Annotated in this window: 53 protein-coding genes and 3 tRNA genes (1 of these 56 running past the window's edge); 35 read left to right on the top strand and 21 right to left on the bottom strand. The window is 67.8% G+C overall.

Annotation, left to right across the window (positions count from 1 at the left end; all coding sequences use genetic code 11):
- On the bottom strand, positions 1-241 hold the 5' portion of the coding sequence (gene ygfZ / locus EVS83_RS10395) for a CAF17-like 4Fe-4S cluster assembly/insertion protein YgfZ (protein ID WP_166636875.1). It extends 506 nt beyond the left edge of the window; the window shows 241 of its 747 coding nt (coding positions 1-241); it begins with the start codon at positions 239-241; its stop codon lies off the left edge, out of view.
- Between the two features lie 137 nt (positions 242-378).
- Here ygfZ and EVS83_RS10390 point away from each other — a divergent pair, with 137 nt between their 5' ends.
- The 21 genes from EVS83_RS10390 (at position 379) to EVS83_RS10290 (ending at position 17099) form a co-directional block, all read left to right on the top strand.
- A complete protein-coding gene (locus EVS83_RS10390) occupies positions 379-552 on the top strand; it encodes a DUF1674 domain-containing protein (RefSeq protein ID WP_133500976.1) in 174 nt (57 codons plus the stop codon).
- A gap of 51 nt (positions 553-603) precedes the next feature.
- The gene (sdhC, locus tag EVS83_RS10385; protein ID WP_133500975.1) at positions 604-999 is read left to right on the top strand and encodes a succinate dehydrogenase, cytochrome b556 subunit; all 396 of its coding nucleotides are present in this window, start codon (positions 604-606) and stop codon (positions 997-999) included.
- Positions 996-1403: a succinate dehydrogenase, hydrophobic membrane anchor protein gene (gene sdhD, locus EVS83_RS10380; RefSeq protein ID WP_133500974.1), complete on the top strand. Its 408-nt coding sequence runs from the start codon at positions 996-998 to the stop codon at positions 1401-1403. Before sdhC ends, sdhD begins: the two co-directional genes overlap by 4 nt.
- A 13-nt stretch (positions 1404-1416) precedes the next feature.
- Positions 1417-3210, top strand: a complete 1794-nt coding sequence (sdhA, locus tag EVS83_RS10375; RefSeq protein ID WP_133500973.1) for a succinate dehydrogenase flavoprotein subunit — start codon at positions 1417-1419, stop codon at positions 3208-3210.
- 46 nt (positions 3211-3256) lie between these two features.
- On the top strand, positions 3257-4039 hold the full coding sequence (locus EVS83_RS10370) for a succinate dehydrogenase iron-sulfur subunit (RefSeq protein WP_133500972.1): 783 nt from the start codon (positions 3257-3259) through the stop codon (positions 4037-4039).
- A gap of 11 nt (positions 4040-4050) precedes the next feature.
- Positions 4051-4473, top strand: coding sequence for an MAPEG family protein (locus tag EVS83_RS10365; protein WP_133500971.1), 423 nt, complete (start codon positions 4051-4053; stop codon positions 4471-4473).
- Positions 4470-4718 carry an FAD assembly factor SdhE gene (locus tag EVS83_RS10360; RefSeq protein WP_133500970.1) on the top strand — a complete coding sequence of 83 codons (249 nt, stop codon included), beginning with the start codon at positions 4470-4472 and terminating at the stop codon, positions 4716-4718. Before EVS83_RS10365 ends, EVS83_RS10360 begins: the two co-directional genes overlap by 4 nt.
- A gap of 19 nt (positions 4719-4737) precedes the next feature.
- Positions 4738-5115: a hypothetical protein gene (locus EVS83_RS10355; RefSeq protein WP_133500969.1), complete on the top strand. Its 378-nt coding sequence runs from the start codon at positions 4738-4740 to the stop codon at positions 5113-5115.
- A gap of 23 nt (positions 5116-5138) precedes the next feature.
- The gene (locus EVS83_RS10350; protein ID WP_133500968.1) at positions 5139-6383 is read left to right on the top strand and encodes a lipoprotein-releasing ABC transporter permease subunit; all 1245 of its coding nucleotides are present in this window, start codon (positions 5139-5141) and stop codon (positions 6381-6383) included.
- Entirely contained in the window at positions 6376-7083 is a 708-nt protein-coding gene (gene lolD, locus EVS83_RS10345) for a lipoprotein-releasing ABC transporter ATP-binding protein LolD (protein ID WP_166636874.1), read from the top strand. Before EVS83_RS10350 ends, lolD begins: the two co-directional genes overlap by 8 nt.
- Positions 7084-7089: 6 nt before the next feature.
- Positions 7090-9420, top strand: coding sequence for a DNA internalization-related competence protein ComEC/Rec2 (locus tag EVS83_RS10340; protein ID WP_133500967.1), 2331 nt, complete (start codon positions 7090-7092; stop codon positions 9418-9420).
- 18 nt (positions 9421-9438) lie between these two features.
- Positions 9439-10068: a MotA/TolQ/ExbB proton channel family protein gene (locus EVS83_RS10335; protein WP_133500966.1), complete on the top strand. Its 630-nt coding sequence runs from the start codon at positions 9439-9441 to the stop codon at positions 10066-10068.
- Position 10069: 1 nt separating this feature from the next.
- On the top strand, positions 10070-10504 hold the full coding sequence (locus EVS83_RS10330; protein ID WP_133500965.1) for an ExbD/TolR family protein: 435 nt from the start codon (positions 10070-10072) through the stop codon (positions 10502-10504).
- Positions 10505-10572: 68 nt separating this feature from the next.
- On the top strand, positions 10573-12249 hold the full coding sequence (gene msbA / locus EVS83_RS10325) for a lipid A export permease/ATP-binding protein MsbA (protein WP_133501002.1): 1677 nt from the start codon (positions 10573-10575) through the stop codon (positions 12247-12249).
- Positions 12249-13247: a tetraacyldisaccharide 4'-kinase gene (gene lpxK / locus EVS83_RS10320; RefSeq protein ID WP_133500964.1), complete on the top strand. Its 999-nt coding sequence runs from the start codon at positions 12249-12251 to the stop codon at positions 13245-13247. Before msbA ends, lpxK begins: the two co-directional genes overlap by 1 nt.
- Positions 13244-14011, top strand: coding sequence for a 3-deoxy-manno-octulosonate cytidylyltransferase (kdsB, locus tag EVS83_RS10315; RefSeq protein ID WP_133500963.1), 768 nt, complete (start codon positions 13244-13246; stop codon positions 14009-14011). Before lpxK ends, kdsB begins: the two co-directional genes overlap by 4 nt.
- Positions 14012-14145: 134 nt before the next feature.
- Positions 14146-16041 (top strand): excinuclease ABC subunit UvrC, encoded by a 1896-nt coding sequence (gene uvrC, locus EVS83_RS10310; protein WP_133500962.1) that lies wholly within the window; start codon positions 14146-14148, stop codon positions 16039-16041.
- A gap of 3 nt (positions 16042-16044) precedes the next feature.
- A complete protein-coding gene (gene pgsA / locus EVS83_RS10305; RefSeq protein WP_133500961.1) occupies positions 16045-16620 on the top strand; it encodes a CDP-diacylglycerol--glycerol-3-phosphate 3-phosphatidyltransferase in 576 nt (191 codons plus the stop codon).
- 67 nt (positions 16621-16687) lie between these two features.
- Positions 16688-16763: transfer RNA gene (locus EVS83_RS10300), tRNA-Gly, on the top strand.
- A gap of 99 nt (positions 16764-16862) precedes the next feature.
- Positions 16863-16936: transfer RNA gene (locus EVS83_RS10295), tRNA-Cys, on the top strand.
- Positions 16937-17015: 79 nt separating this feature from the next.
- A tRNA-Leu gene (locus EVS83_RS10290) sits at positions 17016-17099 on the top strand.
- A gap of 133 nt (positions 17100-17232) precedes the next feature.
- Here EVS83_RS10290 and EVS83_RS10285 read toward each other — a convergent pair.
- Positions 17233-18246, bottom strand: coding sequence for a LysR substrate-binding domain-containing protein (locus EVS83_RS10285; protein ID WP_133500960.1), 1014 nt, complete (start codon positions 18244-18246; stop codon positions 17233-17235).
- Between the two features lie 151 nt (positions 18247-18397).
- Here EVS83_RS10285 and EVS83_RS10280 point away from each other — a divergent pair, with 151 nt between their 5' ends.
- From EVS83_RS10280 to EVS83_RS10255, 6 genes are all read left to right on the top strand, one after another.
- Positions 18398-18664, top strand: a complete 267-nt coding sequence (locus EVS83_RS10280) for a hypothetical protein (protein ID WP_133500959.1) — start codon at positions 18398-18400, stop codon at positions 18662-18664.
- Positions 18661-19455 (top strand): SDR family NAD(P)-dependent oxidoreductase, encoded by a 795-nt coding sequence (locus tag EVS83_RS10275; RefSeq protein ID WP_133500958.1) that lies wholly within the window; start codon positions 18661-18663, stop codon positions 19453-19455. Before EVS83_RS10280 ends, EVS83_RS10275 begins: the two co-directional genes overlap by 4 nt.
- Complete coding sequence (locus EVS83_RS10270) at positions 19452-20624, top strand: efflux RND transporter periplasmic adaptor subunit (RefSeq protein ID WP_133500957.1); 1173 nt, start codon at positions 19452-19454, stop codon at positions 20622-20624. The genes EVS83_RS10275 and EVS83_RS10270 overlap by 4 nt, the downstream gene beginning before the upstream one ends.
- Positions 20625-20714: 90 nt before the next feature.
- A complete protein-coding gene (locus EVS83_RS10265; protein ID WP_133500956.1) occupies positions 20715-23882 on the top strand; it encodes an efflux RND transporter permease subunit in 3168 nt (1055 codons plus the stop codon).
- Positions 23883-23897: 15 nt separating this feature from the next.
- Positions 23898-24632 carry an SDR family oxidoreductase gene (locus EVS83_RS10260; RefSeq protein WP_133500955.1) on the top strand — a complete coding sequence of 245 codons (735 nt, stop codon included), beginning with the start codon at positions 23898-23900 and terminating at the stop codon, positions 24630-24632.
- On the top strand, positions 24626-26110 hold the full coding sequence (locus EVS83_RS10255; RefSeq protein ID WP_133500954.1) for an efflux transporter outer membrane subunit: 1485 nt from the start codon (positions 24626-24628) through the stop codon (positions 26108-26110). The genes EVS83_RS10260 and EVS83_RS10255 overlap by 7 nt, the downstream gene beginning before the upstream one ends.
- Positions 26111-26185: 75 nt before the next feature.
- On the opposite strand, the gene EVS83_RS10250 is transcribed toward EVS83_RS10255, so the two are convergent.
- Genes EVS83_RS10250 through EVS83_RS10235 form a run of 4 tightly spaced genes read right to left on the bottom strand, consistent with a single transcriptional unit; the run spans position 26186 to position 30898 of the window.
- Positions 26186-27604, bottom strand: coding sequence for a glycoside hydrolase family 47 protein (locus tag EVS83_RS10250; RefSeq protein ID WP_133500953.1), 1419 nt, complete (start codon positions 27602-27604; stop codon positions 26186-26188).
- A complete protein-coding gene (locus tag EVS83_RS10245) occupies positions 27604-28839 on the bottom strand; it encodes an AGE family epimerase/isomerase (protein WP_246022866.1) in 1236 nt (411 codons plus the stop codon). Before EVS83_RS10245 ends, EVS83_RS10250 begins: the two co-directional genes overlap by 1 nt.
- Positions 28839-29822: a carbohydrate kinase family protein gene (locus EVS83_RS10240; protein WP_133500951.1), complete on the bottom strand. Its 984-nt coding sequence runs from the start codon at positions 29820-29822 to the stop codon at positions 28839-28841. Before EVS83_RS10240 ends, EVS83_RS10245 begins: the two co-directional genes overlap by 1 nt.
- Positions 29819-30898: a LacI family DNA-binding transcriptional regulator gene (locus tag EVS83_RS10235; protein ID WP_133500950.1), complete on the bottom strand. Its 1080-nt coding sequence runs from the start codon at positions 30896-30898 to the stop codon at positions 29819-29821. Before EVS83_RS10235 ends, EVS83_RS10240 begins: the two co-directional genes overlap by 4 nt.
- A 129-nt stretch (positions 30899-31027) precedes the next feature.
- On the opposite strand from EVS83_RS10235, the gene EVS83_RS10230 reads away from it, so the two are divergent.
- Positions 31028-33388 (top strand): GH92 family glycosyl hydrolase, encoded by a 2361-nt coding sequence (locus EVS83_RS10230; protein ID WP_133500949.1) that lies wholly within the window; start codon positions 31028-31030, stop codon positions 33386-33388.
- Between the two features lie 126 nt (positions 33389-33514).
- Here EVS83_RS10230 and hemN read toward each other — a convergent pair whose 3' ends face one another.
- A complete protein-coding gene (gene hemN, locus EVS83_RS10225) occupies positions 33515-34915 on the bottom strand; it encodes an oxygen-independent coproporphyrinogen III oxidase (RefSeq protein WP_133500948.1) in 1401 nt (466 codons plus the stop codon).
- Positions 34916-35102: 187 nt separating this feature from the next.
- Between hemN and EVS83_RS10220 the strand changes: the two genes are divergently transcribed.
- On the top strand, positions 35103-35870 hold the full coding sequence (locus tag EVS83_RS10220; protein WP_133500947.1) for a helix-turn-helix domain-containing protein: 768 nt from the start codon (positions 35103-35105) through the stop codon (positions 35868-35870).
- On the opposite strand, the gene EVS83_RS10215 is transcribed toward EVS83_RS10220, so the two are convergent.
- Genes EVS83_RS10215 through ccoN form a run of 10 tightly spaced genes read right to left on the bottom strand, consistent with a single transcriptional unit; the run spans position 35871 to position 44650 of the window.
- Positions 35871-36596 carry a sulfite exporter TauE/SafE family protein gene (locus tag EVS83_RS10215; protein WP_133500946.1) on the bottom strand — a complete coding sequence of 242 codons (726 nt, stop codon included), beginning with the start codon at positions 36594-36596 and terminating at the stop codon, positions 35871-35873.
- A gap of 1 nt (position 36597) precedes the next feature.
- The gene (gene ccoS, locus EVS83_RS10210) at positions 36598-36750 is read right to left on the bottom strand and encodes a cbb3-type cytochrome oxidase assembly protein CcoS (protein WP_133500945.1); all 153 of its coding nucleotides are present in this window, start codon (positions 36748-36750) and stop codon (positions 36598-36600) included.
- Complete coding sequence (locus EVS83_RS10205) at positions 36747-39134, bottom strand: heavy metal translocating P-type ATPase (protein WP_208108731.1); 2388 nt, start codon at positions 39132-39134, stop codon at positions 36747-36749. Before EVS83_RS10205 ends, ccoS begins: the two co-directional genes overlap by 4 nt.
- A gap of 1 nt (position 39135) precedes the next feature.
- Positions 39136-39636: a FixH family protein gene (locus EVS83_RS10200; protein WP_133500944.1), complete on the bottom strand. Its 501-nt coding sequence runs from the start codon at positions 39634-39636 to the stop codon at positions 39136-39138.
- Positions 39633-41180 (bottom strand): 4Fe-4S dicluster domain-containing protein, encoded by a 1548-nt coding sequence (locus EVS83_RS10195; RefSeq protein ID WP_133500943.1) that lies wholly within the window; start codon positions 41178-41180, stop codon positions 39633-39635. Before EVS83_RS10195 ends, EVS83_RS10200 begins: the two co-directional genes overlap by 4 nt.
- Entirely contained in the window at positions 41180-41476 is a 297-nt protein-coding gene (locus EVS83_RS10190) for a hypothetical protein (RefSeq protein ID WP_133500942.1), read from the bottom strand. The genes EVS83_RS10195 and EVS83_RS10190 overlap by 1 nt, the downstream gene beginning before the upstream one ends.
- A gap of 9 nt (positions 41477-41485) precedes the next feature.
- Positions 41486-42412 carry a cytochrome-c oxidase, cbb3-type subunit III gene (ccoP, locus tag EVS83_RS10185; protein ID WP_133500941.1) on the bottom strand — a complete coding sequence of 309 codons (927 nt, stop codon included), beginning with the start codon at positions 42410-42412 and terminating at the stop codon, positions 41486-41488.
- Complete coding sequence (locus EVS83_RS10180) at positions 42409-42549, bottom strand: cbb3-type cytochrome oxidase subunit 3 (protein WP_133500940.1); 141 nt, start codon at positions 42547-42549, stop codon at positions 42409-42411. The genes ccoP and EVS83_RS10180 overlap by 4 nt, the downstream gene beginning before the upstream one ends.
- A gap of 3 nt (positions 42550-42552) precedes the next feature.
- Complete coding sequence (gene ccoO / locus EVS83_RS10175) at positions 42553-43170, bottom strand: cytochrome-c oxidase, cbb3-type subunit II (protein WP_133500939.1); 618 nt, start codon at positions 43168-43170, stop codon at positions 42553-42555.
- A 10-nt stretch (positions 43171-43180) separates the two neighbouring features.
- Positions 43181-44650: a cytochrome-c oxidase, cbb3-type subunit I gene (gene ccoN, locus EVS83_RS10170; RefSeq protein ID WP_133500938.1), complete on the bottom strand. Its 1470-nt coding sequence runs from the start codon at positions 44648-44650 to the stop codon at positions 43181-43183.
- Positions 44651-44987: 337 nt separating this feature from the next.
- Between ccoN and EVS83_RS10165 the strand changes: the two genes are divergently transcribed.
- The 3 genes from EVS83_RS10165 to EVS83_RS10155 are packed head-to-tail and all read left to right on the top strand — an operon-like array spanning position 44988 to position 47731.
- Positions 44988-45683, top strand: a complete 696-nt coding sequence (locus tag EVS83_RS10165; RefSeq protein ID WP_133500937.1) for an alpha/beta fold hydrolase — start codon at positions 44988-44990, stop codon at positions 45681-45683.
- 43 nt (positions 45684-45726) lie between these two features.
- A complete protein-coding gene (locus EVS83_RS10160; RefSeq protein ID WP_133500936.1) occupies positions 45727-46062 on the top strand; it encodes a hypothetical protein in 336 nt (111 codons plus the stop codon).
- Between the two features lie 49 nt (positions 46063-46111).
- On the top strand, positions 46112-47731 hold the full coding sequence (locus EVS83_RS10155) for an FMN-binding glutamate synthase family protein (protein WP_133500935.1): 1620 nt from the start codon (positions 46112-46114) through the stop codon (positions 47729-47731).
- A 2-nt stretch (positions 47732-47733) separates the two neighbouring features.
- Here the strand turns inward: EVS83_RS10155 and EVS83_RS10150 are convergent, their stop codons facing one another.
- Positions 47734-48096: an arsenate reductase family protein gene (locus EVS83_RS10150; RefSeq protein WP_133500934.1), complete on the bottom strand. Its 363-nt coding sequence runs from the start codon at positions 48094-48096 to the stop codon at positions 47734-47736.
- Between the two features lie 107 nt (positions 48097-48203).
- Here EVS83_RS10150 and ku point away from each other — a divergent pair, with 107 nt between their 5' ends.
- Together ku and ligD are read left to right on the top strand one after the other, a co-directional pair.
- Positions 48204-49097, top strand: coding sequence for a non-homologous end joining protein Ku (gene ku / locus EVS83_RS10145; protein WP_133500933.1), 894 nt, complete (start codon positions 48204-48206; stop codon positions 49095-49097).
- 3 nt (positions 49098-49100) lie between these two features.
- On the top strand, positions 49101-51845 hold the full coding sequence (ligD, locus tag EVS83_RS10140) for a DNA ligase D (RefSeq protein ID WP_133500932.1): 2745 nt from the start codon (positions 49101-49103) through the stop codon (positions 51843-51845).
- 106 nt (positions 51846-51951) lie between these two features.
- Here ligD and EVS83_RS10135 read toward each other — a convergent pair whose 3' ends face one another.
- Positions 51952-52329, bottom strand: a complete 378-nt coding sequence (locus EVS83_RS10135) for a hypothetical protein (protein WP_208108730.1) — start codon at positions 52327-52329, stop codon at positions 51952-51954.
- 402 nt (positions 52330-52731) lie between these two features.
- Here EVS83_RS10135 and EVS83_RS10130 point away from each other — a divergent pair, with 402 nt between their 5' ends.
- Positions 52732-54570 carry a BON domain-containing protein gene (locus tag EVS83_RS10130; RefSeq protein WP_166636873.1) on the top strand — a complete coding sequence of 613 codons (1839 nt, stop codon included), beginning with the start codon at positions 52732-52734 and terminating at the stop codon, positions 54568-54570.
- Between the two features lie 56 nt (positions 54571-54626).
- On the opposite strand, the gene EVS83_RS15900 is transcribed toward EVS83_RS10130, so the two are convergent.
- Positions 54627-54851, bottom strand: coding sequence for a hypothetical protein (locus EVS83_RS15900; protein ID WP_133500929.1), 225 nt, complete (start codon positions 54849-54851; stop codon positions 54627-54629).
- Positions 54844-56114: sigma-54-dependent transcriptional regulator (locus EVS83_RS10120; protein ID WP_133500928.1), on the bottom strand; the 1271-nt coding region annotated here is incomplete at its 5' end. The genes EVS83_RS15900 and EVS83_RS10120, both read right to left, overlap by 8 nt.

Genomic DNA, 56114 nt, shown 5'->3' with positions numbered 1-56114 from the left:
CACTTTGCGGCGCTGTGAAGACGCCGGACGCGTGAACGGGAGCGTCCTTGATCGTGACCTTGCTGCGGAATACGAACCGTCGCAGCGAAGCGGCGAACGCCTCGACGTCCGTGGCTGTCACCAGCCACGCAGTCTCCGCATCGATCCGCAGCAGCGCGAAGAGCGCCTGCACGCGGCCTTTGGGGTCGAGCCAGCCGCTCCACTGCCAGTCGCCGTCCGTGAGCGACATGACGTCGTTCATGAATTGCGCTTGTGCGAAAGTGAGCGCATCGCGGCCGGAAAGCTGCAGAACGCGGAGCGCGTGAAGAGTGAACGGGCGCGACGCACCGTACTGCGGGTTGTCAGACATGGGGTCCGGATTTAAGCTTTTCGGCTGGAATGATAGGCCAGACGACCCCCGAGACCCCGCAGGAAACGCCGGAGAATCCGGGTTCCGCGCCGTCGCCCGCCACGCCGGTGACGCCGCGTCCGCGCGAGGTCGGCGGTCGACCGGGCCCCGAGCCGACACGCTACGGGGACTGGGAAAAGGATGGCCGCTGCATCGATTTCTAGCGTCGCCCGCTCGACCCCGCGGCCGCGCCGCATCTGCACGAGACCTCCCGCATGGCGTACCGCGAACGTCCGTTGTCCCCGCACCTGCAGGTCTATCGCTGGCAGGTGCAGATGGTCAGCTCCATCCTGCATCGCGCGACGGGCGTCATCCTGTCGCTCGGCAGCCTGCTCGTCGCCTGGGGCCTCGTCGCCCTCGCGGCCGGCACGGAGAACTGGTCGCACTTCGCCCACGCCGCGCGATCGCCGCTGGGCTTCCTGATCCTGTTCGGCTGGACGTGGGCGCTCGCGTTCCACCTGCTCAGCGGCATCCGCCATCTCTCACAGGACATGGGCGTCGGCACGTCGGTGCCCGCGTTCGTGAAGAGCGCCTGGACCGCGATCATCGGCAGCCTCGTGCTGACCGCGATCGTCTGGATCCTCGCAATGCAGAAGTGGGGTGGCGCATGAGCACGAATGCAGGACATCGTCCGCCGACGCTGCGCCATCCGCTGAAGGTCGCGCGCGGCCTCGGTTCGGCGAAGGACGGCACGCATCATTTCCTCGTGCAGCGCGTCACCGCCGTCGCGCTGGTGTTCCTGACGCTGTACGTCGTCGGCCTCGTGATTTCGCTGGTCGGCGCGGATTTCGCGACGGTGCGTGCGCGCGTCGGCCATCCGGTCAACGCGACGCTGCTGATCGCCTTCCTTGTCGCGAACTTCTGGCATGCGCGCCTCGGCCTGCAGGTGATCGTCGAGGATTACGTGCACACCGCGGTCCGCTACTCGATTCTGCAACTGCTCATCACGTTCGCATGCTGGATCGCGGGCCTCGCGAGCGTCCTCGCCGTCGTGCGCGTCATGCTCGGCGCCTGATCCGGAAATCCCGATGCCTGCTGCCTATTCCATCCAGGAACACAAGTTCGACATGGTCGTCGTCGGCGCCGGTGGCGCCGGCCTGCGCGCCACGTTCGGCCTCGCCCAGAAGGGTCTGAAGACCGCCTGCATCACCAAGGTCTTCCCGACGCGTTCGCACACCGTCGCAGCGCAGGGCGGCGTGGCCGCCGCGCTCGCGAACATGGGCGAAGACGACTGGCGCTACCACTTCTTCGACACGGTGAAGGGCAGCGACTGGCTGGGCGACCAGGACGCGATCGAATACATGTGTCGCGAGGCGATCCCGGCGATCGTGGAGCTCGAGCACTACGGCGTGCCGTTCTCGCGCACCGAAGACGGCCGCATCTACCAGCGCCCGTTCGGCGGCATGACGACGCGCTTCGGCGAAGGTCCGCCCGCGCAGCGCACCTGCGCCGCGGCAGACCGCACCGGCCACGCGATTCTGCACACGCTCTACCAGCAGTCGCTGGCGCACGACGCGCAGTTCTTCATCGAGTACTTCGCGCTCGACCTGATCATGGACGCGGACGGGTCGTGCCGCGGCGTCCTCGCGCTCGACATGGCGTCGGGCACGCTGCACCTGTTCCGCGCGCACGGCACCGTGCTCGCGACGGGTGGCTACGGCCGCGCGTACTTCAGCGCGACGTCCGCGCACACCTGCACGGGCGACGGCGGCGGCATGGTGCTGCGCGCCGGCCTTGGCATGCAGGACATGGAGTTCGTGCAGTTCCACCCGACCGGCATCTACGGCGCCGGCTGCCTCATCACGGAAGGCGTGCGAGGCGAGGGCGGCATCCTGCGCAACAGCCAGGGCGAGCGCTTCATGGAGCGGTATGCGCCGAGCGTGAAGGACCTCGCGCCGCGCGATATGGTCAGCCGTGCGATGACGATGGAAATCCGCGAGGGCCGCGGCGTTGGCGAGCACAAGGACCACATCCTGCTCGACCTGACGCACCTCGGCCCGGAAGTCATCCACGAGAAGCTTCCCGGCATCGCCGAGTCCGCGCGCATCTTTGCCGGCGTCGACGTCGAGAAGCAGCCGATCCCGGTGATCCCGACCGTCCACTACAACATGGGTGGCATTCCGACCAACTACCACGGCGAAGTCGTGCAGCTGCGCGGCGGCAATCCGGATGCGGTCGTGCCGGGCCTGTACGCGATCGGCGAAGCGGCCTGCGTTTCGGTGCACGGCGCGAACCGCCTCGGCTCGAACTCGCTGCTGGATCTCGTGGTGTTCGGCCGCGCGGTCGCCAACCGCTGCGCGGAGACGATCAAGTCCGAGATGCCGCACGCGCCCCTCGCAGCCGATGCCTGCGACAAGGCGCTGGGTCGCCTCGACGCGCTGCGCAACGCCAGCGGCGGTACGCCGACGGCGGTGATCCGCGACAAGATGCAGCGCACGATGCAGGCCGATGCTGCGGTGTTCCGCACGGGCGAAACGCTGGCGGACGGTGTCGCCAAGATGCGCGAAATCCATGCGTCGTTCGCGGACGTGCGCGTCAGCGACCGCTCGCTGGTCTGGAACTCGGATCTCATCGAGACGTTCGAGCTCGCCAACCTGCTCGACCAGGCGCTGGTCACCATCGTGTCGGCCGAGAACCGCACGGAGTCGCGCGGCGCGCACGCCCGCGAGGACTTCCCGGAGCGCGACGACGTCAACTGGATGAAGCACACGCTGTGCTGGATCGACGACGCGGGCAATACCCGCATCGACTACCGTCCGGTGCATTCGTACACGCTGACCAACGACGTCGCTCCGGTGCCGCCGAAGAAGCGCGTCTACTGACTTTCGCGTCCGCCGGCGACGGCGGACGAACCGGAACCGACCGACCATGGCCGAATTCACCCTCCCGAAGAGCTCGAAGATCCAGAAGGGTCGCCATTTCGCCGCCGCTGGCGCGAAGGCGCCTCGCGTCTTCAAGGTCTACCGTTGGAACCCCGACGACGGCCGCAACCCGACCGTCGACACGTACGAAGTCGATCTCGCCAGCTGCGGCCCGATGGTTCTGGACGCGCTGATCAAGATCAAGAACGAGATCGACCCGACGCTGACGTTTCGTCGCTCGTGCCGCGAGGGCATCTGTGGCTCGTGCGCGATGAACATCGACGGCACGAACACGCTCGCCTGCACCAAGGCGATCGACGACTGCCGCCCGGGCGAGGTCGCGATCTATCCGCTGCCGCACATGCCGGTGGTGAAGGATCTCGTGCCGGATCTGACGCACTTCTATGCGCAGTACGCGTCGATCAAGCCCTGGCTGCGCACGCAGAGCCCGACGCCCAGCGATCGCGAGCGCCTGCAGTCCCCGGAAGATCGCAAGAAGCTCGACGGACTGTACGAGTGCATCCTCTGCGCCTGCTGCTCGACCAGCTGCCCGAGCTACTGGTGGAACGGCGACCGCTACCTCGGCCCGGCGATCCTGCTGCAGGCCTACCGCTGGATCGTCGACTCGCGGGACGAGGACACGGGCGCACGCCTCGACGACCTCGAAGACCCCTTCAAGCTCTATCGCTGCCACACCATCATGAATTGCGCGCGCACCTGCCCGAAGGGGTTGAACCCGGCGCGTGCGATCGGTGAGATCAAGAAGCTGATGCTCGCGCGTCGCGTCTGATACGCGACGCCATGGACGTCCGCGCGATCTACCTGCCGGGCTTCGCGATGGTCGTGCTGACGGCCATCGTCTGGTGGCGCATGTACACCATGCGCATCGCGCAGATGAAGCGCGAACGCATCCATCCGCAGAAGGTGGCAACGTCCGCACAGGCCGCGGCGCTGCTCACGGATAGTCGTGCGGCGGACAATTTCCGCAACCTGTTCGAGTTGCCGGTGCTGTTCTATTTCGGGCTGGTCGTCGCCGACCGGCTCGATCGCGTCGACACCATCAGCGTCGCGCTGGCGTGGTCGTTCGTCGCGCTGCGGATCGCGCACAGCGTCGTCCATGTCAGCTACAACAAGGTCATGCATCGCTTCATGGCGTATGTCGCGGGTGGCGCGGTGCTGTGGCTGCTGTGGATCTACATCGCGATCGGGCTGTTCGTCCGATGAGCGAGGACGTCGAACTCAAGGCCCTGCGCTGGCGCTGCCGTCGCGGCATGCGCGAACTCGACCAGTTGCTGGAGCGCTGGCTCGATCGGTGCTGGGCGGCATCGTCCGACGCCGAACGGGAAACATTCCGACGGCTGCTCGCCACCGAGGACGATAAGCTCTGGCGCGCCTTCCTCGGACACGAACGCCTCGACGATGACGAAACCCAGGCTCTCGTCGAACGTATCGCCGCCGTTGCGCGTTGACCTCGGTCCGTCCCGCGCATTGTCCATCGCACTGGTAGCCATTGGCGTTGTCGCCGGCGTCGGGCTGTTCCTGACCGATCTGCCGATCGTCGCCACGTGCGCCGCTGCGCCTGCATGCGCGCTTTGGGGGTTCGTACTCGCCCGCGGCGAACGCGCACGCATGACACGCCGGTTCGTGCTGCACGCGGACGGGCGCGTGGTCGTCGACGACGCACCCGCCGAGGACTTGCGCGTCGACTGGCAGGGCCCGGTGGCCTCGCTCACCTGGACACGCGACGCCCGCCGCCAACGGCTCGTCGCCTGGCCGGACGTCCTGGACGCCGCCCAGCGACGTGAACTCCGCCTGTGGGCCCTCACGCGGCTTTCCCGCGCGGCCCCAGCGGCAGTGGCACCATAGGCGCCCCCCGGAACAGGCTCCGCATGTTCACGCCCATTCCCGTCGCCATCGGCCTGCGCTATCTGCGCGCCAAACGCCGAAATGGCTTTATCTCTTTCATCTCGCTAGCGTCGATCCTCGGCATCGCGTTAGGCGTGGCCGCGCTGATTACCACGCTCGCGGTGATGAGCGGCTTCCAGCGCGAGATCCGCGATCGCATGCTGCAGATGGTCGCGCACGCCACCGTGAGCGGTTATGGCGAGCCGATCCAGGACTGGCCGCGCGCGGTCAACAAGGCGCTCGCGGACAAGCGCGTCGCGGGTGCCGCGCCGTATGTCGAGGCGCAGACGCTGCTGTCCGGCCCGCGCAAGCAGCCTGCGATCGTGCGCGGCATCCTGCCGGACCAGGAACGCCACGTGTCGGTGCTGGCGTCGAAGATGGTGCAGGGCAAGCTCGACGACCTGAAGCCCGGCTCGTTCAACATCGTGCTCGGACGCGAGCTCGCGTTGTGGCTCGGCGTGAGCGTCGGCGACGACGTGGTGATGATCACGTCCGAAGCGCTGACCACGCCGATCGGCGCGGTGCCGCAGATGAAGCGCTTCCACGTCAGCGGCGTCTTCGAAGCGGGCTACAACGAATACGACCGCGGCATGGCGTTCACGTCGATGCAGGATCTGCAGCGCGTGCAGCGCATGGGCGATGGCGTCACCGGCGTGCGCCTGCGCCTGCACGACATGGACCAGGCGTGGGTGGTCGCGCGTGATCTGGCGCTTTCGCTCGGCGGCGCCTACCGCGTCAGCAACTGGGCCGACGAGAACGCGAACATGTTCCGCGCGCTCAAGATGGAGAAGACGATCATGGCGATCCTGCTGTCGCTGATCGTCGCGATGGGCGCGTTCAACCTGGTGTCGTCGCAGGTCATGCTCGTGACGGACAAGCAGGCCGACATCGCGATCATGCGCACGCTCGGCCTCACGCCGCGCGGCGTCATGCAGGTGTTCATGGTGCAGGGCTCGCTGATCGGCGTGATCGGCACGGTGTCGGGCGTGATTCTCGGCGTGCTGCTGACGCTCAACCTCGAGCACATCCTGCACGCGATCGAACGCGTGCTCGGTGTGCAACTGCTGCCCGAGGACGTCTACTACATCACCGGCCTGCCGACCGACATGCAGCCCAGCGACGTGATCATCATCGCGACGACCGCGCTGATCATGGCGTTCCTCGCGACGATTTACCCGGCCTGGCGCGCGTCGCGCACGCCGCCGGCGGAGGCGCTGCGCTATGAGTGACGTGCGCTCCGACGTGGTGATCCACGCGCAGGGCCTCGGCAAGACGTACGCCGAGGGCAAGCTGCGCACGCCGGTGTTCGACGGCCTCGAGCTCGAAGTCGTGCGCGGCGAAACCGTCGCGATCCTCGGCGCATCCGGCGCGGGCAAGAGCACGCTGCTGCACCTGCTCGGCGGCCTCGATACGCCGACGGCGGGCGAGGTCTTCGTCGAAGGCCGCAAGATGAGCGCGCTGTCCGACGCCGAGCGCGGCCGCCTGCGCAACAGCGCGCTGGGCTTCATCTACCAGTTCCATCATCTGCTGCCGGAATTCACCGCGCTCGAGAACGTGATGCTGCCGGTGATGCTCGCCGGTGTCTCAGCGAACGAGGCCCGCAAGCGCGCGACGACGCTGCTGGAATCGGTCGGACTCGGTCATCGCCTCGGCCACAAGCCCGGCGAACTCTCCGGCGGCGAGCGCCAGCGCGCGGCGGTTGCGCGTGCACTGGTCAATCGACCCGGCTGCGTCCTCGGCGACGAGCCCACGGGCAATCTCGACGAGAAGACCGCCGCGACCGTGTTCGACCTGATGCTCGGCCTCAACCGCGAGCAGCGCACGAGCCTGGTGCTGGTGACGCACGACCGCAGCCTCGCCCGTCGACTCGACCGCGTGCTCGAACTGCACGAAGGCCGATTGCGACAACTCGCGCCGGACGAGGTCTAGTCCGGCATGAACGCGGCAAGGACGCCGCTCTCCTCTCCGACGGTCGCGGTCGCGCTGCTGGCCGGCGTGTGCGCGTGTCTTGCGTTGCCGGTCGTCGTGCCTACCGCGATGTCGGCTGCATTGCTCGCGGCGGGCATCGCCGTCGCGGTGTGGCGGTCTCGTCTTCGCTGGGTCGGTGCGCTGCTCATCGGGTTCGCGATCGCGAGCCTGCATGCCGCGCACGCGCTCGCCGTCCAGCTTCCTGCCCAGCCCGCGCAGCAGGAAGCGGCGATCACGGGCCGCATCACCGACCTGCCGCGTCGCGAACCGCGGCGCACGGCGTTCGTGTTCGACGTCGACGGGTCCACGCTGCCGGCGCTGCAACACCGAACGCTGAGGCTCGCCTGGTACAACGACCGTGGCGGTGACGCCCCCGAGCTTCATGCCGGCGAACGTTGGCGCTTCATCGTGCGCGTTCGCGCGCCTCGGGGCCTCCGCAATCCGGGCGGTGCCGATGGCGAGATGCATGCATTCGCCGATCGCGTCACGGCGACCGGCTACGTGCGACGCGGCGAGTTGGTCGATGTGGCGGCGGGCCTGCAAGCCTGGCGCGATGTGACGTCGACCCGGATTGGTGCCGAGGTGGCCAAGCCGTCCTCGCGCTTCATCCGCGCGCTGGCGCTCGGCGACACCCGCGACCTGACCGACGCCGACTGGACGGTGCTGCGCGCGGATGGACTGACGCATCTCGTCGCGATCAGCGGGTTCCATGTCGGCATGGTCGGCAGCGTCTGCGCGCTGCTGGTGCGACTGATCTGGTGGCTCGCGCCGATGCTCGGGCGCCGCGTGCCAGCACGACTGGCCGCTGCGGTTGCGGGGTTCGCCGGCGCAGCCGCGTACGCAGCGGCTTCCGGCTTCTCGCTGCCGACCGTGCGAACGCTAGTGATGATTGCGGTAGTCGCCATCGCACAGCTTTCGCGACGCGCGATCGGCATGACGCATGTACTCGCGCTCGCCGCGATCGCGATGCTGCTGGTCGACCCATTGTCGGTGCTGTCGGCCGGCTTCTGGTTGAGCTTTGCGGGCGTCGCGTGGCTGCTGTGGTGCATGCCGCGCTCGGGCACGTCCGCCGTGCGCGAACTCGTAAAGGCGCAGGCCGTCGCAACCGTGGGGCTGCTGCCGTTGACGGTGGTGCTGTTCGGGCAGGCGTCACTCGCGGGGCCCATCGCCAACCTCGTCGCCGTGCCGCTATGGAGTCTGGTCGTCGCGCCGGTGTCGGTCGCTGGTGTTGCGCTCGATCCGTTGCATCCGGCCGCTGGGGCCGTCGCGTGGCGTGTCGCAGCATGGGTGTTCGACCTCGCCTGGCCGTTGTTCGAGCGACTCGCGGCGACGCCGATGTCGCTGTGGTACGTGCCGGAGCCGTCTGCCATCGCGATCGTCCCTGCGCTGCTCGGTGCAGCGTGGTGGCTGATGCCGCGTGGCACGCCCGGGAAAACGCTGGCCATCGTGCTCTGGCTGCCGCTGCTATGGCCCGATCGCCACGCGCCGGCGACCGGCGACCTCGAAGTCACCGCGATCGACGTGGGGCAGGGCTTGTCCGTCCTCGTCCGAACGCACGATCACGCGCTGCTGTACGACATGGGGCCGGCGGTGCCCGACGGCTTCGACGCCGGCGAGCGCGCCGTCATCCCCGTGCTCCACGCGCGCGGCGTGACGCGGCTGGATCGGATGGTCGTCAGCCATGCGGATCTCGACCACGTGGGCGGCCTGGCGTCGGTTCGACGGGAGATGCCGTCTGCGGACCTGCAGGCGCCGCCCGGGTCCGGTGTCGACGGCTCGCGGCCCTGCGTCGCGGGCCAGTCGTGGACGTGGGACGACGTGCGCTTCGTCTTCCTGCATCCGCCGCCGGAGTTTCCGTACCTCGCGAACGATTCGAGCTGCGTGCTGCGGATCGAGAGTCGCCACGGCGCCGTGCTGCTGACGGGCGACATCAGCAGCCTCGTCGAAGCCAAGCTCGTCGCCGAGGCGCCGGACTCGATCCGCGCTGATGTCGTCTTCGTCGCGCATCACGGCAGCCGGCATTCGTCCGACGCCGCGTTCGTTCAGGCGACGGGCGCGCGTGAAGCGGTGTTCTCGACCGGTCACGCCAATCGCTTCCATCACCCCGCGGATGAGGTGGTCGACCGCTGGCGTGCGGCCGGTGCGCGGACGTGGAACACGGCCGACGAGGGTGCCGTCACGCTCAAGCTGAAGCCCGGCGGCATCGAGGTGACCGGACAGCGGGACCCGCGGCGCCGGTTGTGGGACGCTGCGCGGCGGACGCCCACGGACGCTGGGCTATCCTATCGACGCGACTGAACGCCCTCTGGAGGGGACGTGCTCGAACTCGTGAAGTCCGGCGGCTGGCCGATGATCCCGTTGCTGCTGCTGTCGGCGCTCGCGCTGGCGCTCATCGTCGAGCGCGGCTGGACGCTCCGCCGCAGCCGCGTCATGCCGGCCAAGCTGGGCGACGAAGTCCGCGTGTGGGCGGCGCGGGGCAATCTTGACCCCGCGCATATTGAATCGCTGCGGCAGACCTCGCCACTCGGCGCGCTCCTCGCCGCCGTGCTCGACATGCGCAACCGCTCGCGCGAGGTAATGCGCGAACGCGTCGAGGACGTCGGTCGCCACCTCGTGCACCGCATGGAGCGCTACCTCAACACGCTCGGCACGATCGCCGCGGCGGGCCCGCTGATGGGCCTGTTCGGCACCGTCGTCGGCATGATCCAGATGTTCCTCGGCATCCTCGACTACGGCATCGGCGACGTGAACCAGCTCGCTGGCGGCATCGGCAAGGCGCTGGTGTGCACGGCGACGGGCATGATCGTCGCGATTCCGGCGCTGGTCGCGCACCGCTGGTTCCGCGGTCGCATCGCCGAATACATCATCGACATGGAGCACGAGGCGATCGCGCTCATGGACGTGGTCGAAGCGCGCACGCAGCGCCCGGCGCCGCAGGCCGCCTGACATGCGCATCGGCGGGCATCGTCCGGTCGACGAACCGGAGATCAACCTGGTTCCCCTGATCGACGTCATCCTGACGCTCGTCATCTTCTTCGTCGTCACCGCGACGTTCGATGGCCGCTCCGCGCTCAAGCTCGAACTGCCGAAGGCGAGCGGCGAGAGCACGAACGCGCGGGATCCGCTGACGGTGCTGGTGAACGCGCAGGGCAAGTATTTCGTCGGCGATCGTGAAGTAATCCGCGACGACGCGGCCTCGTTGAAGGCGACCATCAACGAAGTCGGTGGCAGCGATCGCGACCGTCCAATCATGCTGCGCGCGGACGCCCGCACGCCGTACCAAGCGGTCATCACCGCACAGGAAGCGCTGGGCCAGCTCGGCTATCGTCACATCCTGCTCGCCGTCGCCACGCCGACCGAGAAGAAGGCGGCAGCGAAGTGAGCGACAACAGCTCGGCCTGGCCGACCTATCGCCGTCTCCAGCAGTTCGGCAAGCCGTATCGCGCGCTGATGATGGTCGGCTTTGTCGCGATGGCGATCGAAGCCGCGGCGGGCGGCCAGTTCACCCGGCTGATGCAGCCGATCATCGACAAGAACTTCGTCGCGCAGAATGCGCGTTTCGACTGGACGCTACCGCTTCTGATCGTCGCGCTGTTCATCGGCCGCGGCATCGCGGGCTACATCACCGACATGGCGATGGCGCGCGCCGGCCGCAGCATCGCGCGCGACCTGCGCGTGCGCGTGCTCTCGAAATACCTGCGTCTGCCGGGCCTGCGCTTCGATAGCGAGCCGGTACCGTCGATGCTGACGCGCCTGGGCTCCGACAGCGATCAGGTGGCACTCGCCGCCGTCGATGCATTGAAGGTGATGCTGCAGCAGTCGTTCCAGGTCATCGCGATGCTCGTGGTGATGCTGTGGGCGAGCTGGAAGGTGACACTCGCGATCCTCGTGCTCGCGCCGCCGCTGGGCTGGATCATGGACAAGGTCGGCCGCCGCTATCGGCGCATCGGTCATCGCATCCAGGAGAGCGGCGCGACGCTCCTGCAGCTCGCCGACCAGTCGCTCGGCAACCATCAGGAAGTGAAGGTCTACGGCGCGCAGGGCGTCGAGACTGCGCGCTACCAGGCGCAAGCCGACAGCTATCTCAAGCTGTCGCTGAAGGTCGAATCGACGCGCTCGATCTCGTCCGCGATGGTGCAGCTGATGGGCGCGATCGGCTTGGCCGCGCTGCTGATCCTCGCGGGCCACGAAGCGGCGCAGGGTCGACTCACCGCGGGCGGTTTCGTCGCCCTGATGATGTCGATGATGGCGATCATCCCGGCGATCAAGCAGCTCACCAACGTGCAGGGCATGTTGCAGCGTGGCGTGGCCTCGGCTGACCGCCTGTTCGACGTGCTCGACATGCCGGACGAAGTCGATACCGGCAGCGTTCCCATCGAACGTTCGCGCGGCGAACTCGAGTTCCGCGACGTGGTCGCGCGCTATCCCGGCCAGGCGGCGCCGGCGCTGTCGGACATCAGCTTCGTCGCGAAGCCGGGCACGGTGACCGCGATCGTGGGCCGCTCCGGCAGCGGCAAGTCGACGCTCATCAAGCTGATTCCACGCTTCTACGACGTCGAAGAGGGCGCGATCCTGCTCGACGGTCGCCCGATCAGCGAGTACTGCTTGGCCGACTTGCGCCGACAGATCGCGCTGGTCGGTCAGCAGGTGATGCTGTTCGATGGATCGGTCGCGGCAAACGTCGCGTACGGCGAGCTCGGCGAATCGACGCCCGACCGGCTGCGTGCGGCCATTGAAGGCGCCAATGCCGCGGAGTTCGTCGACCGCATGCCGGAGAACGCGGACACCGCCATCGGCGTTCGCGGCGGACGGTTGTCCGGCGGCCAGCGTCAGCGCCTCGCCATCGCACGCGCGATGCTCAAGGACGCGCCCATCCTGATCCTCGACGAAGCGACCGCTGCGCTCGACACCGAGTCCGAACGTCTCGTGCAGGACGCGCTTGAACGTCTGATGCCCGATCGCACGACGCTCGTGATCGCGCATCGCCTGTCGACCATCGAACACGCCGACCAGGTGCTGGTGCTCGATCACGGCCGCATCGTCGAACGCGGCACGCACGCCGAACTGCTCGCGCACGGCGGGCTGTACGCGCATCTGCACCGAATGCAGTTCCGCGAGGCCAGCTGATGGCCCGCGCGCCGCGCCATTGGTACGGCGACGCGCCCGTGCCGTTCGCGGCCCGTGCAGTCGAGCCGCTGTATCGCTTCGTCACGCTAGCCCGCGGTGCGTTGTACGCACGCGGTGTTTTGCGTTCGCACAGGCCGGGTGTGCCCGTCGTGGTTGTCGGCAACATCACCGCGGGCGGGACCGGCAAGACGCCGCTGACCATCGCGCTGGTCGAACGCCTGCGCGCCGCCGGTTGGATGCCCGGGGTTGCGAGCCGCGGCTACGGTCGCGACGGATCCGCGCCGCTGTGGGTCGACGACGCGACGCCGGCGCATCTCGCCGGTGACGAGCCGCTGCTGATCGCGCGACGCACGGGCGCGAAGGTCCGTGTCGATCGCGACCGTGCCCGCGCCGCGGGTGAGCTCGCGCGCGCCGGCTGCGACGTCATCGTCTGCGACGACGGCCTGCAGCACTATCGGCTCGCGCGCGATGTGGAAATCGAAGTCATCGACGGCGCGCGGCGCTACGGCAATGGTCGCCTGCTGCCGGCGGGCCCGCTGCGGGAGCCTCCGGCGCGTTCGCAGCGATGCGATTTTCGCGTCGTCAATCTCGGTGATACGGGGCAGGGCGACACGGGCTTCGGTGAATGGCCCGTGCGGCTGGTCCCGAGCGACGCGATGCCGTTGCAGGGTCGCCGCCCGCGCCCGCTTGCGGCCTTCGTGGGCCAGCGCGTGCATGCCGTGGCGGGCATCGGCGACCCGTCGCGCTTCTTCCACATGCTCAAGGCACGCGGGATTGCCGTCGTTCCGCATGCGTTCGCCGACCACCACGCCTACCGCGCGGAAGACCTCGCATTCACCAGTCCGCTGCCGGTGCTCATGACCGAGAAGGACGCCGTGAAGTGCGCCGCATTCGCGCCGGAGCACAGCTACGCGGTGCCCATCGCCGCGGAGCTGCCCGAAGCGTTCTGGACGGCATTGCTCGACCGCCTCGACCGTTTTCGCAGGACGCCCGCATGACCGACTTCGTCGTCGCCATTCCCGCCCGTTACGCGGCGTCGCGCCTGCCTGGCAAGCCGCTGCGCCTGCTCGGTGGCGAGCCGCTGGTGCTGCACGTCGCGCGTCGTGCGCTCGACGCGGGCGCGCGCGAGGTCTGGGTCGCGACCGATGACGATCGCATCGCCACCGCGCTGAGCACCACGGGCGTACGCGTGGCGATGACGTCGCCCGATCACGCCTCGGGCACCGACCGCCTCGCCGAGTGCGCGCGTACGGCCGGTTGGAGCGACGACACGATCGTGGTGAACCTCCAGGGCGACGAGCCGTTCGCGCCCGTCGCGGGCGTCCGCGCGGTCGCCGGATTGCTCGAATCGTCGTCCGCGCCGATGGCCACGCTCGGCGCGGTGATCGACGACGTCGAGCAACTGCTCGACCCGAACGCGGTCAAGGTCGTGGCCGACGCGACCGGCCATGCGCTCTATTTCAGCCGCGCGCCGATCCCGTGGCCGCGCGACGCGTTTGCACGCTCGCGCGACACGCTGCCCGCAGTCGGCCCGTGGCTGCGCCATATCGGCATCTACGCCTATCGCGCGGGGTTCCTGCAGACCTTCGCGGCGATGCCGCCGGGCCGTCTCGAGGCGATCGAATCGCTGGAGCAGCTGCGCGTGATGGAAGCCGGTTACCGCATCGCCGTCGCGACCACGCCGGAGCCTTTCCCGCCCGGCGTCGACACCCCCGAGGACCTCGAGCGTGCGGAGCGCCACCTCGCGACGCTCGCACGCTGAACGCGCGCAGGCGGCATGGACGCGCGCGTTCTCACCGCCTGCGCTTGCCTGCCGGATAATAGGCCCCATCTCGCGCTGATGCCGATCCCCCGCATGTTCCGACGCCGTACGCGCGGGGCGGAGCTTCCCGGACGATGAAACCGTCCACGCCCGCTTTCGACGCCAAGGACTTCGTCCGCAACCTCAGCACCGCGCCCGGCGTCTACCGGATGATCGGTGCGGACGACAGCGTGCTCTACGTCGGCAAGGCGAGCGCGCTGAAGAATCGCGTCTCTAGCTACTTCAACAACACACCGAAGTCGGCGCGCATCGCCTCGATGGTGTCGCAGATCGCGCGCATCGAGGTGACGGCGACGCGCACCGAGGCGGAGGCGCTGATCCTCGAGAACGAGCTCATCAAGTCGCTGAAGCCGCGTTACAACGTACTGCTGCGCGACGACAAGAGCTATCCGTACGTGCTGCTCACCAGCGAGGACTATCCGCGCATCGCGGTACATCGCGGCCCGCGCGCGGTGCAGGGCAAGTACTTCGGGCCGTATGCGAGCGTCGGTGCGGTGCGCGAGACGCTCAACCTCATGCACAAGCTGTTCAAGCTGCGCAGCTGCGAGGACACCGTCTTCCGCAACCGCTCGCGGCCGTGCCTGCAGTTCCAGATCGGCCGCTGCAGCGCGCCGTGCGTGCACCTGATCTCCAACGAGGACTACGCGCAGAGCGTGCGGCGGGCGTCGATGATGCTGGAAGGGCGCAGCGACGAACTCACCAACGAGCTCGGACGCGGCATGGAGCAGGCGAGCATGAACCTCGACTTCGAGGAAGCGGCGCGCTTGCGCGACCTCGTCGCATCGATCCGTACGCTGCAGGCGCGACAGTACGTCGATGGCCGTGCCGCGGATCTCGACGTGCTGGCGATCGCCATGCAGGGCGCGAATGCCTGCGTCGTGCTGATGGCGTTCCGCGACGGCCGCAACCTCGGCACGCGTGCGTTTTTCCCGAGGACTAACGGCAGCGACCAACCCGATGAGGTGTTGGGCGCCTTCGTCTCGCAGCACTACATCGACAAGACGCCGCCACGCGAGATCGTGATCGATCGCGACATCCCCGACCGCGAACTGTTGGAGCAGGCGTTCGCGCTTTCGAGCGAGCGCAAGGTGCAGATCCGCTGCAGCGTGCGTGGCGAGCGCGCCGGTTACCTCGACATCGCGCGTCGCAATGCACAGATGGCGCTGGCCTCGGAAATGACGAGCGCGGCGGCGCAGCGTGCGCGCGTCGAATCTCTGCGCGACCTGCTCTCGATGACGGACATTCCGAACCGCATCGAATGCTTCGACATCTCGCACACGATGGGCGAGGCGACGGTCGCGTCCTGCGTCGTGTTCGATGCGGAAGGCGCGTGTCGGGGGCAGTACCGTCGCTACAACATCACCGGCATCACGCCCGGCGACGACTATGCAGCGATGCACCAGGCGCTGTTCCGTCGCTTCAAGCGCGCGGTGGATGCACGTGATGCCGCCGATGCGGATGTCGCTGTAGTGGATCGAGCTGCGAAAGCGTCGGCCGCGGTGCTTCCGGATGTGCTGCTCATCGACGGCGGCGCCGGGCAGGTCGCGCAGGCGAAGGCGGTGCTCGACGAGCTGGGTGTCGAAGGCGTGCGCATCGTCGGTGTCGCGAAGGGCCCGGAACGCCGGCCCGGCGACGAGGATCTGCTGCTGCCGGACGGCCGAACGGTTCATCCGGGCGCACAGTCGCCGGCGCTGCAGCTGGTCCAGCAGGTACGTGACGAAGCGCACCGTTTCGCCATCACCGGCCATCGCGGCAAGCGGCAGAAGGCCCGCACGACCAGTCGTCTGGAGGATATTCCGGGAATCGGGCCGCGCCGCCGCGCCGCGCTTCTCAAGCATTTCGGCGGGCTCGGCGGACTGAAGGCAGCGGGTGTCGAGGAAATCGCGCGCGTCGAGGGCGTGAATGAAGCCCTCGCCCAACGGATCTATGACACCCTCCACGGGTTGGCGCCGTCCGGCGGCGCGGAGTAGGGCATGCGCATCACCGTTCCGACCATTCTCACGCTGCTGCGGATCGTGCTGATCCCGGTGCTCGTGCTCGTCTTCTATCTGCCGTACACGTGGACGAATTTTGCCGCCGCGGCGGTGTTCGCGATCGCATCGATCACCGACTGGCTCGATGGCTGGATCGCACGCGCGTACAACCAGTATTCGGCGTTCGGCGCGTTTCTCGATCCAGTGGCGGACAAGCTGATGGTGGCGGTCGCGCTTCTGCTGATCGTGCAGGTGCATCCGACGAAATGGATGGCGCTGTGGGCCGCGGTGATCATCGGTCGCGAGATCGCGGTGTCCGCGTTGCGCGAATGGATGGCCGAGCTCGGCCAGCGCAAGAAGGTGAAGGTGGCGGCGATCGGCAAGATCAAGACGATCGTGCAGATGGTCGCGCTCGAGTGCCTGCTCTACCAGGCGAAGTTCTTCGGCCTGCCGATCTTCTCCATCGGTGAATGGCTGCTCGCGGCCGCGGCGATCCTGACGTTGTGGTCGGGATGGGCTTACCTGCGCGCGGCGTGGCCCGTACTCATGAAGGACGCGCACACGGGCGCTGCATGAGCGTGTTCATGTCGCGATTCAGGTGTTGACACGGCCGGCTGCACCCGTAAAATGCGCAGCCTGTTCCGCGGGAATAGCTCAGTTGGTAGAGCACGACCTTGCCAAGGTCGGGGTCGCGAGTTCGAGTCTCGTTTCCCGCTCCAGATTCATCGGGGCCAGTGCATCGGAACCGTCCGACCAGACCCCGCTCGCGGGGTCTTGTCTTTTCAGGAGCACGCTTCGATAGTGCCCTGACGCCTCCCGGCCGGGTGGCAGAGTGGTTATGCAGCGGACTGCAAATCCGCGTACGCCGGTTCAATTCCGACCTCGGCCTCCAGTTCGAAAAGCCCCGCAGCGATGCGGGGCTTTTCTTTTTCCGCGTCGCGCGCGTCGGACGTAAGCTATGCGCGGTTCACGCCCGGATGGCGAAACCGGTAGACGCAGGGGACTTAAAATCCCCCGACTATGTCGTGCGGGTTCGAGTCCCGCTCCGGGCACCACGCAGCGCGCTGCGACGTGCGTGAGGACAACGTCGCCGTTTGACGGCGTCTGCGCTAAGCGTACGTTGCGAAGCGGTCCAGTCGGACCATTGCTCGATACGAGCAACACGCGAACCTCGAGACGCACCCTCGGTCACGCGACTTCAAGCGTCGGCAACTCGACGACCTGCTCGATCTCCGACTCGACCGAAGCCTCCTCGGTCTGCATCGTGCAACCCTTCCGGTTCGGACACGACATCTGCATGTAATCCGCATCGAAGCTCAGGCGCTCGACGAGGAAGTCGACGAACGCGCGGATCTTCGGCGACTGCACCCGGCCTTTCGGAAACACCGCGCTGCAGTCGTATTCCGGACCCGTCCAACCGGCGAGGACATGCCGGACGAGGCCCTGCTCGACGAAGCCCTTGATGGTGATGTCGCTGGACAGCATCAGGCCTTCGCCGCACAGCAGCGCGCCCGTGAGAAAGCCGGGATCGTTCGCCACGAGCACCGGGTCCACGCGGTATTCGACACTGCGCTCGCCATCGGACAACGGCCAGATGTAGGTGCCGTTGCGACGGAACTTGGAGAACGTGAGCGCGCGGTGGTGCTGCAGGTCGTCCGGATGCACCGGCTCGCCGTGTCGCTCGATGTACGTCGGACTCGCGTACACCTGCGAGCGGAAGGACGCGAGCTTGCGCGCGACGAGATTCGAATCCGGCAGGTTACCGACGCGCAGCGCGACGTCGATCTCCTTGTCGATGAGGTCGAGCGATTCGTTGGTGAGAATCATCTCGACGCGCACCTCCGGATGTTGCGCATGGAACTCGCCGAGCAGCGGCGCGATCCAGTTGATGCCGATCGAGTAGGGCGCGGTGACGCGCAGCCAGCCGCGCGGGCCGTCCTGCAACTGGCTCACCGCGCTCTCGGCTTCGTCGAGTTCGCGTGCGATGCGTTGGCAATGTTCGAAGTAGACGTTGCCGGCTTCGGTGAGGCCGAGCTTGCGCGTCGTGCGATGGAGCAGCTGCGCGCCCAGGCGCGTCTCGAGGTCCTGCACCTTGCGGCTGACGGTGGTTTTGGGCAGTCGCAGCGCACGCGCGGCGGAGATGAAGCTGCCGTGCTCGACCACCTTCACGAAGACCAGCGTGTCGTTGAGATCGCGGGACATGCGGCGGCTCCAGGGTTCCGGGGTGTGCAGGATGGCACGGCGTCGGGCCGGCGACTATCCCGATTTCGGGATAATTTTTCCCCGAAGTCGTGGCTAATCAAATGGGCGGGGGAGGTCTAGCCTGCGCAGCCTCTGATCCGAGTGTTGCGCCATGACCGCCCCATCCACCTTCCGACTGCTGACGACCGCCCTCGTGCTGGTCGGCGCGCTGGCCGTGCTGATGCTCGGCGGGACGCTGATCCGCCACGTCGCGGGCCTGCACGGTGGGCTCGTCTTGTTCGGCTGGGCCGTCGGTTTCGCGGTGTTCCTCCCGCTGGGCCTTGCCGTCGCTGCGGTGGTCGCCGGGTCGGGCGTGCGCTGGCCGCATCGCGCGATCGTCCCGAATGCGGGCTGGAAAGTCCCGGGGGCGGGACAATGACGGGCGCGCTGCTCGTGCTGGGCGCCACCGGAACGGTGGGCCGCGCGGTGGTAGAAGCCGCGGTCGAGGCCGGCCGTGCGGTAGTCGCCGTGGCCCGGGGCTGCAGCGGTCTCAAGGCGCTGGAGTCGCGGCATCCGGACGCCGACCTCACGGTGGTGCGCGCGTCGGTCTCGACCGAGCGCGGTGCCGCCAAGCTCGTGGCGCAACTGCGTCGGCTGGGTCGACCCATCGACGGCGTGATCGTCGCGCTCAAGGGCGGTTCGGATCGCGGCCGCATCCTCGACAACGGCCTGGACGCGCTGCATCGGCGAATCGACGAAGACGTCGCCCCGCACATCGCGGCCGCGCGCCAGTTGCTGCCGTGGCTGGCCGAGCAGTCGACGGGCGTGCGCTACGTCGTCGTCGGCGGTCCCGGCAGCACGACGCCATGGGCCGGTTACGGCCATCGCTCGGTCGCCGCCGCCGCGCTGCGCATGCTCGTGCGCGTGCTGCACGAGGAAGCGCTGCCGACGGGCGTGCGCGTGCAACTGCTCGACGTTGCCGCGCCGGCACGCACGGATGTCAACGCCGCGCACGCCTGCCCGCAGTGGCCGCGCGTGCAGGCGATCGGCCAGAAGGCGGTCGCGCTCGCGACCGCGCCGCGTGGCGTCCTGGTGGCGCCCGTCATCGATTTCGACACGACACCCCGTTCGCGTCCGCGTGCGGCCCCACCGCGGGATCCGGATATCGCCGACGCGCGCGTTCTTCTTGAATCACTGACCTCTCATCTGCCCAAGGACTTCGATCGATGAGCCGAATGAACCTGTTTTCGCGAGGCGCTGCGCTGGCGCTCGCCATCCCCACGCTGCTCGTCGCCGCAGGCTGCAGCAGCCAAGCCGAGCCCTCGGCCGCCATGCCGCCGCCGCCCGAGGTGAGCGTCGCCCAGGTGCTGTCGAAACCTGTCGGGCAGTGGGACGACTTCACCGGCCGTGTGTCGGCCGTCGACACTGTCGAACTGCGACCGCGCGTGAGTGGTTACATCGATCGCGTCGCGTTCGCCGAAGGGCAGGAAGTGCGCAAGGGCGACTTGCTGTTCGTGATCGATCCGCGTCGCTTCAAGGCCAACCTCGACCGCGCCGTCGCCGAACTCGAACGCGCGAAGAGTGAAGCGCGCCTCGCACAGGCGCAGGACCGCCGCGCCGCCACGCTGGTCGAAGCACAGGCGATTTCGCGCGAGGAATTCGAAAGCCGTCGCGCCGCGAATGCGCAGGGCTCAGCCGCGGTGCGCGCCGCCGAAGCCGCGGTGGAAGCCGCGCGACTCGAGCTCCAGTACACCCAGGTCCGCGCGCCGGTGTCGGGCCGCGTCGGACGCGCGCTCGTCACTCGCGGCAACCTCGCACAGGCGGATTCGACGCTCCTGACGACGGTCGTCTCCGTCGACCCGATGTACGTCTACTTCGATGCCGATGAGCAGGCGTTCCTGCGCTACAAGCGCCTCGAGCGCGAGGGGCAGGGCGGTGCGCAGAACACCGTGCGCGTCGCGCTCGCCGACGAAACCGGCTATCCGCACGAGGCCAAGCTCGACTTCGTCGACAACCAGGTCGACCCGCAGACCGGTTCGATCCGCGCGCGCGCCGTCGTCGAGAATCCCGACCGCCGATTCACGCCCGGCATGTTCGCCCGCGTGCAGCTGCAGGGCGGTGCGACGCAGAACGCGATGCTGGTCGACGACAAGGCGGTGCTCACCGACCAGGACCGCAAGTACGTCTACGTGCTCGGCCCGCACAACGCGGCGACGCGCAAGGACATCACGGTTGGTCGCGTCGTCGATGGCCTCCGCGTGGTGACCTCGGGTTTGAAGCCCGATGACCGCGTGATCGTGCACGGCGTGCAGAAGGTGTTCTTCCCCGGCATGCCGGTGGTGCCCAAGCCGATCGCGATGGGTGCACCGCCGCCGTCGCCGGCGCTCGCCGCCCGCTGACGTTTTCGTTCCGTCGTTCCACCCGCCGCTTGCGCGAAACCGCGCAGGCGCGGGGCCCCTCGGCCCGGATTTCCGCCAAGGAACCCACGCATGGACTTCTCACGCTTCTTCATCGACCGCCCGATCTTCGCCGCGGTGCTGTCGATCATCATCTTCGCCGCGGGCCTGATCGCGATCCCGCTGCTGCCCATCGGTGAATACCCGGAGGTCGTGCCGCCGTCCGTGGTGGTGCGCACGGTGTATCCGGGCGCGAACCCGAAAGTCATCGCCGAAACCGTCGCGACGCCGCTCGAGGAAGCGATCAACGGCGTCGAGGACATGATGTACGTCAAGTCCGTCGCCGGTTCGGACGGCGTGCTGCAGATGACGGTGACGTTCCGTCCCGGCACGGATCCGGACGAGGCGGCGGTGAAGGTGCAGAACCGCGTGAGCCAGGCGCTCGCGCGTCTGCCAGAGGATGTGCGCCGCCAGGGCGTGACGACGCAGAAGCAGTCGCCGACGTTCCTGATGGTCGTGCACCTCGTCTCGCCCGATGGCAAGTACGACTCGCTCTACCTGCGCAATTACGCGCGGCTGCACGTCAAGGACGAGCTGGCGAAGGTGCGCGGCGTCGGCGATGCGCAGATCTTCGGCGGCGGCGACTACGCGATGCGGGTGTGGCTCGATCCCGACAAGCTCGCGTCGCGCGGACTGACCGCAGGCGACGCCGTGCGTGCGATGCGCGAGCAGAACGTGCAGGTCTCTGCCGGCCAGATTGGCGCCGAGCCGATGCCGAACAGTGATTTCCTGACGCTGATCAATGCGCGCGGTCGCCTGTCGACCGAGGAGGAGTTCGGCGACATCGTGCTGAAGAACGGCGAGGACGGCGAACTGGTGCGTCTGGCCGACGTCGCGCGCATCGAACTCGGTGCCGGCGACTACACGCTGCGCTCGCAGCTCGACGGAAAGAACGCGGTCGCCATCGGCATCTTCCAGGCGCCGGGTGCGAATGCGCTCGACATCCGCGATCAGGTGATCGCGAAGATGGACGGGCTCGCGAAGACGTTCCCGTCCGGCATCGAGTACCGCTCGGTCTACGACACGACCGTCTTCGTGCGCGATTCGATCAAGGCGGTGGTGTCCACGCTGCTCGAAGCCGTCGCGCTCGTCGTGCTGGTCGTCATCCTGTTCCTGCAGACCTGGCGTGCGTCGATCATTCCGCTGATTGCGGTGCCCGTGTCGGTGGTCGGCACGTTCGCGGCGCTGCACCTGCTCGGCTTCTCGATCAATACGCTGACGCTGTTCGGCCTCGTGCTCGCGATCGGCATCGTCGTGGACGACGCGATCGTCGTGGTCGAGAACGTCGAGCGCAACATCGAAGAAGGCCTGAGCCCGCTCGCGGCAGCGCACCAGGCGATGAAGGAAGTCTCCGGGCCGATCATCGCGATTGCGCTGGTGCTGTGCGCGGTGTTCGTTCCGATGGCGTTCCTGTCGGGCGTGACCGGGCAGTTCTACAAGCAGTTCGCGGTGACGATCGCCATCTCGACGGTGATCTCGGCGATCAACTCGCTGACGCTGTCGCCGGCGCTCGCCGCGCGCCTGCTCAAGCCGCATGGCGCGGCCAAGGATGCGCCGACGCGCCTGATCGACCGCCTGTTCGGCTGGCTGTTCCGCCCGTTCAATCGCTTCTTCAATACCAGCTCGTCGCGCTACCAGGGCGCGGTGTCGAAGGCGCTCGGCCGTCGCGGCGCGGTGTTCGTGGTGTACGCGGTGCTGCTGGTCGCGACCGGCCTGATGTTCAAGACGGTGCCGCCGGGATTCATCCCGACGCAGGACAAGGGCTACCTGATCGCGGGCGTGAAACTGCCGGAAGGCGCGTCGATCGAGCGCACCGACGCGCTGCTGCGCAAGGTGACGGACATCGCCTCGCACGTCGAAGGCGTCGAACACACGATCAGCTTCCCCGGCCTCAACGCCCTGCAGTTCACCAATACGCCGAACACGGGCGTGGCGTTCCTGTCGCTGGAGCCGTTCGGCAAGCGACACCGCTCGGCGGCCGACATCAACGCGGAGATCAACCAGAAGATCGCCGGCCTGCAGGAAGGCTTCACCTTCTCGATGATGCCGCCGCCGATCCTCGGCCTCGGTAACGGCAACGGCTACCAGCTGTTCGTCGAGGACCGCTCGGGCGCCGGCTACGGCACGCTGCAGAACGCGGTGCAGTCGCTGCAGGGCGCCGTGTCGCAGACCAAGGGCATGAGCTTCCCGATCACGAGCTACCAGGCCAACGTGCCGCAGCTCGATGCCGACGTGGATCGCGTCAAGGCGAAGGCGCAGGGCGTGCCGCTCACCGAACTGTTCGACACGTTGCAGACCTACCTCGGCAGCGCCTACGTCAACGACTTCAACCAGTTCGGTCGCACCTGGCAGGTCATCGCGCAGGCCGATGCGCCGTTCCGCGACAGCGTCGAGGACATCGCCAACCTGCGCACGCGCAACGTCCGCGGCGAGATGGTGCCCGTTGGTTCGATGGTGACCGTGCACCAGACATACGGCCCGGATCCGGTGCTGCGCTACAACGGTTATCCGGCCGCGGACCTCGCGGGTGAAGCCGATCCGCGCGTGCTGTCGTCGGCGCAGGCGATGGACACGATGGCCGCGCTCGCCGGCAAGGTGCTGCCGCACGGCATGGACATCGAGTGGACCGACCTGAGCTACCAGCAGGCGAGCCAGGGCAATGCCGCGCTCGTCGTGTTCCCGCTCGCCGTGCTGCTCGCGTTCCTCGTGCTCGCCGCGCTCTACGAGAGCTGGACGCTCCCCCTCGCGGTGATCCTGATCGTGCCGATGACGCTGCTGTCCGCGCTGGTCGGTGTCTGGCTCGCGCACGGCGACAACAACGTGTTCGTCCAGGTCGGCCTCGTCGTGCTGATGGGCCTTGCGTGCAAGAACGCGATCCTGATCGTCGAGTTCGCCCGCGAGCTCGAACTGCAGGGCCGCGGCATCGTGCAGGCTGCGCTGGAAGCCTGCCGCCTGCGCCTGCGTCCGATCGTCATGACGTCGATCGCTTTCATCGCCGGCACCGTGCCGCTCGTGCTCTCGCACGGCGCGGGCGCAGAGGTGCGCGGCGCGACGGGCATCACCGTCTTCGCCGGAATGCTCGGCGTCACCCTGTTCGGCCTGTTCCTCACCCCCGTGTTCTACGTCGCCCTGCGCAAGCTCGTGACGCGCGATGCCGCGCCCGCCGCCGAAGCGATCGACGCAGAACCTCTTCCCGCCTGATCCTGGAGAACCGACATGACCGCTTCCAACACCCGCATCGCCCTCGTCACCGGCGCCACCCGCGGCCTCGGTCTCGAAACCGTCCGCCAGCTCGCGAGCGAAGGGCTGCACGTCCTGCTCGCCGGTCGCGATCACCCGCGCGCCGTCGCCGCCGCGCTGCCGTTCAAGGCCGACGGCCTGTCCGTCGACGCCATCGAACTCGACGTCACCAACGCCGACAGTATCCGCAAGGCCGCGCAGGAGGTCGCCGACAAGTACGGCCATCTCGACGTGCTGGTGAACAACGCCGGCGTGTTCATCGACGACTTCAGCCTGCCGCCGTCGCAGCAGTCGCTGCGCACGTGGCGGGAGACGTTCGACACCAACCTGTTCGGCGTCATCGCGACGACGCAGGCGTTCCTTCCGCTGCTTCGCGCCGCGCCGGCCGCACGCATCGTCAACGTGTCGAGCTTGCTCGGCTCGCTGACGTCGCACACCGATCCGGCGTCGCCAATCTTCGACTTCAAGATGCCGGCGTACGACGCCTCCAAGAGCGCGCTCAACGCATGGACCGTCCACCTGGCACACGAACTGCGCGACACGGCGATCAAGGTCAACGCGGTGCATCCGGGTTCGGTCAAGACCGACATGAATTCGCAGGGCGAACTCGACGTGCAGACGGGCGCGCGCACCAGCGTCGAGATGGCGCTGCTCGGTGCGGACGGCCCGAACGGCGGTTTCCATCACCTCGGCGAGGTGCTGCCGTGGTAATCAAGCCGCTTCTGCTCGCCGCGACCATCGCGGCGTTGACGGGATGCGCGGTCGGGCCGGACTTCGTGAAGCCGGATACGCCGGTGCCTGCCGCGTTCGCGCGGCAGGACGCGATCGACCCGGCGACGCAGCCCACGTCGCCCGGCGACATGCGCGAGTTCTGGCGGCAGGTCGGTGACCCGGTTCTCGACACGCTGGTCGACGACGCGCTCGCCGCCAACAATGATCTGCGCGCCGCGCTCGCCAACTACGACCGTGCGAACGCGCTGCTTCGCGGTGCGCGCTTCGACCAGCTGCCGACGATCCGGTTGCAGGGCGATGCGCGCGAAACGCACGTACCCGCCGAGGAAGCGGTGAACGGCGACCGCACCACCAAGAGCTTCCAGGCGGCCGCTGTCGCCAGCTGGGAACTCGACCTGTTCGGCCGCGTGCGTCGCGACGTCGAAGCGCAGCGCTCCGACGCCTGGGCCGCCGCCGCGGATCACGATGCGCTGCAGGTGAGCATCGTCGCCGAGGTCGTGCGCACGTATGTCGAACTGCGCGGATTGCAGACGCGGCTGCGCGTGGCGCACGACAACGTGGACAACCAGGCGGAGACGTTGCGCCTGGTCGACGTGCGCGCCAAGGCCGGACGCGACACCGACTTCGACCTCGAACGCGCACGTGCGCTGCTCGACTCGACGCAGGCCCGCATCCCAGCGCTGGAAGCCGCGGAGGGCATCGCAATGCACCGGCTCGCGGTGCTGACCGGCCGTACGCCCGACGCGCTGATCGCGACCCTGGCGACGCCTTCGCCGATCCCCGCCATTCGCGCCTCAGTCGACGGCGAGACGCCGGCCTCGGTATTGCGTCGTCGCCCCGATGTGGCGGCGGCCGAGTACCGACTGCATGCGGCGACGGCGCGCGTCGGCGTGGCCACTGCCGATCTGTTTCCGCATCTGACGCTCGGTGCGCTGCTCGGCTCGCGGTCCAGCACGGCCAATGCGCTGTTCACCGCGGGGCAGGGCGCCGGACTCGTCGCGCTCGGCATCGACTGGTCGTTCCTCGACGTCGGACGTGTGCGTGCACGCATCCGCGCGGCCGGTGCGGACGCCGATGCCGCGCTCGCGCAGTACCAGCAGACGGTGCTGCTCGCCCTCGAAGACACCGAGAACGCGTTGCTGACGCACGGACGCACGGCCGTCGAAACCGATCGCCTGGCCGACGCCGCGCGGGCCAGCACGCGCGCTGCGCAACTGGCGCGACTTCGCTACCGCGCGGGCGCGTCGAACCTGCTCGAGGTGCTCGATGCGGACCGTGTGCGTCTGCAGGCCGAGGACGCGCTCGCGGATGCGCAGGCACGTCGCGGCGAATCGGCCGTCGCGGTGTTCCGCGCGCTCGCCGCAGGCTGGCCGGAGCACATCGCGGCCGAGCGGACGAAGCGCGACCCGCAGGCGGTGAACGTGGAGTCGATCGCGGCGGCGGGCTCGCGCGAGTGAGTCACCAAGCGGTCGGGTGCATCGACGAGGCGAATGGAATCGCCGCCTCGATGCGCCCGACCGCCATGCGAAGCCTTACTTCGCGATCGGCTCGCGTCGCAGCGGATGCGCCTCGGTGTTGAGCACCACGCGGTCGAGATCCAGCGTGTCCCGCGGCGCAAACAACAGGTAGAAGTATTTGAAGGTCTCGGCCATGACGAAGCTTTCCATGTCGTCGGCCTGCTTCTTCGTAGTGACGTCCGATAGCGCCGCATAGCCCGCGTCGGTCCGGCAGGCGCGCACGAAGTCGTCGAACAGCTTCTTGCCCATGGCGCGGTACTTCGGGTCGCCGGTCGTGCGGTACAGGTACCAGGTCGACTCGACGATCTCGGGCCGCAGCGGATAGCCCGGATAGGTGACCTTGCGCGCGACGTAGTCGTAGGACTCGGGCTCGATGCCGTGCAGGTTCCACATCGCGAATGAGGACCGCTGCAGCCGTCGCGCGCGGTCGATGTCGCCGGAATACGCGAGCAGGCCGGGATAGAACGCCTCGAGCGACCCGTACTCGTGCCCCGTGCGCTTGCCCGTCGCCATGTCGACCTGGCCGTACCAGAGCCCTCCATGCACGTCCTCCGCGTAGTAGCGGTTCGCCGCCGCGACGCTGGTCGTCCACATCAGGTGGCAGTCCTCGTCGCCGAACAGCTTCCAGCACTTCCACAGGTATTCGTAGTACGAATCGATGCGTGCGCCGATGTGGCTGCCGGTGTTCGTCCACGCACCGGTGGTGACGTCGATGCGCTCGCCGACGAGGTCGAGCTTCGACCGGCGCTTGTAGGTCTCGACCAGCGCGCGCTTGGCCGTGTCGTAGAACACCGGGTCGCCGGTCAGCCGGCTCAGCGTGCCGTACTCGAGCAGCAGCGTGCCGGTTTCGGCCGGATTGGTCTCGGTGCCACTGCCGCGACCGGTGCGCAGGTTGACGTTGACGTACGGCAAGCCGGTCGGTGATTTGAACGCGGGCAGGAGACGGGTGCCGAGATCGTTCGCGAGGCCGAGCAGCCGTTCGTCGCCGGTCATCTCGTAGCCCGACAGCAGGCCGCCGAGCAGTCGGATCACCACTTCGAAATGCTTGACGTCGATGTCGCGGTCGAACGACAGCTTCGTGGCGATCAGCTCGCGGGCGTCCTTCGCCTCGTCGTCGAGATGCATCAGCAGCATCGTGTCCAGCGCGTCGACGGGCGTCATCAGCAGCGACGACGCATACCAGTCGTGCGGCGCCTTGCTCAGCGGCTTGAGGTCGTCGTGGCCCCACGCGTACTGGCGATAGCCGCGCCACGCGTGCAGGAACTCGCCCTTCACACGCTCGGCCATGTGCGCGGCTTCGGCGTCGTCGACCGGCGGTAGCGACTCCGCACCCGTGACGCTCGACGCCGCATGCGCGGCCTTACCCGTCGCGCTGCTGAGCGGCGATGCGATCGCCAATGCAATGAGCAGGGCACAACGCGCGATGTAGGACATCAGCGGGGCTCCGGAAGCGAGCGCAGCACCTGCAGCACGTCGTGGCAGGCGCCCATGGTGTGGTAGTCGGTCTTGCCGGCGGGGCTCTTTTCGTCGCTGTACTTACGGTTGCGTCGATCGAGGATGCGGTACCACGCGCCGTAGCGGTGGTCGACGAAGTGCCGCCATGCGTAGGCCCAGAGCGCGTCGTAGCGGTCCCAGTACGGCGTCGAGCCGGTGCGCGTCGCGAGCCGTGCTGCGGCGGCAATCGATTCGGCCTGCACCCAGAAGTACTTGTCGTCGTCACAGACGGCGCCGTCGGGCGCGAATCCGTAGACCATGCCGCCGTACTGCTCGTCCCAGCTGCGCGCGAACGCCGTGTCGAACAGATGGCGCGCGGTCGGCACCAGCCACGACGGCGCATCGCTGCGCTCGCCGAGGTGCCGGTCGAGGATGAGCAGCAGCTTCGCCCATTCGGTCTGGTGCCCGGGCTGGAAACCCCACGGGCGGAAGAGGTGCTTGGGGTCGTCGCGGTTGTAATCCCAGTCGACGTTCCAGTCGCGGTCGTAGTGTTCCCAGACGAGGCCGCCGGCCTTCGCGGCCTGCTCGCGCGTCATGCGGTCGGCGAGCAGCAGCGCACGGTCGAGGTAGCGGCTGTCGCGCGTCGCTTCGTACGCGGCGAGCATCGCCTCGCACATGTGCATGTTCGCGTTCTGGCCGCGGTAGTCGCTGAATTGCCAGTCGACGGCGGCTTCATCGCGATAGAGGCGGTCGTCGGCGTCCCAGAAGCGTGTTTCGAGAAGCGTCCAGGTTTCGTCGATCCAGGGCTTGGCTTCTTCGATGCCGGCCTTCAGCGCTGTCGAGTAGGCGAGCAGCACGAACGCGACGCCATACGCGTGCTGCGTGCGATCCTCCGGCACGCCGTCGCGGATCGTCCACGCATAACCGCCCGACGCGTCATCGCGATGCCGCTCCCGCAAGTAGCGGAGTCCGTGGCGCGCGGCGTCGAGATAATCGACCCGCAGCGTCGCGTCGTCGGCGAACTCGATCGCCGCCATCGCGTAGTTGAAGACGAAACGCGTGCTGCTGACGAGGTGGCGATGCGAGGCGTCGTATACCGAGCCGTCGTCGCGGAAGTAGTGGAAGAAGCCGCCCGCCGGATCGATCGCTCGCGGGTGATAGAACGCCATCGTGTCCGCGATATGCGCGCGCAGGAAGGCTTCGCTGCGGAAATCGGGCGGGGCGGCGTCGGCCATCATGTCGGGGCTCGCATCAGGCGATCGGCTTCGGTGCGGGTCGGCATGGCGGCGAAAGCGCCATGTCTCGTGGTGGCGAGCGCGCCGCAGGCGGCGGCGAAGCGCAGCGTGTCGGCGAGATGAGTCGGGTGGGCGAGGAAGGCGTCGAGGTTCGTCGGGTCGACGCCGCGATCTACCATCGAGGCGAGCCATCCGCCGACGAATGCATCGCCCGCGCCGGTGGTGTCGATCACGGCGGCGGGGTAGGTCGGCAACGTGCCGGTGTCGTTGCGTGTCCACCATTGCACCGGTGCTGCGCCATCGGTGACGACGATGCAGCGCGCGTTGGCGTCGAACAGCCGATTGCGTACGGCCCCTTCGTCGCCGGCGCTGGCGGAAAGAAAATCGAGCTCCTCGCGCGACAGCTTTACGACGTCGGCGAATGCGAGTGCTTGCCATACGCGCGGCGTCGGGTCGACGTCATCCGGCCACAACGAAGGACGCAGGTTCACGTCCAAGCTGACGAGCACCCCTGCAGTCCGCGCTCGCTTCAATCCGGCGAGCGTTGCCGCGGCGATGTCGGGCTCCGTGAGGCTGTTGGAGCAGATATGGAATGCGCCCGCGTTCTCGAAGCAGCCGTCGTCGAAATCGCTGGTGCGGAACAGCAGGTCGGCCGCGGGCGGGCGATAGAAGCTGAAGCTGCGTTCGCCGTGCGCGTCGAGCGACACGAAGGCGAGTGCGGTCTTCGCTTCGGCCGTGCGCCGCGCGTACGCCAGATCCACGCCGTGCGCCTGCATCTGCTCGACCAGCATGTCGCCGAACATGTCCTCGCCGAGCATCCCGACGAAGCGCGCCGCGCCGCCCAGTCGCGCAACGGCCACCGCGACATTCGCGGGCGCGCCGCCGGCGTATTCGACGAAGCGACGCGGGCCGCCGTCCGCTGAGGGTGTCGCGAGGAAGTCGACCAGAGCTTCGCCGAAGCACACCACTGCACGCGGAGTCATTGCAGATTCCCGTCGACGCGAACGTCGCTGCTCGCGCGCATCTGCAGCTTGACCGGCGCGATGACGTGCATCGGCGGGGCGTCGGGCGTCGTCGATCGTTGCAGGACGAGTTGGGCCGCCTGCCGACCGCGTGCGCGCGGATCGACGGCGATCGTCGTGAGCGGAGGCGTGCTGACCGCGGCTTCGGGAATGTCGTCGAAGCCGACGACGGCGAAGTCCTGCCCGGCGCGGCGGCCAAGTGCGGCGAGGCCGGCGATCAGCCCGAGTGCGACGGCGTCGTTGTAGCAGACCGCGGCAGTCGGCGCCGGATCGCGCGCGAACAGCGCAGCCGCCTGGCGCGCGGCTTCGAGGCGCGTCGGCGCGCAGTCGACGAGCCACTGTGGCTCCGGTTCGATGCCGGCCTGCGCGAGCGCGAGGCGGTAACCCTCGCGACGCTGGCGGCACGAACTCGAATCGCGGTGGCCGCCGAAGAAGGCGATGCGGCGATGGCCGCGTTCGAGGAGATGGATGGTGGCGAGTTGCGCGCCGCGAACGTTGTCGAGCGCGAGGAAATCCCAGCCGGTGCCATCGTCGGCGTCGAGTTCGCGGTTGAACACGAGCACAGGGGTGCGCATGCCGACGAGGCGTCGCAAGGCCGCGCCGTCGCTGCCTTCGGCAGGCGACAGGATGATTCCGGCCGGATCGTGTTCCAGCAGCGATGCGAGTACCGCGCGCTGGCGCTCGACCGACTCGCCAGTGCTGCCGAGCAGTGTGACGTGCCCGGTCGATGCAAGGGCTTCATCGACGCCTGCCGCGAATTCGGCGAAGAACGGGTTGGACAGGTCGTTGATGACGAGCGCGATGCCCGACGACGCCTTGCGCCGCAGATTGGCCGCGCCGCGGTGGTAGACGTAGCCCTGCCGCCGAAACTCGGCTTCGACCCGCGCGCGTGTGTCGGGATTGACCAACGGGCTGCCGCGCAGCACCAGCGACACCGTCGCGCGCGACAGGCCGCAGGCGCGCGCCACGTCGTCGAGCGTGACGCGACGGCGGGCGTCGACGGGGGCGGCAGGCGGGCTGGCAGGTTTGGCGGGCATCCGCTTTGGATCGTTCTAAACGCCCTCGAGTCTGCACGCCAAGTGCGGAGTCGGCATTTCGCGCTGCAGCATGCCCGGGCGCGAGCGTGGTGCTACCGTCGATTTGGAACGATCCAAATCGGTGGCATCATGGCGGGTGGACAGGGCGGGTGGAGCACAGGCCGGACGGCCTGGATCGCGGGCATCGCGGGCCTGTTCGTCGCAAGCGCGCTCACCGCGGCGCCGCGACCGGAGGCGTCCAGCGCCTACGCCGCGGTCGACCCCTTCATCGGCACGGGCGGCGAGGGCCACACCTTCCCGGGTGCGACCGTCCCGTTCGGCATGATCCAGCTGAGCCCCGACACGCAGATCAAGCCGCGCAAGGAGGCCTACGGCTGGGCCGCGGGCTACCGGTACGACGACCGCACCATCGTCGGCTTCTCCCATACGCATTTCTCGGGCACCGGTCACTCGGACCTCGGCGATGTGCTGGTCATGCCGATCACAGGGACGGTGCGCACCGAACGCGGCGATCCCGCCAAGCCGGGTGGCGGCTACACGTCGCGCTTCCGCCACGAAACGGAAGTCGCGCAGCCGGGCTATTACGCGGTCACGCTCGACGACTACCGGGTGCGCGCCGAACTCACCGCGAGCGCGCGCGTCGGCGTGCATCGCTACACGTTCCCGAAAGGCGAAGCGGCGCACGTGCTCGTCGACCTGCGCACGAGCATGTACGACTACCCGGGCAAGGTGCTCTGGTCGCGCATGCGCCTGCGGCCCGACGGGACGGTCACGGGTTTCCGCGAAACGCGCGGCTGGGCGCCGGGTCGCCAGCTCTACTTCGCGATGCGCTTTTCCACTGCACCGGCCGCGCACACGTTCAACAACACCGAGACCGACGTCGTCTACAAGGGCTTTCCGCCGCCGGGCGACAAGGATCCCTCGGCACGCGCGCAGATCGAAGGCCGGCAGCTCGTCGGCACGTTCGATTTCGGTGATCTCGGTGGGCGTCCGCTGATTGCGAAGGTCGCGATTTCAAGCGTCGACGAGGCCAACGCGATCGCGAATCTCGACGCCGAAATGCCGGGCTGGGATTTCGACGCCGTGCGCGCGAATGCACGCACGCAATGGACGCAGGCGCTCGGCGCGGTCGATGTCGATGCGCCCGACACGCAGCGCCGCAGCTTCTACACCGCGCTCTACCACACGTTCATGGGGCCGACGCTGTTCATGGACGTCGACGGGCGCTATCGCGGCCCCGACAACGCCGTGCACCAGGCGAAGGGTTTCACGAACTATTCGACGTTCTCGCTGTGGGACACCTACCGCGCGCTGCATCCGCTGCTGACGCTGGTGCAACCTGAAAAGCGCAACAGCGACTTTGTCAGTTCGCTGATCGCGTCGCAGCAGGCCAGCCCCTACGGCACGTTGCCGGTGTGGGCGTTCCACGGTCAGGAGACGTGGTGCGTGATCGGCTACCACGCGGTTCCGGTGATCGCCGATGCCTACATGAAGGGCATTCGCGGCTACGACACCGACGCGGCGCTCAAGGCCATGGTGTCCAGCGCGACCTACGGCCCGTACGACGGGCTCGCGCAGTACATGCAGCTCGGCTATGTGCCGATCGACGAAGAAGACGAGGCTGCGTCGAAGACGCTCGAATATGCGTTCGATGATTGGACGATCGCACGCATGGCGTCGGCGATGGGGCGCCCCGATGTCGCCACGCAATTCGAGAAGCGCGCCGCCAACTGGAAGAACGCGTTCGATCCGGCGACCGGCTTCATGCGCGCCCGCACGCGCGACGGCAAGTTCCGCGAGCCGTTCGATCCCACCGCGAGCGGCTACGGCACCGACTACACCGAAGGCAACGCCTGGCAATACTCGTGGTACGTGCCGCAGGACGTCGCGGGCCTCGCGGCTGCGCACGGCGGCGCGGATCGCCTGCTTGCCAAACTCGACGACGTGTTCGACGCCAAGATCGACCCGAAGATCTTCGCGCACATGGAAGACATCACCGGCCTGATCGGCTGGTACGCGCACGGCAACGAACCGAGTCACCACGTCGCCTATCTCTACGCCGCCGCCGGCCAGCCGTGGCGCACGCAGGCGCGGCTCGGGACGATCATGTCGACGCAGTACGCGCCTCGTCCCGATGGACTCTCCGGCAACGACGACCTCGGCCAGATGTCGGCCTGGTACGTGTTCACCGCGCTCGGCTTCTATCCCGTCGCGCCGGCGAGCAACGAGTACATCATTGGCCGCCCGTTCCTGCCGCGCGCGACGCTGAACCTGCCGAACGGCAAGCGTTTCACCATGATTGCGGACGGACTCGACGACGCGCATCCGTATGTCGGTCGCGTCACGCTCGACGGCCGGCCGCTCGACCGCACGTTCATCCGCCATGAAGAGATCCTTCGCGGCGGCGAACTGCACTTCACGATGCAGGCGACGCCGAACCGCGACTGGCCGAGCGCCGCGGCCGAGCATCCTTATTCGATGTCAAAGTAGTGATGGGCGACGGAAGTGCTGCTGCGTGTCAGCGATGCACCCACCGCCCCGGCTCCGCGCGTCTGACCACTTCGGCGGTCGGGCAACCACTCCAGCTGGCCCTCGTGCGCTTCGCGCATCGATGCCTCAAACGGATTTCGAGAAGCGCGGGCGAACCACGTCCGCGGTGGCGTCGAGATAGGCATCGAAGCACATCGCGATGTTCCGCAGAAGCAGGCGACCGCGCGGGGTCGCGACGATACGTTCGGCATCGCGACGCACGAGCCCGTCCGACTCCAGCGGCGCGAGGCGCTCGAGGCAGGCGCCGAAGTAGTCGTCGAAATCGATGCCGTAGCGCCGCTCGAGTGCGTGCGTGGGAATCTCGCCGCTGCACATCAGCGCCTGGATGACATCGGCGCGCAACTGGTCGTCGTCGCTGAGATGCAGGCCGCGGAAGACGGGCAGGCGGCCGTCGTCGAGCGCCGTCTCCCAACTCGGCAAGTCGCGGGGGTTCTGGCTGAACACGTTGCCGATGTGACTGATCGCGCTGACGCCGACGCCGACGAGGTCGCTGTCGGCGTGCGTCGTATAGCCCATGAAGTTGCGATGCAGGCCGCCGCGCGACTGTGCGCGCGCGAGGTCGTCGTCGGGCAGTGCGAAGTGGTCCATGCCGATGTAGACGTAGCCGGCCCGTGCGAGGCGATCGATCGCGAGCGTCAGCAGCGACAGCTTGACGTCGGGTGAGGGCAGGTCCGCATCGTGGATCTGTCGGTGCGCGCGGAACAGCTCGGGCAGGTGCGCATAGCTGTAGACGGCGAGGCGATCGGGACGCATCGCGAGTACGTCGTCGAGCGTGCGCGAGAAGCCGTCGAGCGTCTGCTTGGGCAGACCGTAGATCAGATCGATGTTCACGGAGCGGAACCCGTGCGCGCGGCAGGCATCGACCACCTCGCGCGTTTCCTCGACGCTCTGCACGCGGTTCACCGCGCGCTGCACGTCGGCGTCGAAATCCTGCACGCCGAGGCTGGCACGGTTGAAGCCGGCCGCGGCGAGTTCCGCAATGTCCTCGCGCGTGACGAAGCGCGGATCGAGTTCGATGGAGATGTCGCGATCGGGCGAGTCCGAGAATCGGAACGCGCGGCGGATGCTGTCGACGCATTGCCGCAGCTGACCCGGTGACAGGAAATTCGGCGTGCCGCCGCCGAAGTGGAGCTGGATGAGCTCGCGGTCGGCGTCGAACAGCGGCGCGATCAGCCCGATCTCGCGATCGAGATGCTGGAGGTAGCGCTCGCCTCGCGCCGCATCGCGCGTCACCACGCGATTGCAGCCGCAGTAGAAGCACGGGCTGCTGCAGAAGGGCACGTGCACGTAGAGCGACAGTCGACGCGGGATCGGATCGCCGTTGCTCGCGACGATGGCGTCGCGCAGGTCGGCCTCGCCGAAGTGCTCGCGGAAGTGCGGAGCCGTCGGATAGGAGGTGTAGCGCGGACCCGGTCGGTTGTAGCGCTCCAGCAGCGCGCGGTCGATCAATGCGTCGTTCGTCGCCATGGCGGTGACGATACGGTTGCGGGTCGGTGCCGACTTGATTCGGATCAACCCGCGAGATCGTGCGGGGGAGATTCCGGGGGAAGCGCCTTGCGTGACCGGGTTCACCTGGCGGCCGCTTCCCGTCTACGTCGTGGTAATCCCGACCCATTAAGCTGTCCGTCCGTCCGAGCGATGAGCCTTGAGCGACATGGCGGCACCTTCCATCGACCTCATCACATTGCGGCGCGGTTGCGCCCAGTGCTCGCTTCAGCAGCTTTGCCTACCGGCCGGCATCGGCCGCGATGACCTACAGCGACTCGACGAGATCGTGAGGCGCAAGCGACCGGTGGATGCCGGGGAGCGGCTGTTCCGGCAAGGCGATGCCATGGGCGCGGTTTTCGTCGCCCGAGATGGCGCGTTCAAGACCGTGCTGGTGAGTGAAGACGGCGAGGAGCAGGTCATCGGCTTCCACCTGCCGGGCGAGCTCATCGGTCTGGATGCGTTGGGGTCGGGCATGCACCGCTGCGAGGCGGTCGCATTGACCACGGCCAACGTCTGCGAAGTGCCGTTCGACGAGCTGTCGACCGTCGCGTCGCAGCTCCCGGGTCTGCAGCGTCAGCTGATGCGCGTGATCGGGCAGAGTGTCGGGCGCGATCAGGACCATCTCGAAATCCTTGCGCGACGGCAGGCGAACGAGCGCATCGCGTTGTTCCTCCATGGACTGACGGAGCGCCTGCGCACGATCGGCGAGCCGACCGACCGTCTGCGACTGCCAATGAGCCGCGAGGACATCGCACGGTTCCTGGGACTCGCGCTCGAAACCGTCAGCCGCGGATTCACGCGGCTGCAGGACGACGGCGTGATCGCGGTGCACGGACGGCGCGTGGAGATCCTCGACAGTGCCGAACTCGAACGGCTCGCGCATGCTGGCGACAGCGGCGACGGCAATGGACGCCAGCGCCAGCAACGCGCCTGATCACGTCGGCGACGTGCAGCCCAGCGCGGCGAGCGGGCCGTGCAACACCGGCATCCATGTGGCGAGCCAGGGAGCAGTGATCGTCAGCGCGCCGGCAGCGCCGACCACGAGGCCGACTGCGCCGCGCACGCGGCCGCGCAGCAGGCGTCGACCGAGCTGCTGACCGGACCAGGTCAACGGCAGCATGACGGGCAGCGTGCCGAGCCCGAACGCCGCCATCGTCATCGCACCGCCGGCGGCGCTGGCTTGCAGCCATGCGGCGGCCAGCACCGTCGTGCTGAGTCCGCACGGCAGCCAACCCCAGAGGGCGCCGAGCACGAGGCGTCGCGTCGACGTGTTCGCCGGGAGCAGTCGACGCTGCAAGGGCTTGAGGGCGCGCCACACGCCACCGCCCAGCGTCGAATAGGGCGATGTCGACGCGGTGCCTCGCCACAGCCGAATACCCGCCGCGAGCAGCACGACGCCGGTCGCGATGCGCAGCGCAAGACGCAGCTCCGGCATTGCGGCGATACCCACGATCGCGTGGCCGAGCCCACCGGCCACCGCGCCCGCGATCGCATAGCCGAGCAGGCGCCCGAGGTTCGGTTCGATGACGTAACGCCAGCCTGCGCGCGGCGCCATCGCGGGGAATCCCGTGGCGATACCGCCGCACATCACCGCGCAGTGCCCGCTGCCGACGAGTCCCGTCAGCAGCGCGGACGCCAGCGTGAGCCAGGCCAGATCCATGTCAGTCACGTCTGGGTGGATCGTCGCGGAGGATGTCGATGGCCGGCGTGTCGAGATCGTCGAACTGGCCGCGCTTCACTGCCCACCAGAACGCGTACACCGCGACGCCGAGCAGCATCAGGCTGAGTGGAATGAGCAGGAGGAGGATGGTCATGCCGGTCTCCTTGCAAGCCGTAACGCGTTGAGCGTGACCGCGAGCGACGACAGGCTCATGCCCAGCGCCGCGAGCCACGGCGCGACGTGGCCGGTCACCGCCGCCGGCAGTGCGAGCGCGTTGTAGGCGAGTGCCCACGTGAGGTTCTGTCGCACGACGGTGCGGGTGCGGCGCGCGAGCGACACGGCCTGCGCGAGACGTGACAGCGAGCGGCCGGTCAACACGAAATCCGCAGCGCGCTGGGCCAGCGCAGCGCCGGTGCCGATGGCGATGGAGACATCGGCGCCGGCGAGTACCGGCGCGTCGTTGAGCCCGTCGCCGACCATCGCGACGACGCGGCCTTCGCGCTGCAGTGCACGCGCGTACGCAAGCTTGTCTTCGGGCGTCTGGCGGGCGCTTGCGTCGTCGATTCCCAGCTGCTGCGCCACGGCGGCGACGCGCTCGCGCGCGTCGCCGCTGGCGAGGCGGACCTGCAGACGCTGAGCACGCAGCGAGGCGATCGCATCTGCCGCGTCGTCGCGCAGGCCTTCGCCGATCTCGAAACGCGCGAGCGGTCGCGTGCCGTCGCCGAGCCACAGTGCGCCATCGTCATTGCGACCCGCGGCGAAGTCGGCGCGACCGATGCGCAGATGTCGACCGTCGACCGTGCCTTCGAGGCCTTTCGCCGCGACGAGGCGCACGTCGTGCGTGATCGCTGCAGGCATGTCAGTGAACGCTGCGGCGAGCGGGTGAGTCGACCCCTGTTCGAGCGCGGCGGCCATGCGGAGGGCCGACGCCTCGTCGACGCCGTACGTCTCGACGCGTACGAGGCGCGCGCTGCCATCGGTCAGTGTGCCGGTCTTGTCGAACACGACATCGTCGGCTCGCGCGAGTCGGTCGAGTGCATCCGGCCGCGTCGCGAGCATGCCGATGCGCGCGAGGCCGCCGTGCGCCGCCGCGACTGCCGCCGGAATCGACAGCGAGAGCGCACAGGGGCAGGAGATCGCGAGCACGGCCAACGTCACGTCCAGCGCATGCGACGGATCGTGCAGACGCCATGCGATGAAGGTGGCGGCCGCGACGAGCAACATCGCCACGACGAACACGCCCGCGATGCGGTCGGCGACCTGCGCGAGCCGCGGGCGGTGCGCCTGCGCCTGCTCCACGAGGCGGGTGAGTTCCGACAGGCGCGTGTCGGCGCCGACGCGCGTCACCCGCATGCGGGCGGGGCGATCGCGGCAGATCGTGCCGGCAAAGATCATGTCGCCAGCACGGTGCGCGACCGGATGTGGTTCGCCGGTCAGCAGCGCCTCCTCGAAGCGCGCTTCGTCGTCGAGCAGAGTGCCGTCGGCGGGCGCCGGTTCGCCGGCGGCGACGCAGGCGACGTCGTCCACCTGCAGCGCTGCCACCGGCACGGTCTCGCGGGTGCCGTCGGACCGTTCGCGCGTCGCAAGCACCGGGCGCGCGCGACTGAGGGCGTCCACCTGCGCGTTCGCAGCGGCGCGTGCGCGTTCCTCGAGCGTGCGCGCGACCAGCAGCAGGAAGACGAACATCACCGCGGCGTCGTACCAGACGTGTGGCCCGCCCCGTACGGTTTCGACCACGCTGGCGATGTACGCAAGCAGCGTCGAGGTCGCGACGAGCACGTCCATGCCGAGGCGGCGGTGCTGCAGCTCGCGCCACGCGCCTTCGAGGAACGGCCAGCCCGCATAGAACACGACGGGCGTGGAGACGAGGAAGGTGATCCAGCGCAGGAAATCGCGCGTGGCGATGGCCATCGTGCCGCCGGTATCGAGGTAGAGCGCTTCGCCGAACATCATCGCCTGCATCGCACCGAGGCTGGCGAGACCGATGCGCAGCAGCGAACGGTTGCGCGCGCGGCGACGTGCCTCCTCGTCGATGAAGCCGCCCGCGAGGTACGGCCGATAGCCGAGCAATGCGAGGCGCCGCAGTGGCGACGAAAGCGTCGTCGTCGCCGGATCCCATGTCAGCCGGATACGGCCCGTCACCGCATTCGCGGACACGTCGCGAACGCCCGGTTCGTTCGACAGGGCGCGATCGATCAGCCATGCGCACGCGGCGCAGCGCATGCCGTCGGTGACGACCGTGATCTCGCGCAGGCCGTCGATGTCGCGCACGTGGCCGGCGACCACGTCGTCGCGATCCCACACAACAAAGTCGGCCGGTTCGGTGCCGACACGCGAGGCGCGTTCGCTGCGTAGGCGGTAGTAGTCGTCGAGATGGGCGTCGCGGATCCACTGTGCCGCCGCGGCGCAGCCATCGCAGCAGAACGCGCGCGTGGCGTCGTCCAGTCGCAGGTAGGCGGGCGAGGGCGGCAGCGGCTCGCCGCAGTGCCAGCAGCCCGCTGACGCACTCGACTCCACCGCCGCGACGCGCATGTCCATGTCAGTCGCCGCCCTGCAACGCGGGCGTCAATGCCGCGGCCTGCTGCCCCTTCGGCAGGCGACCGCCGATGCGCCAGCAGCCATCGACGGGCTCGACGCGGACGTTCCACTCGCTGCTCGCGTCGACGGCCTGCTGCGCGCGCCAGCCGTCGTCCGTCGGCGGCAGCGTTATGGCCAGGTCGCCCGCCGAATGTGCGGGATGCAGGAAGCGCACGCGCAGCGGGCGATGTCGATCGAACTCGCCGTTCACCGGAATCACTTCGACCGCGCCACCGGCGACGCGCACGACGGCGCTGAGACGACGCTGCTTCGCGAGCGCGTCGGGGCCGAGGTCCGCGATCTGCATCTGCGCGGTGCGGTCGACCTTGTCGGCGATGGCGTCGTCCGAATCACGATTCGCGATCACCACGAGACCGATGCCGAAGATCATCGACAGCACGGGCAGGCCGACCACCAGCCACATCACGGGGTTGCGCCAGGGCGAGTTCTCGCGGTCGTTCATTGCAGGGGTCCAAAGAAACTGCTGTCGACGACGTCGCGCGCGCTCTTGTCGGCCGATTCGACGACGAAGCGGATCGGGCGGCGCCCCGCGATGTCGTTGCCGCCATGCACGGTCACTTCGATCGGCACGACCGACTGCGCGGGCACGGTGATCGTCATCGGCAAGCCGCGCAGCTGCAGGCCGGCCGGGGCATTGTCGAGACCGATGACATAGCGTTGCGCCGCGTCGGTCTTGTTCGCGAGCTTGAGCGTGTAGCCGTTGTCGATGCCATCGACGACCGGGCGATAGAGTGCATTGCGGTCGCGGATTGCTTCGACGGTGAGCGGCGCACGATGCGTCACGCCCCAGGCCCACCCGACGGTCAGTGCGAGCAGCAGGGCGCCGTAGACGACGATGCGCGGGCGAACGATGCGCCCGGTGCGGCCGTCGAGTGCGTTCTGCGTGGTGTAGCGGACAAGGCCTTTCGGATAGCCGAGCTTGCCCATCACGTCGTTGCACGCGTCGACGCAGGCACCGCAGGCGATGCACTCGTATTGCAGGCCATTGCGGATGTCGATGCCCGTGGGGCAGACCTGCACGCAGATCGTGCAGTCGATGCAGTCGCCCAACTCATTGGGCGCGAACTTCGGCAGCGGTTCCGCGCCGATGCCCGCGCCGGCGAACGTGATCGTGCCGCCCGCGCCCGTGGCTGCTGCTGCGGCCGACGGGTGTTGTGCGGCGCGGAACACGTAGTCGTAGGCCAGCGCGCGATCGAGCAGGCCGCGCGCGCGATCGAGCACGCTCGGGAGGCCGCGCTTGCGCGGGCCGCGCGGTTCGCCGCGCATCGGGTCGTAGGCGATCAGCAGCGTGTTGCGATCGAACATCGCACTCTGGAAGCGCGCGTACGGGCACATGTACTTGCAGACCTGCTCGCGCAGGAAACCTGCGTTGCCCCAGGTCGCGACGCCATAGAACAGCACCCAGAACGTCTCCCATCCGCCCCAGGCGAACGGATGGAGACGCGCGGCGAGATCGGTGATCGGAGTGAAGAATCCGACGAACGTGAAGCCGGTCCACAGCGCGAAGATCGCCCACAACGCGTGTTTCGCCCCCTTGCGCAGGACCTTCTCGCGCGTCCACGGGCCGGCGTCGAGCTTGATGCGCTTAGCGCGGTCGCCTTCCGCCCACGTCTCCATCCACAGAAAGACTTCGGTCCACACCGTCTGCGGGCATGCGTAGCCGCACCAGAGGCGGCCGGCGAGCGCGGTGAAGAAGAACAGCGACAGCGCGGCGACGATCAGGAGCAGCGCGAGGAAAAGGAAATCCTGCGGCCAGAACGTCAGCGCGAACACGTGGAACTTGCGCGCGGGCAGGTCGAACAGCAGGGCCTGTCGACCGTCCCATTGCAACCACGGGAATGCGTAGAACATCCCGAGCAGCCAGACCACTGCCGCCACGCGCAGGCGCGCGAGCGGGCCGGTGACCGCACGTGGATAGACCTTGCGCTCGCTGATGTAGAGTCCCGCGGGCTCGTCGAGCATCTCAAGTGGAATCGAACGACTCATCACGCATCGCCGGACAGCGGCCGGTTGAAGCGGCTCGCTGGCCTCAGCAGGATCCAGGTGAACAGGCTGGACGCCGACGTCGCAACCCAGAGGGTGAAGAAACCCAGCGTGTAGCCCAGCTCGCGGCTCATCGGCAGCTGCGGGAAGGTCATGTCGCGCAGCGCGAGCGGGTCGACGATGGCGAAGAACACCATCGTCGCAACGCCCGCGGCGAAGAAGCTCGGCCAGAGGATGGCGCCGACGCGCTGCGCCATCGGGCGTGGTGGGTGATCGAACACGGGCGACGTCTGCGACATGCGCGCTCCTTACTTCGCCGCGACCTGCGCGGGCGGGTGCGACAGCGACCACACGTACGCGGCCACCAGACGTGCGCGGGTGTCGCCGAGGAGCTCGCGGTGCGCGGGCATCACGCCGTGACGTCCGTTCGTGATGGTCGCGGCGATCTGCGCCTTGTCGCCGCCGTACAGCCAGTAGCCGTCGGTGAGGTCGGGCGCGCCCATGTCCATGTTGCCCTTGCCATTCGGCCCGTGGCAGGCGACGCACACGCCGTCGTACAGCGTTTTGCCCTGCGCGGCCATGAAGTTGTTCTGCACGCCGTTCGGATCCGACAGCGACTGCACGTAGCTCGCGACGTAATCCACTGCATTCGGGCCGCCCATGCCGGTGAGCACCTTGCCCCATTCCGGCATGACGCCTTCGCGGCCGTCGAGCACGGTTTGCAGGATGCGATCGGGCGTGCCGCCCCAATGCCAGATGTCGTCGGTGAGGTTGGGATAGCCGATCGCGCCCTTGGCCGACGAGCCGTGGCAGCCCGAGCAGGTGTTCGCGAAGATCGAATGACCAATCGACACGGCATGCGGATCGCGCGCGATCGCATCGATGGGCTGGCCGGCGAAGCGTGCGAACGACTCCTCGAGCTTCGCGTCTTCCTTCGACTTCTGCAGCGCATACTCGCCCTGTGACGACCAGCCGCTATAGCCCTTCAGGCTGCCGAACCCGCCGAACCACACCATGTAGCCGACCGAGAACACGATCGTGATGTAGAAGAGGTTGATCCACCATCGCGGCAGCGGCTTGTTGTATTCGGTGAGGTCGTCGTCCCAGATGTGGCTGGTGTCGGTCGGCTTGGGGTCGCCGGGGCGGCGACGCGACGTCCACCACAGCAGCCAGACGCAGCCGACGATGTTCAGCACCACGAGTGCGATCACGTACCACGACCAGCTCGGGCTCATCGCGACGTCTCCTCGTTATCCATGAGCGGCAGGCGCGCCGCGGCGTCGAATTCGGCCTTACGCGCGGGGCGCCAGGCCCAGACCCAGCCCGTCAGGAAGAGCGCGAGCAGGATGGCGGTGACGATTCCGGCGACCATGGCTCAGCCTCCCCTCGGTGCGTTCTTGCCGAGGCCCTGCAGGTAGGCGATGACGGCGTCCATCTCGGTCTTGCCCTCCACGGCGTTCGCCACGCCCGCGATATCGGCATCGGTGTAGGGATCACCGATCGCGCGCAGCGCCTTCATGTGCGACGTGATGTCCGCGCCGTCGACGTGGTTCGTCTCCAGCCACGGGAAGGCGGGCATGTTGGATTCGGGCACGACGTCGCGCGGGTTGTTGAGGTGCACGCGGTGCCAGTCGTCCGAGTAGCGCCCGCCGACGCGCGCCAGATCCGGTCCCGTGCGCTTGCTGCCCCACTGGAACGGGTGGTCGTAGACGGACTCGCCGGCGAGCGAGTAGTGACCGTAGCGCTCGGTCTCGAAGCGCAGCGTGCGCACCATCTGCGAGTGGCAGTTGTAGCAACCCTCGCGGATGTAGACGTCGCGCCCGGCGAGCTGCAGCGCGGGGTAGGGCTTGATGCCCGGCAGCGGCTTGATGGCTTCCGCCTGGTGCATCAGCGGAACGATCTCAGCGAGGCCGCCGAACGACACCGCCACCGCGATCAGCATCGCCATCAGGCCGACGTTCTTCTCGATCTTCTCGTGTGCATTGCTGCTCATGGTCGGCTCCTCAGGCGCGCACGTTGGCCGGCATGCGTCCGGCGCCGATCGTTTTCAGCACGTTCCACCCCATCAGCCCCATGCCGGCGAGCACGAGCAGGCCGCCGCCGAGGCGGATCAGGTAGTACGGATAGGTGGCGTTGAGGGCTTCGACGAAGCTGTAGGTCAGCGTTCCGTCGGGATTCGTCGCGCGCCACATCAGGCCCTGCGTCACGCCCGCGATCCACATGGCGACGATGTAGAACACGACGCCGACGGTGTGCAGCCAGAAGTGCGTGTCGATCGCCTTGACCGAGTACATCCTGTCGACGCCCACCAGGCGCGGAAGCATCGAATAAATCGAACCGACGGTGATCATCGCCACCCAGCCGAGCGCGCCGGCGTGCACGTGGCCGATCGTCCAGTCGGTGTAGTGCGAGAGCGAGTTGACCGTCTTGATCGACATCATCGGCCCCTCGAACGTGCTCATCATGTAGAAGCTGAGCGAGACGATGAGGAACTTCAGGATCGGGTCGGTGCGCAACTTATGCCACACGCCCGACAGCGTCATGATCCCGTTGATGGCGCCGCCCCACGACGGCGCCAGCAGGATCAACGAGAACACCATGCCGAGCGACTGCGCCCAGTCGGGCAGCGCCGTGTACTGCAGGTGGTGCGGGCCCGCCCACATGTAGACCGCGATCAGCGCCCAGAAGTGCACGATCGACAGCCGATACGAATAGATCGGCCGCTGCGCCTGCTTCGGAACGAAGTAGTACATCATCCCGAGGAAGCCGGCAGTCAGGAAGAAGCCGACCGCGTTGTGCCCGTACCACCACTGCACCATCGCATCGACCGCGCCGCTGTACACGCTGTACGACTTGAACGCACCGGCGGGAATCGCGATGTTGTTGACGATGTGCAGGAGCGCGACCGCGATGATGAAGCTGCCGTAGAACCAGTTGGCGACGTAGATGTGCGGTGTCTTGCGCTTGGCGATCGTTCCGAAGAACAGCACGCCATAGGCGACCCAGACGACCGCGATGGCCAGGTCGATCGGCCATTCGAGCTCGGCGTATTCCTTGCCCTGCGTCAGGCCCATCGGCAGCGTGATCGCCGCCGACACGATGATCGCCTGCCAACCCCAGAACACGAATGATGCGAGCCTGTCGGACAGCAGCCGCACGCCGCACGTGCGCTGCACGACGTGGAGGCTCGTGGCCATCAGCGCCGACCCGCCGAAGGCGAAGATCACGGCGTTGGTGTGCAACGGACGGATGCGCCCATAGCTCAGCCACGGAATGCCGTGGCCGATGTCGGGCCAGTACAGCTGCGCCGCGATGAGCGCGCCGACCGCCATGCCGACGATGCCCCAGAGCACCGTGGCGAGCGAGAACTGCACGACGATGCGGTCGTTGTAGGCCGGCGAGCGCGCGGGCGCCGTGGCGGGCGGGGGCGTCCCGGGACGCAGGACAGGTGCGGCCGGCGTTGCGGTGGTCATCGATCGAGCCCTGTCCGGGCGGTCCCGGGTGTCGAGACGAAATTCTCGACATCGCGTTCACGTCGGACTTGATCTCGATCAAGTGCGAAGGGCGGCGTTCGTCCGGCCGCCTGAACAGGTCGGTTTTACCAACGCAGAGCGGTCGCCGATAAGGGGATGGGCGCCTTCATCGCCGGGATCACGCCGGAGAGCGCAGCCCTGCGCGGCGACGGCGACCGTCCGTCATGACGCGCCGCGTCATGCCCTTTCGTACAGCAGGCGCGGCCGTGGTGCGTCCGTAACGTCCGGCGCGGAGACCGAGGCCTGCGCCGTGCCGGCCGCTCCCGAAGGAGTCGACATGCGCTGGACCGGAAGAATCCTCGTCGTTGCGTTCTCCCTGTTGCTCGCCACCGGCGCGCAGGCCGCGTGTCGCGACTCGGTCGTCCTCGTGCACGGCAACACCGGGTCGCCCTCGGACTTCAACGCGACGTACAACGAGCTCATCGCGCGCGGGTACACCGCATCGCAGATCTTCCGCCCCAACTGGGGTAGCAAGACGTGCGCGGCGTGCAACGACCACGAAGGCAGCGAGGAGACGCCGGTCGTCAACGCGCTGGTCGACGCCGCAGCGGCGTCGTGCACCGGCAAGATCGACGTGATCAGTCACTCGATGGGCGCGACGCTCGCGGCGCGTGAGATCTACCGCAACGGGCTGGCGTCGCGCGTCGACTCGTTCGTGGGGATCGCCGGTGCGTTCCGTGGCCTGTGGTCGTGCGGCACGTATCCGCACAACGTCGCGACGTCGACCTGCGGCTACTACGGCCTGTCGGTGTCGAGCCCGCTGCTCAACGGCCTGTACGGCAAGCGGTTCGGCGCGCGCATGTATTCGATCAAGTCCTACGTCGACGAAGTGGTCTGCTACGGCGGCGTGTGCACCGTCAACGGCGTGCACTCCTCGTCGATCTGGAACGAGAACGCGAGCTACACCTATGCGTACGGCCACTACGGGCTGCTCTGGTATACGGCGGCCAAACAGGTCGACCTGATCCAGTAGCTCGACGACGCGGCCGCCACCGGCCGTCACGCAGGCTGTGCGCATGGTGCAGCCTGCTTCGCCACCGCCCGTCACGCCGGATGGCCGCTACATCGTGGTGCGTGGCCGCCTGTGGCGACGTGCCGATCCGTCGCTGACACGGGACGAGCGGGAACGCCTCACGCAAGCGCTGATGCGCGCGCGCCGGGACATCCGGGATGCACTCATGGCGGGAGACGGCGCCGCCGAGAAGCGCGCCCGCAAGCGCGTGCACGAAGCCAAGATCGCGCAGGGCGAACGGGGCCGCGTGTGGTGGAAGGACGGCTCGCCCGATCTCAACCGCCGCATGGCGCGCAACACGCCGTACGCCGCTTGGTACGACTCGCTCGACGACGCGTGAGCGCGGCCGCCGCGTCGGACCGGTATCCTCGCCGGGTCAAGGAGGCCGCATGCGTTACGCGCTCTATATCGCCGTACTGATCGGGACACTGGTGGCGATCGCCTGGTATGCGGTCACGCGCGAGGGCGCCGTCGCGATCGTCCTGCTTGCACCGTTTGCGGTGCTCGGCACGGTCGACCTGCTGCAGACGCGCAGTACGCTGCGCCGCAACTATCCGTTGCTCGCGCACTTCCGTTACGGGCTCGAAGCGATCGGCCCGGAAATGCGCCAGTACTTCATCGAGGCCGACACGGCAGAGGTGCCGTTTTCGCGGCAGGAGCGGGCGCTGGCGTACCAGCGGTCCAAGTCCGTTCTCGACACGCGCCCGTTCGGCACGCTGCAGGACATCTACGGCACCGACTACGAGTGGATCAACCATTCGCTGCAGCCGTCGGAGTACATGTCGCACGATTTCCGCATCACGATCGGCGCGCATCGCGCGAAGCCGTACTCGGCGAGCGTGTTCAACATTTCCGCGATGAGCTTCGGCTCGCTGTCGGCGAACGCGATTCGCGCACTCAACAAGGGCGCGAAAGGCGGCAACTTCTACCACGACACGGGCGAGGGCTCGATCTCGTCGTATCACCGCGAATTCGGCGGCGACCTGGTGTGGGAAGTCGCATCCGGCTACTTCGGCTGCCGCAACGACGACGGCAGTTTCAGCGAGGAGAAGTTCGCGGCCGCCGCCGCGAATCCGCAGGTCAGGATGATCGAGGTCAAGCTGTCGCAGGGTGCGAAGCCGGGCCACGGTGGGGTGCTGCCCGGCGCGAAGGTGACGCCGGAAATCGCGGCGACGCGCGGGGTACCGATCGGCGTCGACTGCATCTCGCCGGCACGCCATTCGACGTTCGACACACCGAAGGGGTTGCTGGAATTCGTTGATCGCCTGCGCACGCTGTCGGGCGGCAAGCCCTCCGGCTTCAAGCTGGCGATCGGTCATCCGTGGGAGTGGTTCGGCATCGCGAAGGCGATGCACGAGACCGGCCTGCTGCCGGACTTCATCGTCGTGGATGGTGCGGAAGGCGGCACGGGTGCCGCGCCCGCCGAGTTCATCGACCATGTTGGCGTGCCCATGCACGAGGCGCTGATGCTCGTGCACAACACGCTGGTGGGGCTCGACCTTCGCGACCGCATCCGCATCGGCGCGGCGGGCCGCATCATCAGCGGCTTCGATATCGCCAAGACGATGGCGATGGGCGCCGACTGGTGCAACGCGGGGCGCGGCTACATGTTCGCGCTGGGCTGCATCCAGGCGCAGAGCTGCCATACCGATCGCTGCCCCACGGGCGTGGCGACGCAGGATCCGAAGCGCTGGAAGGGCCTGCACGTGCCGGACAAGGCCACGCGCGTGACAAACTTCCACGACAACACGCTCAAGGCGCTGCGCGACCTCATCTGTGCGGCGGGCCTGCGCCACCCCGGCGAACTCGGGCCCGAGCACATCCTGCGTCGCATCTCGCCAACGGAAGTGCGTTCGCTCGCCGCGATCTACAACTTCCTCGAGCCCGGTGCGCTGCTCACGGGCCTGCCACCGCATGCGGTCTTCCAGCAGTACTGGGAAGACGCACGCAGCGATTCGTTCGCACCGCCGCCGCGCGTTGCTGCGCTGCGCATGACCAAGGTGGTCTGACCTCAGCCGAGGTCGAACAGCTCCAGCACGCGTTCCGGCGGGCGGCCGACCACCGCGCGGCCGCGATGCACCAGGATCGGCCGCTCGACGAGTTCCGGATGCGCCACCATCGCGGCGGCCAGTGCATCGTCGCTGCTGTCATCGTCGAGCCCGGCCGCTGCGTACGCCGCTTCGCCGGTTCGCACCAACGCGCGAAGCGGGGCGCCGGTCATTCGCGCAATGTCCCGCAGCTGCGCGGCACCGAGCGGCTGTACGGTGATGTCGACCACCTCCGGCTCGATGCCGCTCGCCCGCAGCAACTCCAGCGCGCCCGCGCATTTCGAGCAGTTCGCCTTGTTGTGGAACAGCACGGGGGGATCGGACATGGATGTTTCCCTCGGGTTAACCGTCGTCACGATTATCGCGCGGCCGCTTCACCCGGTGCGGACGCCGGCTGCGCGACGTTTCGGAAAACTGCTGGAGACGTCCCCTCATGGCGAGGCCCATCTGGACCGGCTCGATTTCGTTCGGCCTGCTCAACATTCCCATCCAGCTGATGTCCGGCGAGCGCCGCACGGACATCCACTTCCGCATGCTGGACGCGCGCAACAACGCACCGATCCGCTATGAGCGCGTCAACGCCGAGACGGGCGAGGAAGTGCCGTGGAAGGAGATCGTCAAGGCGTACGAATTCTCCAAGGACAACTACGTCGTCCTGAAGCCCGAGGACATCGAGCGCGCTGCGACGGAGAACCACGAGACCATAGCGATTGAGACGTTCGTCGATGCCGAGTCGATTCCGCTCGCCTATGTCGAGAAGCCCTACATCCTCGTCCCCGGCAAGAAGGCCGAGAAGGGCTATGTGCTGCTGCGCGAGGTCCTGAAGAAGAACAACCGCGTCGGCGTGGGGCGCGTCGTGATTCGAACCCGCGAATACCTGTGCATGCTCACGCCGCAGGGCGACGCGCTCATGCTGATGCTCCTGCGCTTTCCGCAGGAGCTGGTCGACGTCAGCGACTACGAGCTGCCGTCGGGCAGCGCGCGCGCCTGGCATGTGACGCCGCGCGAGATGGAAATGGCCGAGATGCTGATGGAGTCGATGAGCGACGAGTTCTCGCCAGCCGACTACAAGGACGAGTTCCGCGAGAAGCTGTCGCAGGTCATCAAGGAACGCATCAAGCAGAAGCACACGGCGCACATCGAGGAAGAGAAGGACGACGAGGACGCGGAGACGGCGACCAACGTCGTCGATTTCATGTCGCTTCTCAAGAAGAGCCTCGAGAAGAAGGGCGGCGGCACGTCGAAAACGGCGGCGAAGAAGACCACGCGTGCGCGCAAGACCCCTGCGGCCAAGCCCAAGAAGCGGGCGACGAAGAAGCGGGCCTGACGCATGGGGTTGCAGGAATACAACCGCAAGCGCGAGTTCTCGCGCACGCCGGAGCCGAAGGGCGAGGTCCGCCAGCGCAAGGGCGGTCCGCTGTCCTTTGTCGTGCAGCTCCACCATGCGCGCGCACGCCACTACGACTTCCGGCTCGAGATCGACGGCGTGCTGCGCAGCTGGGCCGTCCCGCGTGGGCCGTCGTTCCGGCCGGGCGAGAAGCGCCTCGCTGTCGAGACTGAAGATCATCCGATGACGTATTCGCACTTCCAGGGCCTGATCCCGGAAGGCGAATACGGCGCGGGCCACATGGCGATCTTCGACCACGGCACGTGGACGCCCGAGGGCGATTTGCATGCGTCGATCAAGAAGGGACGCCTCGACTTCTCGGTGGACGGCGATCGCCTGAAAGGCCGGTGGTCACTGATCCGCACGCACCAGAAGGGCAAGCGCGCGCAGTGGATGCTGCTCAAGCGCACCGACGAATACGCCGCCGACCTGGAGGCGGACGACCTCATCGGCGACCTGCCACCGCCGCCGTCCGACGCACCCGGCGCGTCGACGCGCGAAGGACTCGAAATCCGCGCCCGCAAGGGCTTCGACACGGAGCGCGCCATGCCCAAGAGCCGCACCGCCTCCACGCGTCGCACGGCGACGCGCAGTACCGGCAAGAAGGCTGCGTCCGCGGCGAAGTCGCCCGCCTCGACACGCCGCGCAAGCGGCACGACGCGCGACCTGCGCGCAATCAAGCGCCTGGCCGCGAAGCTCGCCGATGGCGCGAAATATCCGCTCGGCGAATTCGTCGAACCGATGCTGACGGTCTCCGCCGACACTGCGCCGGGCGGCGACGATTGGCTGCACGAGTGGAAGTGGGACGGCTACCGGCTCATCACGCAGAGCGGGCGCTCGCCCGCCGCGTGGTCGCGCAACGGCATTCCGTGGAACGAACGGGCGCCGTACCTGATGCAGTGGCTCAAGGACTTCGGCACGACTGCAGTGTTCGATGGTGAGTTGATCGTCGTCGACAAGGCGGGCTACAGCGACTTCAATGCGCTGCAGAAGGCGTTGTCCGACAAGGACCCGCGCGACATGCGCTACGTGATCTTCGACCTGCTCGCCGTCGACGGCCACGACCTGCGCGGCGCGCCGCTGGTGGAGCGCAAGGCGCTGCTCGAACAGCTGCTGCAGGGTGCCGACCCGAGGCTGGTCTACAGCTCGCACATTGTCGGACGCGGGCCGGAGATCTTCGATGCGGCGCGCGATCGTGGCATGGAAGGCATCATCAGCAAGCGCGTCGGTTCCACCTACGTGGACGGCCGCTCGGCGGAGTGGCTGAAGGTGAAGATCGCGGAGACGCGCGAATTCGTGGTGGTCGGCTACACGCCGCCGCAGGGCTCGCGCAAGGGCCTGGGTGCGCTGATGCTCGGGCAGTACCGCGATCGCACGCTCGTGTACGCGGGGCGGGTCGGCTCCGGCATGAACAACGATGTGCTGCTCGACCTCACCAAGCGCCTGCGCGCGATGGAAGTGTCGGAGCCCGTCGTCGAGATTCCCAAGCACGTTCCGCTGCCGAAGGGCCGCATCCACTGGGTGAAGCCGAAGACGGTGGTGGAAGTGTTCTTCCGCGGTTGGGGCAAGGGGGGCCTGGTGCGGCAGGCGTCGTTCCATCGCCTGCGCGATGACAAGCCCGCCACGCCCGAGGCACTGGCGCAGCCGGAGACGATCCACGTGGCATCCAAGACAACGAAGAAGACGGCGAAGCGCGCTGCGAAGTCGGCGACGGCGTCGACCGGCGCGTCGAAGGGCACGACGGCACGAAAGGCTGCCGCGAAAAAAACCGCATCGAAGAAGGCGGCGTCCAAAAGCACTGCGCGTCGGACGAAGCTGAAGATCGATCTCGACACGTCCAACCTGCCGAACCTTAGCAGCCCCGATCGCGTGGTCTATCCCGGACAGGGCTACACCAAGCAGGACGTCTGGAACTACTACCTGAAGGCCGCACCGCAGCTGCTCGAGGAAATCGGCGGACGACTGCTGTCGATCGTGCGCTGCCCCGACGGCATCCGCGGGCAGCACTTCTTCCAGAAGCACGTGAAGCACGGCTTCAGCGATGCTGTGAAGGGCTACACGCTGGTCGAGAACGATGGCGACGAAGCGGAATACTTCTACGTCGACAGCGTGGAAGGCCTGATGTCGCTGGTGCAGATGAATGCGATCGAGCTGCATCCGTGGGGCTCGCGCATCGACGCGATCGAGCAGCCCGACCGCATCGTGTTCGACCTCGATCCGGATCCATCGATCGAGTGGCCGCAGATTCGCAACGCGGCGAAGGAAGTCCGCGACCGTCTGCTCGACGCGGGGTTGGAATCGTTTCCGAAGCTGTCGGGCGGCAAGGGCGTGCACGTGGTGGTGCCGCTGCGCCCCAGCGCGGACTGGGAGCAGGCGCGCCTCTTCTGCGAAGCGTTCGCCGACGCGATGGAGCGCCAGTCGCCTGATCGCTACATCGCGACGATGAGCAAGGCCAAGCGCAAGGGGCGCATCTTCATCGATTGGCTGCGCAACGGCCGTGGCGCGACGAGCGTGGCGAGTTGGTCGCTGCGTGCGCGCGAAGGCGCGCCGGTCGCGGTGCCGGTGACGTGGGCGGAACTTTCGCGGGCAAAAAGTCCGGCGCGCTATACGCTCGCGGATGCGGCGAAGCGGACGATGCCGGATGAAGCGCTGGACATCATCGCGCGCGCGAAACCGTTGCCGGTGTAGACGCACAGTCCGGTTGGCGATCGCGCGAATGTCGCGCTATCGCATCGGAGAATAAGGAAAAAGAAAACGGCGGCCTGGGCCGCCGTTTTCGTCACTGCGTCGCGTATTACGGCGTCGGCGGCGTGGTCGAACCGCTGTTCTGCTGGTTCGAGTCCGTGCTCGTGCCCGTCGTACCCGTTCCGGTGCCCGTGCCCGTACCGGTGCCGGCACCCGTCGTATCGGTGCCCGTACCCGTGCCCGTCGTGCCGGTGCCCGTGCCGGACATGTCGCCGGTCGTGCCGGTCGTGCCCGTACCGGACATATCACCGGTGGTGCCGGTGGTGCCCGTCGTATCGGTGCCCGTCGTGCCCGTGGTGTCGGTCGCCGGCGCGGTCGTCGCCGTGTCCGAACCCGCGGTGGTCGTGGCCGACTGGTCGGCGGCGTCGTCGCGGTGACACGCAGTCAGTGCCAGCAGCGTCGCTGCAATAGCCAGAGTCTTCTTCATCGTCATTTCTCGCTCGTGAGGGGGAGGGCCGCAAGGCCCCGTTTCCACTCTCGCAAACCGGATGACAGCGCTGCGTCAAACGTGTGTGAGTGCCGTGTTCAGGTGCGCGACAGCGCGTAATCGATGTGCGGGAAAAACTTTCGCGCATCCGAAACATCCGCAGAAACATCGCGTGAAAGGGGTTGCGCCGCATACGTCTGCAGTTGGCATGGACCTTGCGCTATTCCGTGTGTCGCTGCGAGGCGGCTACTTCCACGCGAACGAGATCCGAACACGGAGGAACACTCAGTGCGTGATCAACAGTTGGGACGCCAGCTCCGCGAAGTCGCGAACGATGTCATGCGGCTTGGTGCAGAAGCGTTTAACGCGAGTCGAAACTGGATCAACGAGAGGAAACAGGACATGCATAACAACGAACACGGCCAGCAGTCGAGCGGCCGAGGTCAGCAGCAGGGTTCGAATTACCAGTCGGAGAATTCGCAAGCCGCGCGCCAGGGCGCCGGGCGCGAGAGTGGCCAGTGGGAGCCCTCGTACTCCAATCAGATGAACCAGGGTGAGATGTACAGCCGTGGCAACCAGTACGGCCAGAGCAACTACGGCACGTCGGACTACGGCCAGCAGTCGTCGTCGGGCCAGGGCTCGCAATACGGGCAAGGTCAGCAGTACGGCCAGCACGGTTCGATGGGCGGTGGTTACGGCTCATCGCAGCAGTACGGGTCGGGCTCGTCCGGTCAGGGCGGCTACGGCGGTTCGCAGCAGTCGCAGAACTACGGTTCGTCGCAGCAGTACGGTCATGGCTCGCAGGGCTATGGCGGCTCGCAGTATGGCCAAGGCTCGCAAGGCTATGGCTCGTCGCAGCACGGTTCCTCGCAGCAGTACGGGTCGCAGGGCTACGGTTCGCAGCAGCATTCGCAGGGCGGCTCGCAGCAGTACGGCCAGGGCGCGCCTTATTCGCAGTCACAGGGCTATGGCTCGTACGGCAATGAGAGCCAGGGTCGCTCGTCGGGCCAGGGCTACGGGTCGAGCTCGAGCTATGGCTCGCAGGGTAGCTACGGGCAGCAGTACGGCTCGCAAGGCACCTACGGCTCGCAGGGCAGCACGTACGGCGGTGGCGACTTCAACCGCGATCGCGAATATCTCGTCGGTGGTTTCGGTGCATCGCAGACCGGCGTGCACGGTGGCTACGGCAGCCCGTACATGCAGCACGAGTCCAGCTTCAACAGCTGGCGCGGCCAGGGCGACTACGGCAGCACGCAGATGAGCGGGCAGGGTGGATCGCAGCAGTACGGCCAGGGTTCGCAGGGTCAGGGTTCGTCGCAGTACGGGCAGAGCTCGCAGGGCCACGGCTCGTCGCAGCAGTACGGTCAGGGCGGCTACGGCGGATCCCAGCAGTACGGACAGGGTTCGCAGGGCTACGGCCAGCAGGGCAATGGCTTCGGCCAGTCGCAGTACGGGCCGGGCCAGTCGCAGTTCGGCAGCAGCCGCGGCTATGGCGATGGTGGCTACTCGAACCGTTCGCAGTCGACGTTCTCGGGCGACAGCCAGACGCAGTACAACCAGGGCTCGGGCTCGTCGCAGTACGCGCAGGGCAGCCAGGGCGGGATGTACGGCTACAGCCAGCAGTCGTCGCAGCGCGGCCTGCAGTCGCAGCGTGGCCGCGGCCCGAAGAACTACACGCGTTCGGACGAGCGCATCGTCGACGACCTCAACGAGCGCCTGATGAATGCGCACGAGATCGACGTCACCGAAGTCGAAGTGCGTTCGGAAGGCGGAAAGATCATCCTCGAAGGCATCGTGGAGCAGCGTTGGATGAAGCACCGCATCGAGGACATCGCCGAGTCGTGCGCGGGTGTTCGCGACATCGACAACCGCATCCGCGTGGGCTCGCAGTCCGACAACCGCTCGCAATCGTCGTCGTCTTCGCAGTCGTCCGGCCAGTCCGCTTCGGCGCAGGGCGGGCAGAGCAGCTCGCAGTCGTCGCTGTCGGGCGGCTCGGGTTCGTCGTCGCTGTCCGGTCAATCGGGCCAGTCCGGTTCGCAGTCGTCGCAGTCCGCGACGTCGGGTCAGTCCGCGCAGTCGAGCGGTTCGTCGCCGAGCGCCTCGTCGTCGGAAGGCGATGAAGCATCGCGCCAGGCGGGCGCCAGTGGCACGACGGGATCGAGCGGCTCGTCCGGTACGTCTGCCTCGTCGAGCTCGACGAAGAAGGACGGCGGCAGCGCGTCGCGTTCGTCGTCGCACTGATCGCACGTCTGCTGGGAAACGAAACGGCCCGCTTCGGCGGGCCGTTTTTTTGCAAATCAGGGAATCGGCGGACCGGTGCGTAGGAGTTCGACGCAGCGACGCCCCGACTCCTCCGCGCGCGCAAGGTTGACCATCGCCGCCTGCAGATTCCCCATCTCGATCATGTAGCGCGCGGCCGACGTCGCCATCGTCAGTGCGTTGACCTCGTTGGAGAGGTCGTGTCGCCAGCGTCCAAAGGGGTGGGGCGTTAGAGGGCCGTGCGGTGGAAACGGCTCAGACATGCGGTATGGCGTCGTCGCCGGCTACGGCCAGTCGCGCGAGCTGGTTGTGGATCGTGCGCACGCTGACACCGAGGATGCGCGCGGCTTCGGTCTTGTCGCCGTCGACCTTGGTGAGCGTCTTGAGCAGCATCTCGCGCTCGACGTCGGCATAGCTCATGCCCACATGGAACACGATGCTGCTGTCGTCCTGGTGCAAAGGAAGCGCGCGGCGACCAAGGACCGGAATGCGAACGAGCGGCCCATCGCTCAGCAGATAGGCGCGCTGCACCACGCTACGCAGTTCGCGGATATTGCCGGGCCAACCGTGGCGGACCAGCATGCGCTCGGCATCGGGTGCGAGTTGCTTGACCTGGCCGTGCTCGGCGTTGAGTCGTTCGACGAAGACGTTCGCGAGCAGCACGACATCCGTACCGCGCGCACGCAACGGCGGCAACGCGATGACGAAGTCGGCGAGGCGGTAATACAGATCCTCCCGCAGCTTGCCCTGTTCGATGCTCTGGATCGGATCGCGATTGGTCGCCGCGACGATGCGCACGTCGACCGGAATGTTCTCGCTGCCGCCCACGCGCGTGACTTCGCCGGTTTCCAGCACGCGCAGCAGGTAGACCTGCAGCGCGGGCGGCATCTCGGTGATCTCGTCGAGGAACAGCGTGCCGCGATTGGCCTGTTCGAAATAGCCGACGTGCCGCTGCTGCGCGCCGGTGAAACTACCGCGCTCGTGGCCGAACAGATGGCTGGCGAGCAGATCCGGTGCGATCGCACCGCAGTTCACAGCGACAAATGCGCCACGACGCCGGCTGCGATCGTGCACCGCGCGCGCCACCAACTCCTTGCCCGTGCCGCTTTCGCCGGTGATGAGCACGGAGACGCGTGCCGGTGCGACGCGGTCGAGGTCGACCGTCAGCTGCCGCATCGCATCGCAGTCGCCGACGATGCCGTCCGGTCGCGCGCCGGCGATCTGGGCGAGCGCGCGTGCGGACGCCTGGCTCAACAACGATTCGAACTGCTGCGGGCACAGCGGCTTCAGCAGGTAATCGAGCACCGGCAGGCCCACTGCACGCCGCGCGGTCTCGAGCGAGGTCTCGCCCGTCATCAGGGCGATGCGGCTGTGCTGGCGGGCATCGAGTTCGGCGAGCAGGTCGAACGCGGTTCCGTCCGGCAGCGTCACGTCCAGCATCGTCAGGTCGCTCATGCCGCGGCCCATGGCGCGACGCGATTCTTCGAGCGAGTGTGCGATCGACGTCTGGAAGCCGTGCGCGCGCG

The sequence above is a fragment of the Cognatilysobacter terrigena genome (genome assembly GCF_004361065.1).
Classification (GTDB): domain Bacteria; phylum Pseudomonadota; class Gammaproteobacteria; order Xanthomonadales; family Xanthomonadaceae; genus Cognatilysobacter; species Cognatilysobacter terrigena.
This window is presented reverse-complemented; position numbering and strand designations above follow the sequence as displayed.

Excerpts from the sequence above, each read along its gene's own strand:
- EVS83_RS10390 (WP_133500976.1), top strand. The coding sequence starts at position 379 with ATGATAGGCCAGACGACCCCCGAGACCCCGCAGGAAACGCCGGAGAAT.
- sdhC (WP_133500975.1), top strand. The coding sequence starts at position 604 with ATGGCGTACCGCGAACGTCCGTTGTCCCCGCACCTGCAGGTCTATCGC.
- sdhD (WP_133500974.1), top strand. The coding sequence starts at position 996 with ATGAGCACGAATGCAGGACATCGTCCGCCGACGCTGCGCCATCCGCTG.
- sdhA (WP_133500973.1), top strand. The coding sequence starts at position 1,417 with ATGCCTGCTGCCTATTCCATCCAGGAACACAAGTTCGACATGGTCGTC.
- EVS83_RS10370 (WP_133500972.1), top strand. The coding sequence starts at position 3,257 with ATGGCCGAATTCACCCTCCCGAAGAGCTCGAAGATCCAGAAGGGTCGC.
- EVS83_RS10365 (WP_133500971.1), top strand. The coding sequence starts at position 4,051 with ATGGACGTCCGCGCGATCTACCTGCCGGGCTTCGCGATGGTCGTGCTG.
- EVS83_RS10360 (WP_133500970.1), top strand. The coding sequence starts at position 4,470 with ATGAGCGAGGACGTCGAACTCAAGGCCCTGCGCTGGCGCTGCCGTCGC.
- EVS83_RS10350 (WP_133500968.1), top strand. The coding sequence starts at position 5,139 with ATGTTCACGCCCATTCCCGTCGCCATCGGCCTGCGCTATCTGCGCGCC.
- lolD (WP_166636874.1), top strand. The coding sequence starts at position 6,376 with ATGAGTGACGTGCGCTCCGACGTGGTGATCCACGCGCAGGGCCTCGGC.
- EVS83_RS10340 (WP_133500967.1), top strand. The coding sequence starts at position 7,090 with ATGAACGCGGCAAGGACGCCGCTCTCCTCTCCGACGGTCGCGGTCGCG.
- EVS83_RS10330 (WP_133500965.1), top strand. The coding sequence starts at position 10,070 with ATGCGCATCGGCGGGCATCGTCCGGTCGACGAACCGGAGATCAACCTG.
- msbA (WP_133501002.1), top strand. The coding sequence starts at position 10,573 with ATGATGGTCGGCTTTGTCGCGATGGCGATCGAAGCCGCGGCGGGCGGC.
- lpxK (WP_133500964.1), top strand. The coding sequence starts at position 12,249 with ATGGCCCGCGCGCCGCGCCATTGGTACGGCGACGCGCCCGTGCCGTTC.
- kdsB (WP_133500963.1), top strand. The coding sequence starts at position 13,244 with ATGACCGACTTCGTCGTCGCCATTCCCGCCCGTTACGCGGCGTCGCGC.
- uvrC (WP_133500962.1), top strand. The coding sequence starts at position 14,146 with ATGAAACCGTCCACGCCCGCTTTCGACGCCAAGGACTTCGTCCGCAAC.
- pgsA (WP_133500961.1), top strand. The coding sequence starts at position 16,045 with ATGCGCATCACCGTTCCGACCATTCTCACGCTGCTGCGGATCGTGCTG.
- EVS83_RS10285 (WP_133500960.1), bottom strand. The coding sequence starts at position 18,246 with ATGTCCCGCGATCTCAACGACACGCTGGTCTTCGTGAAGGTGGTCGAG.
- EVS83_RS10280 (WP_133500959.1), top strand. The coding sequence starts at position 18,398 with ATGACCGCCCCATCCACCTTCCGACTGCTGACGACCGCCCTCGTGCTG.
- EVS83_RS10275 (WP_133500958.1), top strand. The coding sequence starts at position 18,661 with ATGACGGGCGCGCTGCTCGTGCTGGGCGCCACCGGAACGGTGGGCCGC.
- EVS83_RS10270 (WP_133500957.1), top strand. The coding sequence starts at position 19,452 with ATGAGCCGAATGAACCTGTTTTCGCGAGGCGCTGCGCTGGCGCTCGCC.
- EVS83_RS10265 (WP_133500956.1), top strand. The coding sequence starts at position 20,715 with ATGGACTTCTCACGCTTCTTCATCGACCGCCCGATCTTCGCCGCGGTG.
- EVS83_RS10260 (WP_133500955.1), top strand. The coding sequence starts at position 23,898 with ATGACCGCTTCCAACACCCGCATCGCCCTCGTCACCGGCGCCACCCGC.
- EVS83_RS10250 (WP_133500953.1), bottom strand. The coding sequence starts at position 27,604 with ATGTCCTACATCGCGCGTTGTGCCCTGCTCATTGCATTGGCGATCGCA.
- EVS83_RS10245 (WP_246022866.1), bottom strand. The coding sequence starts at position 28,839 with ATGGCCGACGCCGCCCCGCCCGATTTCCGCAGCGAAGCCTTCCTGCGC.
- EVS83_RS10240 (WP_133500951.1), bottom strand. The coding sequence starts at position 29,822 with ATGACTCCGCGTGCAGTGGTGTGCTTCGGCGAAGCTCTGGTCGACTTC.
- EVS83_RS10235 (WP_133500950.1), bottom strand. The coding sequence starts at position 30,898 with ATGCCCGCCAAACCTGCCAGCCCGCCTGCCGCCCCCGTCGACGCCCGC.
- EVS83_RS10230 (WP_133500949.1), top strand. The coding sequence starts at position 31,028 with ATGGCGGGTGGACAGGGCGGGTGGAGCACAGGCCGGACGGCCTGGATC.
- hemN (WP_133500948.1), bottom strand. The coding sequence starts at position 34,915 with ATGGCGACGAACGACGCATTGATCGACCGCGCGCTGCTGGAGCGCTAC.
- EVS83_RS10220 (WP_133500947.1), top strand. The coding sequence starts at position 35,103 with ATGGCGGCACCTTCCATCGACCTCATCACATTGCGGCGCGGTTGCGCC.
- EVS83_RS10215 (WP_133500946.1), bottom strand. The coding sequence starts at position 36,596 with ATGGATCTGGCCTGGCTCACGCTGGCGTCCGCGCTGCTGACGGGACTC.
- ccoS (WP_133500945.1), bottom strand. The coding sequence starts at position 36,750 with ATGACCATCCTCCTCCTGCTCATTCCACTCAGCCTGATGCTGCTCGGC.
- EVS83_RS10205 (WP_208108731.1), bottom strand. The coding sequence starts at position 39,134 with ATGGACATGCGCGTCGCGGCGGTGGAGTCGAGTGCGTCAGCGGGCTGC.
- EVS83_RS10200 (WP_133500944.1), bottom strand. The coding sequence starts at position 39,636 with ATGAACGACCGCGAGAACTCGCCCTGGCGCAACCCCGTGATGTGGCTG.
- EVS83_RS10195 (WP_133500943.1), bottom strand. The coding sequence starts at position 41,180 with ATGAGTCGTTCGATTCCACTTGAGATGCTCGACGAGCCCGCGGGACTC.
- EVS83_RS10190 (WP_133500942.1), bottom strand. The coding sequence starts at position 41,476 with ATGTCGCAGACGTCGCCCGTGTTCGATCACCCACCACGCCCGATGGCG.
- ccoP (WP_133500941.1), bottom strand. The coding sequence starts at position 42,412 with ATGAGCCCGAGCTGGTCGTGGTACGTGATCGCACTCGTGGTGCTGAAC.
- EVS83_RS10180 (WP_133500940.1), bottom strand. The coding sequence starts at position 42,549 with ATGGTCGCCGGAATCGTCACCGCCATCCTGCTCGCGCTCTTCCTGACG.
- ccoO (WP_133500939.1), bottom strand. The coding sequence starts at position 43,170 with ATGAGCAGCAATGCACACGAGAAGATCGAGAAGAACGTCGGCCTGATG.
- ccoN (WP_133500938.1), bottom strand. The coding sequence starts at position 44,650 with ATGACCACCGCAACGCCGGCCGCACCTGTCCTGCGTCCCGGGACGCCC.
- EVS83_RS10165 (WP_133500937.1), top strand. The coding sequence starts at position 44,988 with ATGCGCTGGACCGGAAGAATCCTCGTCGTTGCGTTCTCCCTGTTGCTC.
- EVS83_RS10160 (WP_133500936.1), top strand. The coding sequence starts at position 45,727 with ATGGTGCAGCCTGCTTCGCCACCGCCCGTCACGCCGGATGGCCGCTAC.
- EVS83_RS10155 (WP_133500935.1), top strand. The coding sequence starts at position 46,112 with ATGCGTTACGCGCTCTATATCGCCGTACTGATCGGGACACTGGTGGCG.
- EVS83_RS10150 (WP_133500934.1), bottom strand. The coding sequence starts at position 48,096 with ATGTCCGATCCCCCCGTGCTGTTCCACAACAAGGCGAACTGCTCGAAA.
- ku (WP_133500933.1), top strand. The coding sequence starts at position 48,204 with ATGGCGAGGCCCATCTGGACCGGCTCGATTTCGTTCGGCCTGCTCAAC.
- ligD (WP_133500932.1), top strand. The coding sequence starts at position 49,101 with ATGGGGTTGCAGGAATACAACCGCAAGCGCGAGTTCTCGCGCACGCCG.
- EVS83_RS10135 (WP_208108730.1), bottom strand. The coding sequence starts at position 52,329 with ATGAAGAAGACTCTGGCTATTGCAGCGACGCTGCTGGCACTGACTGCG.
- EVS83_RS10130 (WP_166636873.1), top strand. The coding sequence starts at position 52,732 with ATGCATAACAACGAACACGGCCAGCAGTCGAGCGGCCGAGGTCAGCAG.
- EVS83_RS15900 (WP_133500929.1), bottom strand. The coding sequence starts at position 54,851 with ATGTCTGAGCCGTTTCCACCGCACGGCCCTCTAACGCCCCACCCCTTT.